This is a genomic window from uncultured Streptomyces sp., from assembly GCF_947488945.1.
GTDB lineage: Bacteria > Actinomycetota > Actinomycetes > Streptomycetales > Streptomycetaceae > Streptomyces.
Genome location: NZ_CANLBS010000001.1, coordinates 287,184 through 344,092 on the forward strand (window position 1 = coordinate 287,184; position 56,909 = coordinate 344,092).

The 56,909-nt window shown below is 73.9% G+C and carries 48 protein-coding genes, 1 tRNA gene and 1 pseudogene (2 of these 50 cut by a window edge); 31 read left to right on the top strand and 19 right to left on the bottom strand.

Features of this window, described 5'->3' with window-relative positions:
- From Q0994_RS01165 to Q0994_RS01190, 6 genes are all read right to left on the bottom strand, one after another.
- On the bottom strand, positions 1 to 687 hold the 5' portion of the coding sequence (locus tag Q0994_RS01165) for an amidohydrolase family protein (protein ID WP_299527682.1). Its footprint begins 597 nt before the window's first position; the window shows 687 of its 1,284 coding nt (coding positions 1–687); its start codon is at positions 685 to 687; the stop codon falls past the left edge of the window.
- An 83-nt stretch (positions 688 to 770) separates the two neighbouring features.
- On the bottom strand, positions 771 to 1,568 hold the full coding sequence (locus Q0994_RS01170; RefSeq protein ID WP_299527684.1) for an SDR family NAD(P)-dependent oxidoreductase: 798 nt from the start codon (positions 1,566 to 1,568) through the stop codon (positions 771 to 773).
- A 46-nt stretch (positions 1,569 to 1,614) separates the two neighbouring features.
- Positions 1,615 to 3,375 carry an FAD-dependent monooxygenase gene (locus Q0994_RS01175; protein ID WP_299527686.1) on the bottom strand — a complete coding sequence of 587 codons (1,761 nt, stop codon included), beginning with the start codon at positions 3,373 to 3,375 and terminating at the stop codon, positions 1,615 to 1,617.
- An 11-nt stretch (positions 3,376 to 3,386) separates the two neighbouring features.
- Complete coding sequence (locus tag Q0994_RS01180; RefSeq protein ID WP_299527688.1) at positions 3,387 to 4,364, bottom strand: zinc-binding dehydrogenase; 978 nt, start codon at positions 4,362 to 4,364, stop codon at positions 3,387 to 3,389.
- A 32-nt stretch (positions 4,365 to 4,396) separates the two neighbouring features.
- Positions 4,397 to 5,317 (bottom strand): zinc-binding dehydrogenase, encoded by a 921-nt coding sequence (locus Q0994_RS01185; RefSeq protein ID WP_299527690.1) that lies wholly within the window; start codon positions 5,315 to 5,317, stop codon positions 4,397 to 4,399.
- A 267-nt stretch (positions 5,318 to 5,584) separates the two neighbouring features.
- Positions 5,585 to 7,168, bottom strand: a complete 1,584-nt coding sequence (locus Q0994_RS01190) for a DHA2 family efflux MFS transporter permease subunit (protein ID WP_299527692.1) — start codon at positions 7,166 to 7,168, stop codon at positions 5,585 to 5,587.
- 256 nt (positions 7,169 to 7,424) lie between these two features.
- On the opposite strand from Q0994_RS01190, the gene Q0994_RS01195 reads away from it, so the two are divergent.
- The 7 genes from Q0994_RS01195 to Q0994_RS01225 all read left to right on the top strand — a co-directional run bounded on the left by Q0994_RS01195 (position 7,425) and on the right by Q0994_RS01225 (position 15,414).
- The gene (locus tag Q0994_RS01195) at positions 7,425 to 7,883 is read left to right on the top strand and encodes a MarR family winged helix-turn-helix transcriptional regulator (RefSeq protein ID WP_299527694.1); all 459 of its coding nucleotides are present in this window, start codon (positions 7,425 to 7,427) and stop codon (positions 7,881 to 7,883) included.
- 46 nt (positions 7,884 to 7,929) lie between these two features.
- A complete protein-coding gene (locus Q0994_RS01200) occupies positions 7,930 to 8,937 on the top strand; it encodes an LLM class flavin-dependent oxidoreductase (protein WP_299527696.1) in 1,008 nt (335 codons plus the stop codon).
- 151 nt (positions 8,938 to 9,088) lie between these two features.
- Positions 9,089 to 12,421: a BTAD domain-containing putative transcriptional regulator gene (locus Q0994_RS01205; RefSeq protein WP_299528127.1), complete on the top strand. Its 3,333-nt coding sequence runs from the start codon at positions 9,089 to 9,091 to the stop codon at positions 12,419 to 12,421.
- A 123-nt stretch (positions 12,422 to 12,544) separates the two neighbouring features.
- The gene (locus tag Q0994_RS01210) at positions 12,545 to 13,375 is read left to right on the top strand and encodes an AfsR/SARP family transcriptional regulator (RefSeq protein ID WP_299527698.1); all 831 of its coding nucleotides are present in this window, start codon (positions 12,545 to 12,547) and stop codon (positions 13,373 to 13,375) included.
- A gap of 118 nt (positions 13,376 to 13,493) precedes the next feature.
- Positions 13,494 to 13,943: a nuclear transport factor 2 family protein gene (locus Q0994_RS01215; RefSeq protein WP_299527700.1), complete on the top strand. Its 450-nt coding sequence runs from the start codon at positions 13,494 to 13,496 to the stop codon at positions 13,941 to 13,943.
- Entirely contained in the window at positions 13,940 to 15,025 is a 1,086-nt protein-coding gene (locus Q0994_RS01220) for an alkene reductase (protein WP_299527702.1), read from the top strand. The genes Q0994_RS01215 and Q0994_RS01220 overlap by 4 nt, the downstream gene beginning before the upstream one ends.
- Before the next feature lie 89 nt (positions 15,026 to 15,114).
- Positions 15,115 to 15,414: an antibiotic biosynthesis monooxygenase gene (locus tag Q0994_RS01225; RefSeq protein WP_299527704.1), complete on the top strand. Its 300-nt coding sequence runs from the start codon at positions 15,115 to 15,117 to the stop codon at positions 15,412 to 15,414.
- Between the two features lie 52 nt (positions 15,415 to 15,466).
- Here Q0994_RS01225 and Q0994_RS01230 read toward each other — a convergent pair whose 3' ends face one another.
- On the bottom strand, positions 15,467 to 16,186 hold the full coding sequence (locus Q0994_RS01230) for an SDR family NAD(P)-dependent oxidoreductase (protein ID WP_299527706.1): 720 nt from the start codon (positions 16,184 to 16,186) through the stop codon (positions 15,467 to 15,469).
- Positions 16,187 to 16,343: 157 nt separating this feature from the next.
- Entirely contained in the window at positions 16,344 to 17,249 is a 906-nt protein-coding gene (locus Q0994_RS01235) for an MBL fold metallo-hydrolase (protein WP_299527708.1), read from the bottom strand.
- Between the two features lie 87 nt (positions 17,250 to 17,336).
- Here Q0994_RS01235 and Q0994_RS01240 point away from each other — a divergent pair, with 87 nt between their 5' ends.
- The 7 genes from Q0994_RS01240 (at position 17,337) to Q0994_RS01270 (ending at position 23,838) form a co-directional block, all read left to right on the top strand.
- Complete coding sequence (locus tag Q0994_RS01240) at positions 17,337 to 18,137, top strand: AfsR/SARP family transcriptional regulator (protein WP_299527710.1); 801 nt, start codon at positions 17,337 to 17,339, stop codon at positions 18,135 to 18,137.
- Positions 18,138 to 18,217: 80 nt separating this feature from the next.
- Entirely contained in the window at positions 18,218 to 19,390 is a 1,173-nt protein-coding gene (locus Q0994_RS01245) for a phosphotransferase family protein (RefSeq protein WP_299527711.1), read from the top strand.
- Complete coding sequence (locus Q0994_RS01250; RefSeq protein WP_299527713.1) at positions 19,377 to 19,877, top strand: flavin reductase family protein; 501 nt, start codon at positions 19,377 to 19,379, stop codon at positions 19,875 to 19,877. The genes Q0994_RS01245 and Q0994_RS01250 overlap by 14 nt, the downstream gene beginning before the upstream one ends.
- Before the next feature lie 63 nt (positions 19,878 to 19,940).
- Positions 19,941 to 21,008, top strand: coding sequence for an LLM class flavin-dependent oxidoreductase (locus Q0994_RS01255; RefSeq protein WP_299527715.1), 1,068 nt, complete (start codon positions 19,941 to 19,943; stop codon positions 21,006 to 21,008).
- Between the two features lie 53 nt (positions 21,009 to 21,061).
- Positions 21,062 to 21,976, top strand: a complete 915-nt coding sequence (locus tag Q0994_RS01260; RefSeq protein WP_299527717.1) for an amino acid ABC transporter permease — start codon at positions 21,062 to 21,064, stop codon at positions 21,974 to 21,976.
- Positions 21,977 to 22,044: 68 nt separating this feature from the next.
- Entirely contained in the window at positions 22,045 to 22,794 is a 750-nt protein-coding gene (locus Q0994_RS01265; protein ID WP_299528129.1) for an amino acid ABC transporter ATP-binding protein, read from the top strand.
- 87 nt (positions 22,795 to 22,881) lie between these two features.
- Positions 22,882 to 23,838, top strand: coding sequence for an ABC transporter substrate-binding protein (locus Q0994_RS01270; protein WP_299527719.1), 957 nt, complete (start codon positions 22,882 to 22,884; stop codon positions 23,836 to 23,838).
- An 88-nt stretch (positions 23,839 to 23,926) separates the two neighbouring features.
- Here Q0994_RS01270 and Q0994_RS01275 read toward each other — a convergent pair whose 3' ends face one another.
- Positions 23,927 to 24,955 (bottom strand): ketoacyl-ACP synthase III family protein, encoded by a 1,029-nt coding sequence (locus tag Q0994_RS01275; protein WP_299527720.1) that lies wholly within the window; start codon positions 24,953 to 24,955, stop codon positions 23,927 to 23,929.
- Between the two features lie 295 nt (positions 24,956 to 25,250).
- Here Q0994_RS01275 and Q0994_RS01280 point away from each other — a divergent pair, with 295 nt between their 5' ends.
- From Q0994_RS01280 to Q0994_RS01295, 4 genes are all read left to right on the top strand, one after another.
- Entirely contained in the window at positions 25,251 to 26,318 is a 1,068-nt protein-coding gene (locus Q0994_RS01280) for an acyltransferase domain-containing protein (RefSeq protein ID WP_299527722.1), read from the top strand.
- Between the two features lie 6 nt (positions 26,319 to 26,324).
- Positions 26,325 to 27,593 (top strand): beta-ketoacyl synthase, encoded by a 1,269-nt coding sequence (locus Q0994_RS01285; RefSeq protein WP_299527724.1) that lies wholly within the window; start codon positions 26,325 to 26,327, stop codon positions 27,591 to 27,593.
- Positions 27,590 to 28,810, top strand: coding sequence for a ketosynthase chain-length factor (locus Q0994_RS01290; protein ID WP_299527726.1), 1,221 nt, complete (start codon positions 27,590 to 27,592; stop codon positions 28,808 to 28,810). Before Q0994_RS01285 ends, Q0994_RS01290 begins: the two co-directional genes overlap by 4 nt.
- A gap of 90 nt (positions 28,811 to 28,900) precedes the next feature.
- The gene (locus Q0994_RS01295; protein ID WP_299527728.1) at positions 28,901 to 29,185 is read left to right on the top strand and encodes an acyl carrier protein; all 285 of its coding nucleotides are present in this window, start codon (positions 28,901 to 28,903) and stop codon (positions 29,183 to 29,185) included.
- 98 nt (positions 29,186 to 29,283) lie between these two features.
- Here the strand turns inward: Q0994_RS01295 and Q0994_RS01300 are convergent, their stop codons facing one another.
- The 6 genes from Q0994_RS01300 to Q0994_RS01325 all read right to left on the bottom strand — a co-directional run bounded on the left by Q0994_RS01300 (position 29,284) and on the right by Q0994_RS01325 (position 36,727).
- Positions 29,284 to 30,237, bottom strand: coding sequence for an aromatase/cyclase (locus Q0994_RS01300; protein WP_299527730.1), 954 nt, complete (start codon positions 30,235 to 30,237; stop codon positions 29,284 to 29,286).
- A gap of 117 nt (positions 30,238 to 30,354) precedes the next feature.
- Positions 30,355 to 31,386: a LacI family DNA-binding transcriptional regulator gene (locus Q0994_RS01305; RefSeq protein WP_299527732.1), complete on the bottom strand. Its 1,032-nt coding sequence runs from the start codon at positions 31,384 to 31,386 to the stop codon at positions 30,355 to 30,357.
- A 227-nt stretch (positions 31,387 to 31,613) separates the two neighbouring features.
- Positions 31,614 to 33,065, bottom strand: a complete 1,452-nt coding sequence (locus tag Q0994_RS01310) for a GH1 family beta-glucosidase (protein ID WP_299527734.1) — start codon at positions 33,063 to 33,065, stop codon at positions 31,614 to 31,616.
- A 117-nt stretch (positions 33,066 to 33,182) separates the two neighbouring features.
- Positions 33,183 to 34,100 carry a carbohydrate ABC transporter permease gene (locus tag Q0994_RS01315; protein WP_299527736.1) on the bottom strand — a complete coding sequence of 306 codons (918 nt, stop codon included), beginning with the start codon at positions 34,098 to 34,100 and terminating at the stop codon, positions 33,183 to 33,185.
- An 18-nt stretch (positions 34,101 to 34,118) separates the two neighbouring features.
- Positions 34,119 to 35,117 carry a carbohydrate ABC transporter permease gene (locus tag Q0994_RS01320; RefSeq protein ID WP_299527738.1) on the bottom strand — a complete coding sequence of 333 codons (999 nt, stop codon included), beginning with the start codon at positions 35,115 to 35,117 and terminating at the stop codon, positions 34,119 to 34,121.
- A gap of 284 nt (positions 35,118 to 35,401) precedes the next feature.
- A complete protein-coding gene (locus tag Q0994_RS01325) occupies positions 35,402 to 36,727 on the bottom strand; it encodes an ABC transporter substrate-binding protein (protein WP_299527740.1) in 1,326 nt (441 codons plus the stop codon).
- 784 nt (positions 36,728 to 37,511) lie between these two features.
- Here Q0994_RS01325 and aspT (Q0994_RS01330) point away from each other — a divergent pair.
- Genes aspT (Q0994_RS01330) through Q0994_RS01345 form a run of 4 tightly spaced genes read left to right on the top strand, consistent with a single transcriptional unit; the run spans position 37,512 to position 43,199 of the window.
- Positions 37,512 to 39,188 (top strand): aspartate-alanine antiporter, encoded by a 1,677-nt coding sequence (gene aspT / locus Q0994_RS01330; RefSeq protein WP_299527742.1) that lies wholly within the window; start codon positions 37,512 to 37,514, stop codon positions 39,186 to 39,188.
- Positions 39,189 to 39,190: 2 nt separating this feature from the next.
- Positions 39,191 to 40,894, top strand: a complete 1,704-nt coding sequence (gene aspT, locus Q0994_RS01335; RefSeq protein WP_299527744.1) for an aspartate-alanine antiporter — start codon at positions 39,191 to 39,193, stop codon at positions 40,892 to 40,894.
- A gap of 19 nt (positions 40,895 to 40,913) precedes the next feature.
- A complete protein-coding gene (locus Q0994_RS01340; protein ID WP_299527746.1) occupies positions 40,914 to 42,563 on the top strand; it encodes a bifunctional aspartate transaminase/aspartate 4-decarboxylase in 1,650 nt (549 codons plus the stop codon).
- A gap of 57 nt (positions 42,564 to 42,620) precedes the next feature.
- Positions 42,621 to 43,199: a sugar O-acetyltransferase gene (locus Q0994_RS01345; RefSeq protein WP_299527748.1), complete on the top strand. Its 579-nt coding sequence runs from the start codon at positions 42,621 to 42,623 to the stop codon at positions 43,197 to 43,199.
- A 114-nt stretch (positions 43,200 to 43,313) separates the two neighbouring features.
- Here Q0994_RS01345 and Q0994_RS01350 read toward each other — a convergent pair whose 3' ends face one another.
- Entirely contained in the window at positions 43,314 to 44,225 is a 912-nt protein-coding gene (locus Q0994_RS01350) for a spermidine synthase (RefSeq protein ID WP_299527750.1), read from the bottom strand.
- 99 nt (positions 44,226 to 44,324) lie between these two features.
- The gene (locus Q0994_RS01355) at positions 44,325 to 44,720 is read right to left on the bottom strand and encodes a hypothetical protein (RefSeq protein WP_299528131.1); all 396 of its coding nucleotides are present in this window, start codon (positions 44,718 to 44,720) and stop codon (positions 44,325 to 44,327) included.
- A gap of 308 nt (positions 44,721 to 45,028) precedes the next feature.
- Between Q0994_RS01355 and Q0994_RS01360 the strand changes: the two genes are divergently transcribed.
- Entirely contained in the window at positions 45,029 to 46,477 is a 1,449-nt protein-coding gene (locus Q0994_RS01360) for a tetratricopeptide repeat protein (protein ID WP_299527752.1), read from the top strand.
- Positions 46,478 to 46,572: 95 nt separating this feature from the next.
- Here the strand turns inward: Q0994_RS01360 and Q0994_RS01365 are convergent, their stop codons facing one another.
- On the bottom strand, positions 46,573 to 47,169 hold the full coding sequence (locus Q0994_RS01365) for a histidine phosphatase family protein (protein WP_299527754.1): 597 nt from the start codon (positions 47,167 to 47,169) through the stop codon (positions 46,573 to 46,575).
- A gap of 339 nt (positions 47,170 to 47,508) precedes the next feature.
- Between Q0994_RS01365 and Q0994_RS01370 the strand changes: the two genes are divergently transcribed.
- The 7 genes and pseudogenes from Q0994_RS01370 (at position 47,509) to Q0994_RS01400 (ending at position 54,035) form a co-directional block, all read left to right on the top strand.
- The gene (locus Q0994_RS01370; protein ID WP_299527756.1) at positions 47,509 to 48,453 is read left to right on the top strand and encodes a phosphatase PAP2 family protein; all 945 of its coding nucleotides are present in this window, start codon (positions 47,509 to 47,511) and stop codon (positions 48,451 to 48,453) included.
- Positions 48,350 to 49,573 (top strand): hypothetical protein, encoded by a 1,224-nt coding sequence (locus Q0994_RS01375; RefSeq protein WP_299527758.1) that lies wholly within the window; start codon positions 48,350 to 48,352, stop codon positions 49,571 to 49,573. Before Q0994_RS01370 ends, Q0994_RS01375 begins: the two co-directional genes overlap by 104 nt.
- Complete coding sequence (locus tag Q0994_RS01380) at positions 49,564 to 51,204, top strand: hypothetical protein (RefSeq protein ID WP_299527760.1); 1,641 nt, start codon at positions 49,564 to 49,566, stop codon at positions 51,202 to 51,204. The genes Q0994_RS01375 and Q0994_RS01380 overlap by 10 nt, the downstream gene beginning before the upstream one ends.
- Entirely contained in the window at positions 51,201 to 52,535 is a 1,335-nt protein-coding gene (locus tag Q0994_RS01385; RefSeq protein WP_299527761.1) for an AAA domain-containing protein, read from the top strand. The genes Q0994_RS01380 and Q0994_RS01385 overlap by 4 nt, the downstream gene beginning before the upstream one ends.
- A gap of 171 nt (positions 52,536 to 52,706) precedes the next feature.
- On the top strand, positions 52,707 to 53,051 hold the full coding sequence (locus Q0994_RS01390) for a hypothetical protein (protein ID WP_299527763.1): 345 nt from the start codon (positions 52,707 to 52,709) through the stop codon (positions 53,049 to 53,051).
- A gap of 222 nt (positions 53,052 to 53,273) precedes the next feature.
- Positions 53,274 to 53,971: pseudogene (locus tag Q0994_RS01395) on the top strand (bifunctional DNA primase/polymerase).
- A tRNA-Lys gene (locus Q0994_RS01400) sits at positions 53,962 to 54,035 on the top strand. Before Q0994_RS01395 ends, Q0994_RS01400 begins: the two are co-directional and overlap by 10 nt.
- A gap of 76 nt (positions 54,036 to 54,111) precedes the next feature.
- On the opposite strand, the gene Q0994_RS01405 is transcribed toward Q0994_RS01400, so the two are convergent.
- A complete protein-coding gene (locus Q0994_RS01405; RefSeq protein WP_299527765.1) occupies positions 54,112 to 55,353 on the bottom strand; it encodes a M6 family metalloprotease domain-containing protein in 1,242 nt (413 codons plus the stop codon).
- 720 nt (positions 55,354 to 56,073) lie between these two features.
- On the opposite strand from Q0994_RS01405, the gene Q0994_RS01410 reads away from it, so the two are divergent.
- Positions 56,074 to 56,909 carry the 5' end (the start) of a bifunctional diguanylate cyclase/phosphodiesterase gene (locus Q0994_RS01410; protein ID WP_299528133.1) on the top strand. 910 nt of this gene lie beyond the right edge of the window, so 836 of the gene's 1,746 nt are visible here — the first part of the coding sequence; it begins with the start codon at positions 56,074 to 56,076; its stop codon lies off the right edge, out of view.

Consider the following 56,909-nt stretch of genomic DNA (forward strand, 5'->3'; position numbering starts at 1 on the left):
GATGCCGGTGGTCCCGTGTGCGTGGGCGGCGACCCGCAGGCCGTGCCGGGCGGCCTCCGTCACCACGGCCCGCAGCTCGGCGTCGGTGAACTGTTCCTTCCCGAGGGCCGACCGGTCCGTGAGGGCCCCGCCGGTGACCATGATCTTGACGAGGTCCACCCCCCGCCGTGCCTGGTCCCGCACCGCGGCGCGCAGTTCCTCCTCGCCCTCGCAGGCGCCGCCCATGAACCAGCAGTGGCCGTCCGGCACGGTGAGCGGCGGTCCGGACACCACCAGCGAGGGCCCGGTGGCCTCGCCCGCCGCCACGGCGTCCCGGACCGTCAGCGCCAGTCCGCCGGGGGCGCCGAGGTCCCTGGCGGTGGTGACCCCGGTGCGCACCAGGGCGGTCGCGTTGCGGAACATCAGGGCGAGGATCCCGTCCTCGTGCTCCGCCCGCATGCGCTCCATCGCCCCGGGCTCCCCGTCCAGGGCGAGGTGGACGTGCGCGTCCACGAGACCGGGCAGCAGTGTCCGCGGCCCGAGCGGGACCCGGTCGCAGCCGGCCCGCAGCGACGCCGGGAGGTCGCGGTCCGGTCCGGCCCAGACGATCGCACCGCCCTCCACCAGTACCCCCGCGTCCCGCACGGGCGCGCCGGGGGCGTCCGGGCCGCCGGTGATCATCCGGTCCGCCGTGTAGTAGGTCCTCACCCTGTACCCGTCCGTCGTGTCCGTCCGGGCCGCTCGCCGCGCCGCCCGGCACCCGGACGACGCGGCGGCCCGGTGCCGATTGATCAGTAGTTGCCGAGTCCGCCGCAGACGTTGAGCGCCTGCGCGGTGATGGACGCGGCGACGTCCCCGGAGAGGTAGCCGACCAGTCCGGCGACCTCCTGGGGCGTCGAGTAGCGGCCGAGCGGGATCTTCCCCTGGAAGCGCTCCAGGACGTCCTCCTCGGTGGTCCCCCAGTGGTCGGCGTAGCCCTGCCGGACCCGGACCGCCATCGGCGTCTCGACGTAGCCCGGGCAGACGGCGTTGACGGTGATCCCGGACTTCGCCAGTTCCTGGCCGAGTGCCTTGGTGAAGCCGATGACCCCGTGCTTGGACGCGGAGTACGGCGCCGCCAGCATCACGCCCTGCTTGCCGCCGGTGGAGGCGATGGAGATGATGCGTCCCGAGTCCAGTCCGGTCATCCCGCCGGCCGAGAGGACCTCACGGGTGACCCGGAAGACGGCGTTGAGATTGGTCTCGATGACGTCCTCCCAGAGCGCGTCGGGGATCTCGGCGGTGACGCCGCCGCCGCCCCGGCCCGCGTTGTTGACGAGCACCCGGACGGGGCCGTACCGGGCGACGGCGGCGGCGACCAGCGTCTTGACGTCCTCCTTCGACGTGACGTCGGCGGCGGTGCCGTCCACTTCGAGCCCCTCGCCGCGGAGCTTGTCGACGACCGCGGCGACGGTGCCCGCGTCCCGGCCGCACAGGAAGACGGCGTGGCCCTGCGCGGCGAGCTGCTCGACCACGGCGAGGCCGATGCCGCTGGTGCCGCCGGTCACGAGCGCGGCGGGCCGCTCGCCGGTGTTCTCGGTTGTGGTCATGGTGGTTCCTCCTCAGGTGTCGGGGGGGCCGGTCGCGCCCAGGGGGTCAGGCGGCGGGGCGGTGGAGCACGGTGCGCAGCGCCCGGTCGATCTCCGACCGGGCGTCCTGCGGCGCCTCCGGGGAGCGCCAGGCGATGAAGCGGTCGGGGCGGACCAGGACCGCGCCCCGGTCGCCGACGCCGTAGGCGGCGGTGAACGCCCCGTCCCGGTCGGCGGGTCCGTCGGGGGACCCGACCGCGTGGCTGGTCAGGGTGACGCCGAGCGCCGCGGCGGCGTCGGCCGCGCCCTCCGCCCAGTCGGCGCCCTTGGCCCCGGTGAGCAGGGTGAAGCCGTGGCCCAGGAGCGCGGTGGTGGAGGTGTCCGTGCCGTCGGGGCGGACGAGCGGGAGGTACGGGGCGTGCGATCCGGGCCTGCCGGTGGGGGCGGCGGGGTTCTCGAACAGCTCCCCGTCGTCGTCCGGTTCGCGGACGATCGCCCCGTCCGGCACCCGGTAGCCGAAGGCGATGACCGGGGGCGGCAGGGGGGCGGCGAGTTGGTCGTCGGCGAGTTCCGGCGAGATGCGGTCGACCAGGTTGGCGAACTGCTGCTCGACGAGCGACTCGGCGTAGGGGCGGCGTTCGGCGTCGTGACTGTCCAGCAGCGCGTCGCCGGCCGTGCCGCGCACGACGGCGGCGAGTTTCCAGCCGAGGTAGAGGCCGTCGAGGTAGGCGGTGTTGCCGCCCATGCCGCCGGTGGGCGGCATCACGTGCGCGGCGTCGCCGACCAGCAGGACGCGGCCGGCCCGGAACCGTTCGGCGACCCCGCAGGCGATGTCGGTCTCTCCGGTCTCCTCTATCTCCAGCGGGATTCCGGAGATGCCGAGGTCCTGTTCGACCTGCTTCTCGAGAGTCGCCCGGTCCTTCCACCAGCCTTCGGGCAGTTCGGGCGTCAGGTTGCGGAAGTAGCCGTAGAGGCCGGGGATCTCGGTGTTGAACAGGACGGACCGGCCGATGTGCAGGGCGGTGAACCTCCGTGCGTCCGCCGCTCCTTCGGTGTGCGCCAGCGGTCCGGTGAGGTCGGCGCGGAACAGCACCCTGAGCACGGTGCCGACGACGCCCCGCCCCCGGGTCGGCACGGACAGCGCCTCGCGTACGGCGCTGCGCCAGCCGTCGGCGGCGACGAGGTAGCGGGCCCGTACGGTGCGCCGTTCGCCGGTGGCGGTGTTCTCGGTCAGCGCGGTGACGCCGTCGTCGTCCTGGGTGAAGGAGACCAGCCGGGTCGAGAAGCGCAGCCGGGCGCCCAGTTCGGCCGCCCGGTCCGCGAGGACGGCCTCGACGCCGGACTGGCTGGCGGTTCCCCAGTCCTGCGGCGAGACGTGCCGCATGGACAGCTCCCTGCCGCTCATCAGGGTGCGCAGCACGGGGCCGGCCAGCGTCTTGGCGACGACCATGTGGAAGTCGGAGCGGAAGGCGCGGCTGCGGTCGCGGACCGCCTGCGCGGCCCCGGCGATCTCCAGCGCCTCCATGGTGTGGGGGTACTGGCCGGTGGCCTTCACCGCCTGCGAGGTGCTGGGGTGGCGCTCGACGACCAGCGGGGCGACACCGTTCAGGGCGAGGAAGACCGCGGTGCTGAGCCCGCCGGGGCCTGCGCCCACCACCAGGACGTCGGTCTGCTCGGCCTGGCCGGGAGCCTGGCCGGCGGCCTCCTCGGCGGCGTTCCCGGGCGCTGCTCTTCCGGTCTCGGCGTTCCCGGTCTCGGCGTTCCCGGTGGCCGCAGGACCGGCGGCGACCGGTGCCGGGCCGTGGTTCCGGGGTGTGTTGTCAACCATGTTCCGCCCTCTCAGGGTATGAGCACGACCCGGCCGAGCTGGGTGCGGGCCTCGATGACGCGGTGGGCCTCGGCGGCCCGGTCCAGGGGCAGCCGTGTGTGCACGGCGACCTTCAGTTCGCCCGTGCCGACGAGCCGGGTGAGCTCGCGCCTGGCCTCGGCCGCGCGGTCGGGCGCGGCGGCGTTCCAAGCGTCGAAGGAGGTGCCGACGACGGACTTGAGGCCGAGCAGGTCGAGCATGGAGACCTGGGCCACCTTGGCGCCGGCGTCCGCGAACCCGTAGTAGACGAGCCGTCCCAGGGGCTTGAGCAGGCGGATTCCCTCCTGGAAGACGGCGCCTTCGACGCTGTCGAGGACGACGTCCACACCGCGGCCCTCGGTGATCTCCCGGACCCGGTCGCCCCAGTCGGGGCGGCGGTAGTCGACGGCGTGGTGGGCGCCGTGGGCGAGGACGAAGTCGGCCTTGTCCGGCGATCCCACGGTGCCGATGACGAGTCCGGCCCCGCGCAGCCGGGCCAGTTGGGTGACCAGGTGCCCGATGGCGCCGGCCGCCGCGTGCACGAGGACGGTGTCGCCGGGGGCGACCCGGCCGACGTCGAGCACGCTCCAGGCCACCTGGGCCGTCGAGGCGAGGGCGGTGGCGGTGGCCGGGTCGATGCCGTCGGGCACCTCCAGGGCGCGGGTGGCGTCGACAGTCACGTGGTCGGCGTAGGCGGCGGGCACTCCGTACGCGGCGATCCGGGTGCCGACGGCGGGGCCGTCGACGCCGGGGCCGAGTGCCTCGACCCGGCCGACCACGTCGCCCGCCGGTCGGCCCGGCAGCGGGGAGGGGAACGGGGCTGCGTCGGCGCGGAGTTGGGTCTCGATGAAGTTGACGCCGATGGCCTCGGTGCGGACCAGGAGCTGTCCGGGGCCGGGTTCGGGCAGCGGCGCCTCTCCGACCCGCAGGACGTCGGGGCCGCCGTGCTGGTGGTAACTGACCAGTCGCATGGATTTCCTCGTGTGGACGGTGACGCGTGGGGTCACAGGGACAGGACGACCTTGCCGTTGACCTTGCGGTCGAGCAGGGCGGCCACGGCGGCGTGCGGATCGGTCCAGGGCGCGACCAGGCCGGGTTCGGCGGCCAGGCGGCCTCCGGCGGCGAGGCGGAGCACCAGGCCGAGGTCCTCGGGCACGGGCCTGCGGGTGATCTCGTCGAGCAGGTACAGGTATTCGATGCGGACGCCGGGGCGGGCGTGGCCCCAGTCGGCGGGCAGCCGCAGTTCGGCGCGGACGGTGTTGCCGAAGACCGCGGCCACGCCGCCGGGGCCGAGGCGGCGGTAGCCCTCGGTGAACACCTCGCCGCCGACGCTGTCCACCAGGACGTCGAAGGGGCCGGCGGGGGGTTGCCCGTAACCGACGGCGGTTCTCGCGCCGAAGTCCTCCAGTCCCGCGGCACGGCCGGCGGAGCCGACCCAGCCGGTGACCTCGGCGCCCGAGGCCAGGGCGAGCTGGACGGCGGTGCGGCCGACGCCGCCGCCGGCGGCGGTGACCAAAACGCGCTGGCCCAGGATCGAGCCGGCGCGCCGCAGCGCGTACAGGGCGGTGAGCCCGGCGACGGGCAGGGTGGCGGCCTCGTGGTCGCCGAGTTCGTCGGGCAGGACGGCGAGCCGCCCGGTCCGGACGGTGGCGAGTTCGGCCCAGGCGTCGTTGTCGGCGATGCCGGCGACGCGCGTGCCGGCGGGCGGGCCGCTGCCGTCCGCGGCGGCGGTGAGCACCGTGCCCACCAGGTCCAGGCCGAGCGACGATCCGACCGGCCGGCGGACGGCGAGGAGGAGGTCGGCCCGGTTGACCGAGGTGGCGTGCACCTCGATCAGGGCTTCGTCGGGGCGGGGCCGGGGGTCGGGTACGGAGCTCAGCTCCAGGGCGAGCGGATCGAGCCCGGTGGTTACGAGTGCCTTCATGGTTCCTCGTCATGACGTCCGACAGGTGTCCCCAGGTCTATGCGGCGGCGCTGGATTCCTGGTCCAGCCGTCGTGGGGCCGCGCGGCGCGGTGCTCCGGGCGCGCGGAGGCCCGCCCGGCGGGATGCCGGACGGGCCGTGCGGGCCGTACGCGGACCGGCGGCGCCCCGCGGGGAGGCGCGGCGGCCGGCGGCCGGGTGCGGACGGGTTCGGGTGCGGAAGGGCTCGGGGGCCGACGGGTTCGGGACGGCCGGGTTCGGGCGCGGGCTCAGGTGCGGCCGGCGACCTGGTCTCCGGTGGCGGGGCCGGGGACGTTCGCGCCGGGGGTGTCCGGCCCGTCGCCGGGCGCCGCCGGTGCCGCGGCCCGGAAGGAGCCGGGCAGCCAGAGTGCGGCGAGTGCCGCGACCAGGGCGAAGAGGATGACGGCGAGGTAGGTGCCCGCGTAGGCGGAGGCGGGGTGGCCGTCGCCGTCCGGCAGGCGCTCCTGAAGGGTGAGGGCGATCGCCGCGATGCCGATCGCGCCGCCGATCTGGTTGAAGATGAACAGGGCGCTGGTGGCGCGGGGCGCGGCGGCCTCTCCGACGGCCTGGTACATGAAGGCCATGGTGCCGGGAGCGGTGAGGCCGATACCGAAGCCGGTGACGCCGAACGCGACGGACAGCAGCGCGGTGTTGGTGTCGGAGCCGGCCTGTGCGAGCACCAGGCTGCCGAGCGCGGTCAGCACCATGCCGACGGTGGACGTGAGGCGGGCGGTCACCTTGTCGGCGGTCTTGCCGGAGGTGATGGCTCCGGCCGCGCCGAGCACGCCGGAGGGGATGAGCAGCAGGCCCGCGTGCAGGGCTCCGAAGCCGCGGGACTGCTGGTAGTACAGCGGCGTGAGGAAGAGCAGGGCGTTGGCGACGGCGCCGACGAAGAACATGGTGACGACGGCCATGGTGAAGCCGCGCAGCGAGAACATCCGGACGTCGATCAGCGGGGTGCCGGCCGTCCGCAGGGCGTGCACGACGTAGCCGACCAGGAGCACGACGCCCGCGGCGACCGCGACGACGACCTTGGGCGAGGAGGCGTCGCCGGTGTGGGCGGCGGTGGTGATGCCGTAGACGAGCGCGGCGAAGCCGGGTGACAGCAGCACGAGTCCGAGGACGTCGAGCGACTGGTCGGGGCGTCCGCCGTGCAGGCTCTTGGGCAGGGTGCGCAGGGCCAGGAAGAGGGCGACCAGTCCGATCGGCAGGTTGAGCAGGAACATCCAGCGCCAGCTGAAGGCGTCCACCAGGACGCCGCCGAGGACGGGGCCGAGGATCGGGCCGACGGTGAGCGGGATGGAGATGAGGGCCATCGCCTTGGCGACCCGCGCCGGTCCGGCGGCGGTGGCCAGCACGCTCTGCACGACGGGGACGATCATGCCGCCGCCGAGTCCCTGGAGCACCCGGAAGGCGATCAGCGACTCCGCGGACCAGGCGAGGCCGGAGAGCAGCGAGCCGAGGACGAAGACGGAGACCGCCACCAGCCACATGGTGCGGCCGCCGAAGCGGTCCACCGCCCAGCCGGCGAACGGGGTGGCCACCGCGACGGCGAGGAGGTAGCCGGCGGTGACCCACTGGATCGTCGCGAGCGGTGAACCGAACTCGCCCGTCAGGGTTTTGACGCCCACGTTGACGATTGTCTCGTCCAGCAGGGCCATCAGCAGGGCCAGCAGGAGGACGACCGCCATGCGCATGAACGCCGGGTCGAGCTTGTCGGAGTTGACGGAGGGTTCCGCCCCGGAGGCGACCGGGTCCGTGGCGGAGGGGCCCGAGGGTCCGGCTCCGGCCTCGGCCGGGGCTTCGGAGGGCTGGGAAGGGGGGTGCGACATGGCGGACCGCCTGGGAGTGGACAGCAGGGACGGGGGTACGGCGGGCACGCCGCCGGGCGGCGCGCCGTCTCGCCCGACCACGATAGACACAGATGCAGGCGCATGCATTAATTATCGGGAAGTTAGCTACAGCCATTGCGAAGACTGGCCCGTTTGCCCCAGGCTGACGGGGAACCCAGTCGATTTGAATGCACACACACGGATTGTGCATGCATCTTGGCTACACTGAGGGGAGACGACGAAAGGGGAGGCCGCCGTGACCGGTGACCCGCAGGCCGGACAGCCCGACGAGTTCGACAGGTGGCGCCGGCAGACCCTGCTGGTCGGCCAGGTCAACCAGCAGCTCGACCGGTTGCTGGTGAGCGAGTTCCAGGTGTCCCTGCCGGAGCTGATGGTCCTCATCGAGCTGCGGTACGGGCACGAGCGGGGCACCCGCGTGCAGGAGCTGTCGGCGGCCGTCGGGCTCGACCAGTCGTCCATGTCCCGGCTCGTCACCAGGCTGGACAACAAGGGGCTCACCACCCGCGTGAGCTGCGAGCACGACCGGCGCGGCGTCTACTGCACCCTCACCCCCCTCGGCGCGCGACGCGGCGAGGAGGCCGAGGCGCGCTGCCGCCAGGAGCTGGCCGGCCTGCTGGACCTCGCCTCGCTCGACGACCGCGCGGCGGCGCTGGTGGCCCGCTTCCGGTACACCGGCGCGGCCATCGCCCCCTGACCCCTCGTCCCCCTCCTTCCCGTTCCCACCGCGAAGGAGTTCCGACATGAAGCTGTCCGTCCTGGACCAGTCAGTGATCCCCGAGGGCACGGCCCCGGCGGCCGCCCTGCGCAACTCCCTCGACCTGGCGCGCGCGGCCGACCGGGCCGGCTACCACCGGTACTGGCTGGCCGAGCACCATGCGACGCCCTCGTTCGCGAGCCCGGCGCCGGAGATCATGGCCGCCCGGATCGCCGCCGCCACCACCGGCATCCGGGTCGGCTCGGGCGGCGTACTGCTGCCGCACTACAGCCCGTTGAAGGTGGCCGAGGTGTTCCGGGTGCTGGAGGCGCTCGACCCCGGCCGGATCGATCTGGGCGTGGGCCGCGGCACCGGGGCCGGCAGCATCGAGTCGCACGCGCTCGCCCCCGGCTCCGGCAGCGCCGAGGAGAGTGACTTCCCGGCCAAATTGGCAGAACTCCTCGCCTTCCTGAACGACGGCTTTCCCGACCACCACCCGTACGGGCGGATCCGGCTGATGCCGAACGGCGGCGGGGCGCCGCAGGTGTGGCTGCTGGTCGCCAGTCCGTCCAGCGCCGCCCTGGCCGCCAAGCTGCAACTACCCGTCTCCATCGCCCACTTCGGCCGCCCGCAGGCCACCCGCGCCACCGTCGAGGCCTACCGCGCGCACTTCGACCACAGCGGCGGCGCCGTGCCGCGCGTCCAGATCGGGGTCGGCGTCTACTGCGCCCCCACCCTCCCGGAGGCCGAGGCGCTCTTCACCTCGCAGCGCCTCTTCCGGCTCCGCATGGGCCGCGGGATCCTGCTGCCCCTGCCCGATCCGCGGACGGCGACGGCAGCGCTCGCCGGAGAAGTGGAACCGCTGGCGGACGAGGTGGCCGAGTGGCCGCGGTGCGTGGTCGGCGACCCGGAACAGGTGCACAAGACCCTCTCCTCGATGGCCGGCGAACTCGGCGCCGACGAGTTCATGGTGCTCTCCACCATCCACTCGCACGAGCACCGCATCCGCTCGTACGAGCTTCTCTCCGACGCGTTCGGACTTGTCCGCAGATGAAACGTCGTGACTGGAAACAACAGGCGGTGTTCCGCCGGAGGTGAGACCTGGGCCACATTCGCAACGCCGTTCGAGCGCCGTCGCTCTAGGGTGGTCGGCGATCGGCATCCGGTGACGACCGCGGAAACGGGGCAGGTGAGAACGCTTGAGCATGCAACCTCTTCCGGCGGACGACTTCAGGGTTCTCGGCCCCCTGTCCGTCCGGCTCGCCGGCCACCCCGTCACCATCACCTCGCCGAAGCAGCGGGTGCTCCTCGCCTCCCTGCTCCTGCGGGCCGACCAGGTGGTCACCTCCGACGAACTCATCCGCCGCCTCTGGGACGACGCGCCCCCGCGCGACACCCGGGCCGCCCTGCACGTCCACACGACCCGGCTGCGCGCGCTGATGCGCGGAGCCGAGCAGGACGGCCCGCTCCCCCTGATCGAGACCCACCCCGGCGGGTACCGGCTGGCGCTCGCCCCCGGCGCCCTCGACCTCACCCGCTCCCGCGCCGCCGCGGCCGAGGCGCTCAGGGCCCGTCACGCGATCGATCCGCATCGTGAACTGGCCGCACTGGAGACGGCGTTGGCCGAGTGGCGGGGCGAGCCCTTCGGGACGGTCGACTCCACCTCGCTGCGGAACGAGGTGGTGCCCCAGCTCGTCGAGGAGCACCTCGCCCTGGCCGAGCGGCGGTACACCCTGGCCCTCTCGCTGGGCCAGGCCGGCGACCTCATACCGCAGTTGCGCGCGCTGTGCGCCGAACACCCCCTGCGGGAGCGGCTGCGGCAGCACCTGATGACCGCGCTCCAATACACCGGGCAGATCGCCGCGGCGCTGGAGGAGTACCGCGACTACTACCAGATGCTCGACCAGGAGCTCGGGCTGCTGCCGGGGCAGGAGCTCCGGCAGCTCCACCGCGGCCTGCTGAACGAGGCGGCCGAGCTGAGCGGGCTCCAGGGCGCACCGGGGCCGGCCGCGACCGACGGCGCCGCGCGCCGGGTCCCGGCCGCCGCCGGGCGGGCCGGCGGCCGGGCGGTGGCGGCCCCCCGCGCCGGGACCACCGGGGAGCAGCCCGGCTCCGGCCCCGCCGTGCTGGCCGGCCGGCCGGCCGACCCCGGCGCGCCCTGGGTCGTCCAGCGGCAGCTCCCGCCGGAGGCGACCTGCTTCGTGGGCCGGGAGGACCTCCTGGCGGAGCTGACCGGTCTGCTCGCGCCGACCGGCCGCGCCTCGGTCCCCCTGGTCAGCCTGGTGGGACCGCCCGGCATCGGGAAGACGGCCCTGGCGCTGCGGGTCGCCCACCGGCTCAGCTCGGCCTACCCGGACGGCCAGTGGTACGTACGCCTCAGCGACTCGCGCGGCACCGAGCGCCCCTCGCACGAGGTCGTCGCGGACCTGCTGCACGCCTCCGGGATGGACGTGTCGGGGCTGCCCAGGGAGCGCCAGCAGCTCACCGGGATGCTGCGCAGCAGGCTGGCCGACCGCCGGGTGCTGATCGTCCTCGACGACGTGCAGAACAGCGGACGGATCGCGGATCTGCTGCCCGGCACCCCGAGCAGCGCGGTCCTCACGCTGCACCGGGCCTACTCCACCGAGCTGGTGGCCGTCCACGGGGCCCGCGTGCTGACGTTGAACCTGATCTCGCACGAGGAGGCGGCGGACCTGATCACCATGGTCCTCGACCGCGACGAGGCGCAGATGCCCCGCGCGGCCGTCGCCGAACTGGTGCAGCTGTGCGACCGGCTGCCACTGGCCCTGCGGATCGTCGGGGGCCATCTGGCGGGCCGCCCCTGGCTCTCGGTCCAGTCGTTCGTCGAGGAGCTGCGCGAGGGCGGCCGGCAGGGCGTGCTCGACCTGGGCGACAGCCCCACCACGGCGCTGCGGGCGGCGTTCGGGCTGGCGTACCGCTCGCTGCCGGCGCTCTCACAGCGCTTCTTCCGGCTGCTCGGCGGCGTCTGCGACATGTCCTTCACCCCGCACACCGCCGCCCAACTGGCCGACTGCTCGCCGGTGCTGGCCGCCGGGCTGCTGGACAAGCTCGCCGCCGCACAGCTCCTGGAGGTCGAGTCGGCCCGCACCTACCGCTTCCACAGCCTGATCGGGCTGTACGCGGCCGAGCGCGGCCGGGGCGAGGACACCGCCGCCGAGCGGCGCGAGGCCCTGGAGCGGCTGTGCCAGTGGTACCTGCGGCGCACCGAGGAGGCCGTGCGGTCCTGCTACCCGGGGTTCATCCGCCTCTATCCGCCGCAGGCCCCGCTGCCCGGGGACACCGTGGCCCCGCGGGCCGCCCAGTGCTGGCTGCGCTCGGAGCACGCGAACCTGATGGCCTTGGTGGAGCGGGCGGCGAAGGCGCCGATGCACGAGGCGTGCGTCCGCCTCGCCGACATGCTGCGCGGCTACTTCATGCTGGGACGGCTCCAGGCGGACTGGCTCACGGTGGCCCGCGCGGGACTGCGCGCGGCCGAGCAGCTCGGGGACCGGCGGGCCGAGGCGGTGATGCGGCTCTGCGTGGGACTGGCCCTCCAGGGCGGCAACGACCTCGCCGCCGCCGGCGCCCATCTGCGGGCCGCACACCGGGAGTTCGTACGCCTGGACGTCAAGGACTTCGAGGCCGTCACGGTCAACGCGCTCGCGATGAACCAGTTGCAGCAGCCGACCAAGCACATCGACGGCGCGATCACCCTGCTGGACCGGGGGCTGCGGCTCAGCAGCGGGCTGGGGCTGCGGCACGTCGAGGCGCGCAGCCACATGTACCTCGGCATGGCCCGTCACAGCCAGGGCATGCTCCCCGTCGCCGAGGCCCACTTCCGTGCCTCGCTGGCGATCCTGCGCGAGGAGGGGGTGCACCGCTCGCAGCCGGAGGTGCTGGCCCGCCTCGGGCTGGTCCACACCGACCTGCACCGCTGGAGCGACGCGGTCGAACAGCTCTCGCTGGCCATGGCGTTCAGCGAGGAGTTCCACACCCCGCACTCCACCGTGCTCGCCTCCTACGGCCTGGCGCAGGTCCACGCCTGCCGCGGCCAGACCGAACTCGCCTACCGGTACGCCGAGTCGGCGGTCGCGCTGGCGGTGGACCACGGGTACAGCGCGCCGGAGGCGAACGCCCGCAACGTCCTGGGAGGCCTGCATCTGCTGCTCGGCCGCACGGAGGAGGCCGGCGCGGAGTACCGTCGCACCCTGGACATCGCGCTGCGCATCGGCCACCCCCAGTCGCAGGTCACCTCGCTGCTGGGGCTCGCCAGGCTGGAGCTCGACGCCGGCCGGCCCGCCCGCACGCGCGCGCTGGCCGAGCGGGCCGCGGGCGTGGCCCGTGCCTCGGGACTGCACCGGCTTCAGACCCAGGCGACCGGGGTGATCCTGCTGGCGAAGGAGTGCGCGGTGGCCGGTCCGGGACCCGGCCGCGCCGGGGAGGACGACTGCCCGGACCTCGTCGCGCCGGGGCTCCCGCTCTCCCCGGACTGCGGTGGACCGATGCAGTGTGAACGGCGCGTGGCGTCCCCCCGCTGACCCTGTCGGCGAAAGAGCGGCGAAAGCCGTGGACGCCGTCGGTGAAAGGCCGCCGAAGGGGAGCAGCAAGGGCCGGGGCGGAGCATGGGAAGCACACCGCAACCCGGCTGCCCAGGAGACGACATGTACGCACGCGTTCTCGGATCGCTCGCACTGACGTCCGGTGACACGGTCCTCACCCCCCGCGCCCCCAAGCAACGCCAGCTCCTCGCCCTGCTGCTGCTGCACGCGGGCCACGTCGTCACCGTGGACGAGTGCGTGGACGAACTCTGGGACGAGGCCCCGCCGCACAGCGCCCATTCGACCCTGCAGACCTACGTCATGCAGATCCGGAAGATCCTGAAGACCGGGGCGTCCGGCGCCGGCGAGGCACCCGGGGGCCGGCTCGGGCTGGAGACGCGGGACCGCGGTTACTGCCTGTCGGTCGGACCGGACGCACTCGACCTGCACCACTTCGAGCGGCTGGCCGAACGCGCCTCGGCCGCCCGTGCGGTGGGCGACCACGCCCAGGAGTCGGAGCTGCTGCACCGGGCCCTGTCGCTGTGGTGCGGCCGGGCGCTCGCCGACGTGCCCTGCGGCCCGGTGCTGCGGATGCGGCTCAGCGGGCTGCACGAGGTGTGGCTCGGCGCGGTCGAGCAGCGCATCGACGCCGACCTGCGGATCGGACGCCACCACCGGCTGATCCCGGAGCTGCGGATGCTCACCCATCGCCGCCCGTCGCACGAGAACCTGCACGCCCAGTTGATGATCGCGCTGTACCGCAGCGGGCGCCCGGCCGAGGCCCTGGAGGTGTACACCCGGCTGCGGGCCACCTTCGCGGAGAACTTCGGGCTGGACCCGTCCGCGCGGCTGCGGGAGCTCCAGCAGCAGGTGCTGGGCGCGGGCCCGGTCGCCGAGTCGGTGTACCTCCCCGAGCCCGCGGGCGTACGCGTCCCGCTGCTGCTGGCGGGGTGAGCGGCGTCCGTCCGGCCGCCGGGTCGAGCCGGGCTCCACGCCCGCTCCAGTGGCGCCGCCCAGCATGGGCCCGACCCGGTGGCGCCGGCCGGCGCCGCCACCCACAGGGAGGAAGACCGTGACGCGGACAGCAGCCCCGACCACCCGCGCCGTGTCCGACCAGGACTACGCCTCGATCGTCCACTTCTACGCGGGCCACGGGCAACTCCTGGACGCCGGGCAGGCGGAGGAGTGGGCCGAGCAGTTCACCGAGGACGGCGTGTTCGGACAGAACGTCAAACCGGAGCCGAAGCGGGGCCGCGCGGCCATCGCCGCGGCCATGCGCAAGGGCATCGACGCCATCGAGGCCCGGGGCCTCACCCGCCGCCACTGGTTCGGCATGGTGGAGGCGTCGGTCGTGGAGGACGACGTCGTACGCACCCGCTACTACGCGACGGTCTTCGAGACGCCGTCCGGCGGCGAGCCGCGCCTGTACCTGAGCACCACCGCCGAGGACGTGCTGGAACGCCGCGACGGGCGGTGGCTGGTGCGCAGCCGGTTGATCACGCACGACGGAACGCCGGCATGAGCGGCCTGTTCGACACCGCGCGGCTCGGTCGGCTGACGCTGCCCAACCGCCTGGTGATGTCGCCGATGGGCCGCGGCCGCACCACGGTGGACGGCACCCCGCTGCCCGTCATGGCCGAGTACTACGCCCAGCGGGCCGGTGCCGGCCTCATCATCAGCGAGGCCACGCACCCCGGCGCGGTGGCGGTCGGACACGCGCACAGCGTCCGGTTGCACACCGGCGAACAGGCCGACGCCTGGCGGGCGGTGGTCGACGCGGTGCACGCGCGCGGCGGCCGGATCCTGCTCCAGATCATGCACGCGGGCCGGGTCTCCCACCCCGATCTGCACGGCTCGCAGCCGCTGGCGCCGTCCGCGGTCGCCGCGCCGGGCACCGCGCGGGTCTTCTCCGGCGCGCCGCCGTATCCGGTGCCCCGCCCGATGACGGACGAGGACCTGGCGCGCACCGTGGACGAGTTCGTCCGCTGCGCGGCGACGGCGGTGAAGATCGGCTTCGACGGGGTGGAGCTGCACGGCGCCAACGGCTACCTGCTCCACCAGTTCCTCTCCCCCGTGACCAACGTCCGCACCGACGCCTACGGCGGCGGGCCGGAGAACCGGACCGCCTTCCCGGTGGAGGTGGCCGCCGCGGTCGCCCGGCGCATCGGCGCGGACCGGGTCGGCATCCGGCTCTCCCCCGGCTTCCCGCTCAACGGCATGGAGGAGCCGGACCGCGACGAGGTCTATCCGGTGCTGCTGGACGAACTGGCACGGCTGGACCTCGCGCACGTCCACTTCGTCGCGGGCAGTGACACGGAGCTGGTGGGCCGGCTGGCCCGGTCCTGGCCCTCGACCGTCATCGTCAACCTGGGCACCGGGCCCGCCGGGACCGAGGACACCCTCGCCGCGGCGGGCAAGGCCCTGGCCGACGGCGCGGACCTGCTCTCCTTCGGGCGGCAGTTCCTCGCCAATCCCGACCTTCCCGCCCGGCTGCGGACCGGTGCGCCGCTGAACGCCTGGCGCCCGCAGTTCTTCTACTCGGGCGGCGAGCAGGGCTACACCGACTACCCGCCGCTGGACGCGGGCGTCCCCGCCGCCACCTGACCCGCAGCGGCGCCGGGCCACGGCCGGCCACCGGCACGCCGGCACACCAGCACGCCCCTCACCCCTCACAGAATCAGGAGCACCCCGACATGGTCGTCTTCGTCAACAAGCTCACGCTGATCGGCTCCGCCGAGGAGTTCGAGAACCGGTACGAGGCGGTGGGGGCCTTCATGGAGACCCAGCCGGGTCTCATCCGGTACTCCCTCGTGCGGTCCACCAAGGACCCCGACGTCTACTTCAACCTCGCCGAGTGGGAGGACGAGGAGACGTTCCAGGCGGCGCTCAGGGAGCCCGAGTTCCGGGCCCGGCTGAACGCGCTGACCGGGCTCATCAAGGGCGAGCCGCACCTGAGCGTCCCGGTGCGGCAGGGCGCGGCCGCCACGCTGTGACACGTGCGGGGGCCCGGAACGCCGTGCGGGCGTTCCGGGCCCCGGCGCGCGTTCAGCGCACCCCGCCGTCCACCCCCAGCACCTGCCCGTTGACGTAGGAGGCGGCCCCGGACGCCAGGAACAGGACGGCGGCGGACACCTCGGCGGCCACGCCCGGCCGGCCCGCGGCGAGCGAGGCGGCCACCACCGGCCCCAGCCGCTCGTGCGTCAGCAGGGCGCTCCCCATGCCCGCGTCGATGTAACCGGGCGCCACGGCGTTGACGGTCGTACCGGAGGCCGCGACCTCCAGGGCGCACACCCTGACCAGTGCCTCCACCGCGGCCTTGGACGCGCTGTAGGCGGCGGCGCCGGGCATCGCCCGGCTTCCCAGCAAGGACGACATGACGATGATCCGGCCGCCCGGCTCGGCCCCCACGTGCGGCAGCGCCGCGCGGACGGTGTGGAAGACGCCGTGCACATTGGTGTCGATCACGTCGTGCCAGTCGTCCGGGGACAGGGACGCCACCGGGCCGGGCCTGCTGATGCCGGCGTTCGCGACCACGATGTGCGGGCCGCCGTACCGCTCGTGGACGGTACGCAGCAGCGCCGGCATCGCGTCCGGCACGGTCACGTCCGCCTTCACGGCCGTGATGCCGTCCCCCGGCGGTTCGTCGGGCACCTCGCGCGCGGCCACGACGACCGTGGCCCCCGCCCCGGCCAGGGCACGGGCCACGTCGAGGCCCAGCCCCCGCGTCCCTCCGGTGACGACGGCCGTTCTCCCCTGCAAGTGCATCTTTCCTCCATCGGACGGTTTCGGGGGACGCGCCGAGCCTGCGGGGGAGGGCTCGTGGCGCGGCGGAGCGGGCCTGGAGCCGGGGGCCGGTGGAGCGCCGCTGGATTCCCGCTCCACCGGGGGGTCCGACGGTGGGCGCATGGTCCACCTCGTCGTCTCAGGCCGCACAGCTCAGCGGGCGCCCGCCGTTGTAGCGGACCATCTCCCGCATGGCTTCGGCCGAGGCGATGCGCTCACCGGGCGCGCCGCCGCGGACCTCGTGGAACGCGCGGTGCAGGTTGCCGACGAGCCGTTCCCCGTCCGCCAGGCCGGCGAACGGTCCCGGCCCGGCGCGCAGCGCCGTGTCGAGGGGGCCGAGTCCCCGCGCGACGCCGTCCTCGGCGAGGTCCGCGACCCGCGCGAGGTACGCCTCGGTCACGTCGAGCAGTTCGGGCCCGCCCACCGGGCCGTGGCCGGGGACGACGACGCGCGGTCGGAGCTCCCGCAGTCGCGCGAGCGCCGCGCGGGAGCCGCTCACCGACCCCATGAGGACGAAGGGCGCCGCCGCGGAGAAGACCAGGTCGCCCGCGTACAGGACGCGCTGTTCGGGCAGCCACACCACCAGGTCGTCCGCGGTGTGGGCCACCCCCGGGTGGAAGACCTCCGCGGTGACGCCGCCGAGATCGAGTCCGATCCTGTCGTGCACGGTGAGCGACGGCAGCACGGTCTCGGTCCGTCCCCACTCGACGCCGGGCCACATCGACTGGAGCGACAGGCCCTTGCGCAGCAGTTCGGCGGGCCCCCGCGCGTGCGCGACCAGCAGGCTGCCGGGGCCGGCGAGCAGATGGTTGCCGAAGGTGTGGTCGCCGTGGTGGTGGGTGCTGACGACGATCCGCCGCAGGCCGGGGGCCAGGCCGTCCACGGCCGCCCGCAGGCGCAGCGTCCGGCGCTCGGTCGCCGCGGTGTCCACCACCAGGACCGAGTCGGCCCCCACCACGATCCCGGCGTTGTTGACGCACCAGCCGCCCGGCTCCTGCACGTAGGCGTGGGCCCGGTCGGCCACGGTGACGACGGCTCCGCTCATGACGACTCCCTCATCTCGTCGGCTTCCTGCCGACAGTCCGACACGGGCCGCTGGAGTGCGGCTGGAGCAACGAAAGGGAAGACGGCGATGAAGTTCGGCGTGCTCGGAGGGCTTTCGGTGCGCGACGCCGGCGGGGACCACCTGCCGACGGCGCCCAAGCAGCGGCAACTGCTCGCACTGCTGCTGCTGCACGCCAACCACGTCGTGCCGGTGCGGGTCTGTTTGGCCGAGATCTGGGGCGAGGACCCGCCGCCGAGCGCGGGAACCACGCTGCAGACGTACGTGATGCACCTGCGCCGGCTGCTCGCCCGGCTGCCGTCGGTCGGCTCGCGCGAGGCGGCTCACGACCGGCTGCGGATGAGCGGCTCCGGTTACGTCCTGCGCGTGGCGCCCCAGGAGCTGGACCTGACGTGCTTCCAGGAGCTGGTGGCGCGGGCCGGCCGGCTGCCCGCCTCGGAGGCGGGCGCGGCGAGCCGTCTGCTGGGCGAGGCGATGGAGCTGTGGAGCCGGCCGATGCTCGCCGACGTCCGGACGGGACCGGTGCTGCAACCCGCCGTCATCCACTGGGAGCAGCGGCGGCTGGCCGTCCACGAGGAGTACCTCGACACCCGGCTGCGCCTCGGATGCCCGCGCGACGTGCTGCCCGAACTCGCGGTGCTCACCCGCCGCCACCCCACCCACGAGCCCCTGCACACCCGTTACATGAGTGCCCTGTACGCGGTGGGACGGACCGGGGACGCGCTGGACGCCTGCGCCCGGCTCACCCGGCGGCTCGCCGAGGACCTGGGAGTCGCGCCGAGCCCGGCGGTGGACCGGATCCGGGCCGTCATCAGGGCGGGCGGTCCGGCGCCCCGGGTGCTCGGCCCGCGTCCCGCGCCGGTGTCCTGACCGCCGCGCGCCCGCACCGCCCCGCCACCGGCGGTCCCCCGTCCCCCGCCCCCACCGCGCCACCGATCCGAGGAGCAGCCGTGCCCGTACCCCTGCAACGCGACCCCGACCTGACGCGGGCCGTGCTCACCCACTGGTTCGGCGGCCGGGCCGCCGGGACCGGCGAGGTCCGCGTCGGACCCGTGACCGTCCCCCGGGAGGTCGGCTTCTCCGGGGAGATCCTGCTCTTCGACGCGGAGTGGACCGAGCGGGGCCGCCGCCGCACCGTCCCGCTGGCGGTGCGGGTCGCGCCCACGGGCCACCGGGTCTTCCCGGAGGACCAGTGGGACGACCAGATCCGGGTGCTGAAGCTGCTCGCCGGTACCGGGCTGCCGGTGCCCACGGTGCACTGGGACGAGCGCTCGGAGAAGTACCTCGGCGCCCCGTTCGTGGTCATGGACCGGGTCGCCGGACACGTGCCGGCCGACCTGCCGTCGTACCACCGGCAGGGGTGGCTCGCCGAGCAGGAGCCGCGGACACGGGCGCTGGCGTGGAACGCGGCCGTGGACCGGCTGGCCGACGTGCACCGGATCGATCCGTACGCCGGCGGCTTCGGCTTCCTGGACCGGCCGGAGCACGGCCCGGTCGGCAGTGGCCGGCTGCTGCGCCACTTCGTCTCCCGGCTGGACTTCTACGGCGTCGGCGACAACCCGGTCGCGGCGCGCGCCCTGGAGTGGCTGAACGCGAGCGACCCGGTGGACGCGGGCGGGCCCGCGCTGCTCTGGGGCGACGCCCGGCTGGGCAACATCGTCTTCGACGGGGTGGAGCCCGCGGCGCTGCTCGACTGGGAGATGACGGCGCTCGGGCCGCCCGAGGCGGACCTCGCCTGGTTCCTGCACATGGACCGCCACCTGAGCGAGGGCATCGGCGCGCCCCGGCTGGAGGGGCTGCCCGGACGCGACGAGACGGTGGCGCGCTGGGAGGAGCGGACCGGCCGCCGGGCCGTGAACCTGGTCCACCACCAGGTGTTCGCGGCGTTCCGGTTCTGCGTGGTGACGGCGCGGGTGACGCGGCTGCTGGACGAGAGCGGCATCCTGCCGCCGGGCGTGGAGGTGCCGCTGCACCGCAACGCCACGGGGCTGCTCGCCACCGTGCTGGACGAGGCGGGGGCGCCGCCCCCCGGCACCGGCTCCAGGGCTCGTGGACCCGTCCTCCAGCGGAGCGGCGCAGGGTGGCCGCACCGAGGAGGTGAGCCGGACGATGGCCATCGATGACACGCTGTTCCGCGCACTGTTCGCCGCGCAGCCGGCGGGGGTGTGCGTGGTCACCGCCGTGGGCGCGGACGGACGCCCCAGCGGTCTGACGCTGAGCGCGGTCTGCTCGGCCTCGCGCAATCCGCCGCTGCTGCTCGTCTGCCTGGACAACGGCTCCCGGACGCTGGACGCCGTCCGGCACGCGGGGACCTTCGCGGTCAACTTCCTCGCCGTCGGCCAGGAAGGGCTCGCCGGCCTGTTCGCCGGCAAGAGCACCGACAAGTTCGCGGACCTCGCGTGGCGGCCGTCCGCCGCCGCGGAAGGCGCGCCGCTGCTGCCCGCCGACCGGGTGAGCGCCTACGCCGAGTGCCGGGTGGTGGACGAGATCCCGGCCGGCGACCACCGGGTGCTGCTGGGCCGGATCGACGGCGCGGGCGTCGGGTCCAGCGTTCCGCTGGTCCACCACCGGCGCGACTACGTGCGTCTGCCCGTGCCGTCGCGGCTCTGACGCGCCGCCGGGCCGCGCACCACCAGACCTGTCCACCACCGCCAGCGTGACCGAGGGGCACCCATGAAGTTCGGCATCAACCTCTTTCCCACCGTCGGCCCGGCGGAGAAGTCCGCGGGCGCGCATTTCGAGGAGTCCCTGCGGCTCGCCGAACTCGCCGACGAGCTGGGCTTCCACCACGTCAAGACGGTGGAGCACTACTTCCACGAGTACGGCGGCTACAGCCCCGACCCGGTGACGTTCCTGGCGGCGGCCGCGGCACGGACCAGCCGGGTGCGGCTGGTGACGGGTGCGGTGCTGCCCGCCTTCAGCCACCCGCTGAAGCTGGCCGGGAAGCTCGCCATGCTCGACAACATCGCGCAGGGCCGGCTCGACGTCGGCTTCGGACGCGCCTTCCTGCCCGACGAGTTCGCGGCGTTCGAGGTCTCGATGGACGAGAGCCGGGCCCGTTTCGACGAGGGCGTCGAGGCGTGCCGCCGGCTGTGGAGCGAGGAGGACGTGGTCTGGGAGGGGCGGTTCCACCGCTTCGGCCCGGTCACGATGCTGCCCCGGCCGTGGCAGAGCCCGCATCCGCGCATCCTGGTCGCGACGGCGAAGACCCCGGCGTCCGCCGAAGCGGCGGGCCGTCAGGGGTACGGCGTGATGCTCGTGCCGTCCATCAACCCGCGCGAGCAGGTGCAGCAGACGATCGCGCTGTACCGGGACGCGGCCTCGGAGGCGGGCTTCAAGCCCACCGAGGAGGACATCCACATGAGTTACAACTGCTACCTAGCCGAGGACGCGGCCGAGGCGCGCGAGAAGGGCAAGAAGGCCCACGAGCGGGCCGGCCGCGCGATGGCCGCCGCCGTCGCGGCCTGGGCGGACACCCGCAGCGCGGACTACGCCGGCTACGAGAAGATCGTCGAGAAGGCCTCGGGCCGGGGCGACTTCGACCGCTCGGTGGCCTCCCGCAAGGCGCTGGTGGGCACCCCCTCCGAGGTCCGCGCCGCGATCGACGACATCCGCGGCTGGTTCGGCGACTTCACCATCAGCCTCCAGGTGATCTCCGGCGCCATGCCCTTCGAGGAGTCGGCCCGCACCATGCGCCTGTTCGCCGAGCACGTGCTGCCGCACTACGCCGACCCGTCCTGACCTCCGCGTCCCGCCGCGCCGCCGCCGACCAGTCCAGAGCCGAGGAGATGTCCATGACCGCGCCCACCGGGCCGGGTTCCGCGCGGACCGCGGGAGAGGTACGCGACCGGGAACGGGCGGAGCACGCGTCGGCGGGGGCCGCCGACGCCGCCCGCGCCCGGCCGCGGCCCCGGCCGCTGCGTCCCGTCGCCGCCGCGGCGGGGCTGCTGCTCCTCGCGATGGCCCTGCACGCGCTCGTCACCAACGACGCGTTCCGCTGGGACGTGGTCGGCCGCTACTTCACCGCCGACGCGGTGCTCTCCGGCCTGCTGACCACCTTGTGGCTGACCGCGGTGGCCTTCGTCCTGGGGTTCGTGCTCGGCACCGTGCTGGCGGTGATGCGTCTGTCGGGGCAGCCCATCCTGGTCTCGCTCAGCTGGGGCTACACCTGGCTGTTCCGCTCGGTGCCGATGCTGGTGCAACTGCTCTTCTGGTACAACATCTCGCTGCTCTACCCCCGGCTGTCCCTGGGCATCCCGTTCGGCCCCGCCGTCACGGAGTTCTCGACCGAGAGCCTGATCAGCGGGCTCACGGCGGCCGTGATCGGCCTGGTGCTGCACGAGGCGGGCCAGCTCGCCGAGATCGTGCGGGCCGGAATCCTGTCGGTGGACGAGGGGCAGACGGAGGCGGCCGAGGCCCTCGGGCTGGGGCGGGCGCGCATCTTCCTGCGCGTGGTGCTGCCGCAGGCGATGCCCGCCATCCTGCCGCCGGCCGGCAGCCAGATCATCGGGCTGCTCAAGGGCACCTCGATCGTCAGCGTCATCGCCGTCCAGGACCTGCTGTTCGCCACCCAGCTCATCTACAACCGCAACTACCTCGTCATCCCCCTGCTGCTCGTCGCCACCCTGTGGTACCTGCTGCTGACCTCGGCCCTGGGCGTCGTGCAGCACTTCGTCGAGCGCCACTACGGAGGTAAGACCCGCACATGAGCGAAGACGTGTACCGGGAGGGGACGCCCGTCCCGGATGCCGGGGACGGCGCCCTGCCGGAACCGCCCATGGTCGAACTGACCGCCGTGCGCAAGTCGTTCGGCGCGCAGCGGGTCCTGGACGGCATCTCGCTGACCGTGCCGCGCTCTTCGGTGACCTGCGTCATCGGCCCGTCCGGGTCCGGCAAGAGCACCCTGCTGCGCTGCGTCAACCGGCTGGAGCGGATCGACGGCGGGAGCGTCCGGGTCGACGGCGAACTGGTCGGCTACCGGCTGCGCGGCACCCGTCTGCACACGCTCGGACCGCGTGCCGTCGCCCGCCAACGGGCGCTCACCGGAATGGTGTTCCAGAACTTCCGGCTCTTCCCGCACATGAGCGTGCTCGACAACCTCGTCGAGGCGCCGGTGTCCGTGCTCGGCCTCGACCGCCGCGAAGCGGTGGCCCGAGCGCACGCCCTGCTCGACCAGGTCGGGCTGAGCGGCAAGGCCGCCGCCCGGCCGCGCACCCTCTCGGGCGGGGAGCAGCAGCGGGCCGCGATCGCCCGCGCCCTGGCGATGCGGCCGCGGGTCATGCTGTTCGACGAGCCGACGAGCGCCCTCGACCCCGAGCTGACCGGAGAGGTGCTGCGGGTGATCCGCGCCCTCGCCGACGACGGCATGACGATGATCATCGTGACGCACGAGATGCGCTTCGCCCACGGGATCGCCGACCGGATCGTCTTCATGGACGAGGGGCGGATCGTCGAGTCGGGGCCTCCCGAGGAGGTCCTGGACCGCCCGGCCAACCCGCGCACCGTGAAGTTCCTCGCCCACCACTGACCGCGTCCGGTTCCCCGGCCGCACCGTGCGGTCCGCGTCCGCGGCCCGCACCCGTCCGCCCACCCGCACCCCGTCCCGGAGGCTCCCATGCCGACCGTCCGTCCCTACCGCCACCGCTCCGCCCGCCGTACGCTGCTGTGTTCCGCGGCCGCGCTGACGCTCCCGCTCCTGCTCACGGGCTGCGGCGACGACGCCGGGGCGACGTCCGGCGAGGACGGCACCGCCCGCGCCTACGGCTCCGAGGACGTGGTCTCCTCGGTGTCCGAGGTGCCGTCCATCGCCGCTCTGGTGCCGGCGAAGATCCGCGACGGCGGAACGCTCCGCGTCGGCTCGGGCATCGGGGTGCCACCCGTCGCCTTCAGCCCCGAAGGGGGTGGTCCGCCCCGGGGCGTGGACATCGACGTCTCGGAGGCCGCGGCGCGGGTGCTCGGGCTCGAGGTCGACCGCAAGCACGTCAGCGGCGCGTCCCTGATCACCGGCCTCGAAGCGGGCCGTTACGACGTCGGCACCGCCAACCTGTCGGTGACCGAGGAGCGCAAGCAGGTGCTCGACTTCGTCCTGTACGTGACCGACGGCGCCGGCTTCGCGGTCCGCGAGGACGACCCGCTGAAGAAGGTCGGCGACCTGAGCCAACTCTGCGGCAAGAAGGTCGGCACCGGGGTCGGGTCCACCTTCGAGACCGATCTGCGGGCCGCCGCCGACGAGTGCGCCGCCGCCGGGAAGAAGCCGCTGACCGTCCTCACCTACCCGGACGCGGCCGGCCACTTCCTGGCGCTGCGCCAGAAGCACGTGGACGTGCTGATGACCACCTCCAGCGTCCTGCGGTACGCCGCCGAGGAACAGCCGGGGCTGCGGTACGTGAACGAGCTGGACCGCAAGAACGTCGGGCTGGCCCTGAAGAAGGGCTCCGGCCTCGCCGAGCCCCTCGCGCAGGCGGTCAACCACCTGATCGACGACGGTACCTACGCCCGCATCCTGAAGAAGTGGAACCTGGAGGCCGCCGCCGTGCCGGTCTCCGCGGTGAACCCGCCGGCCACGCCCTGACAACCGACGGCCCGCGGCCCGGTCGCGCCCGTGTGGCGCGCCGGGCCGCGGGCCGTCGGCCGGACGGCGGGGCAGCGGGGGGACGGCTTCAGCCGCTCCCGGCGGGCGTCTCCCCCAGCTCCAGCACCGCGCAGCTCCAGGTGAATCCGGCGCCCACACCGAACACCAGGCACCGTTCGCCGGGCCGGGTCCGGCCCGAGGCGGCCAGCGCCGCGAGTCCCGCGAACTGGTCGCCGGCGCCGAGGTGGCCGACGGTGCGCCCCCACGGCCAGGTCGTCCGCTCCTCCTCGATCCCCCAGCGCCGCAGGAACGTCGAGCGCAGCCGTCCCCGGCCGAAGTGCGGCAGCACGAACCAGGCCACGTCGTCCAGCGTGCAGTCCGCCTCGGTCAGCGCGCGCTTGAGCGCGTCGTCCTGGCCGGCGGTGATGCGCGCGACGCTGTAGGAGCGGCCGTGCTCGTCCACGAACGCCCGCTGGAGCAGGCCGAGATCGATGGGGGTGCGCTGCGAGAACGGCATGCGGCCGAAGGGGTCGGCGCCCCGGTGCATGCCTTCCAGGTCCGGGTCCGACACGGTCGCGAGCGCCCGCAGCCGGGCGAAGCCGCGCCCCCGCGCCAGGACGAGGGCGGTGCCCGCGTCCCCGTACACCGTGCCGGGGTCGCTGTTCCAGCGGTCGAAGCCGGGGGCGCCGAAGACGTCGCCGGTGGTGAGCAGCGCCGCTCCGCCGGAGCCCCCGGCGACGACACCGGCCGCCAGCTCCAGCGCGGCCATGCCGCCGTTGGAGAGCTGCCGGATCTCCACGGCGGGGCAGCGGTTGCCGAGCGCGTGGCGCTGGACGTAGGAGGCGGGCGCCCACAGGTCGTGGCCCTGGTACTGGACGGTGGCATGCAGCAGGAGGTCCACCTCGTCGGGGTGGACGCCGGAGCGGCGCAGCGCGGTGCGGGCGGCGCCGACGGCGAGTTCGGGTGCTGCCGAGCCGGTGGAGACGGCGACCGAGGTGATCCCGGAGCGCTCGGCGGTCCGTTCGTCGCACCGCCCCTCGCGCAGTTCCGCGGACACCGGGCTGATGTGCTCGGTGTGCAGCGCGGCGGCCGCGATGAACAGGTCGTCGTACCTCATGCCCGTGGCCTCCCCGACGCTTCGCCCCTGCGGTTCTCGCGGGCGCGCACCGCCGCCGGCCCCGGGGTGCCGGGACCGGCGGCAGAGTGCCGCTCGCGGCCGCCGGAACACGGATCGCGTTCTCCGGCGAGCCCCCACCGTCGGGCCCGGTGCTGGACGAGCGGTCCAGCGCGGCTGGAGGAGGCGCCCGGCCGCGCGGACCCGTTCGTCCAGCACCGGGGCCCGCCACCGCCGCCCCGTTGGACCCGTACTCCAGTCGGCGCGGCCAGCATCGGGCCCGACGAGAGGAGTTCCCGTGACCGCCCATCCCCTGCCCGTCGCCCTGCTCTTCCCCGGCCAGGGCGCGCAACAGCCCGGCATGGCAGCCGGGCTGTACGCCGCCCACGCCGGGTTCCGCCGCCGCATGGACGAGGTGCTCGAACAGTGGGCGGTGCGCGGCCACCCGCTGCGCGCCGACTGGCTGGCCGCCCGTCCGGGACCGGCGGCGGACGCACTGGACCACGCCCAGCCGCTGCTGTTCTCCGTCGGCTGGGCCCTCGGCCGGACCGTCCTCGACGCGGGGGTGCGCCCGGCCGCCCTGCTGGGGCACAGCGTCGGCGAGGTGGTCGCGGCCACCCTGGCCGGGGTGTTCACCCTCTCCGACGCGGTCGGGGTGATGGCCGACCGGATCGCCCGGCTGCGGGACGCTCCGGCCGGCGGGATGCTCGCGGTGGCGGCGTCCCCGGCCGAGGCCGCCGCCTACACCACGGACGAGGTGGTGGTCGGCGCGGTCAACGGGCCCCGCCAGTTGCTGCTGGCCGGTCCCGAGGCCGGGCTCGTGAAGGCCGAGGAGCGGCTGCGGGCCGACGGCTTCACCTGCCGCCGGGCACGGGCCCTCACTCCGTTCCACAGCCCGGTCCTGCTCGACGCGGCCATGACGGCGCTGCCCCGGCTCGCCGGACTCCCGCTGCGCGAGGCGGAGTTGCCCGTGCACTCGGCGTACACCGCGGCGCCGCTGGGAGCGGCCGACGCGCTGGACCCGGCGTTCTGGGCCCGGCAGCCGGCCGCGCCGGTGCTCTTCGGGCCGGCCCTGGACTCGCTGCTGGCCGGCGGGGACTTCGTCCTGGCGGAGGCCGGGCCCGGTCAGGGACTCACCGCGCTCGCGCGCCGGCACCCGGCGGTGGCCCGGGGCGGCTCGACGACCCTGCCCCTGCTGCCGGCCCGGCCCGGCGGCGGCCCCGCCGAGGCGGAACGTCTCACCGAGGCCCTCGGCCGGCTCGGCGCCGGGCACGGCCGGTCCAGAGCCACTGGACCGGCCCTCCAGAACGGCTCCGCAGATTCGGTGGGCAGGACCGGAGCGCCGGTCCCCACGGACGGCAAGTGAGGTGTCATGGACCGACGCACAGTCATCACCGGGATCGGCGCGGTCGCGCCGGGAGGAACAGGGGTCAAACAGTACTGGGACCTGCTCTCGACCGGCCGTACCGCGACGCGCACCATCTCCCTCTTCGACCCGTCGCCCTACCGGTCGCAGGTCGCGGCGGAGGTCGACCTCGACCCGGCGGCGGCCGGTCTGACCCGGCAGGAGGAGCGCAGGCTCGACCGGGCGGGGCAGTTCGCGCTGGTGGCCGCCCGGGAGGCGCTGGCGGACAGCGGGCTCGACGTGCACCCGTCCGACCCCGCGCGCACGGCCGTGTCGCTCGGCTGCGCGGTCGGCTGCACCACCTCCATGGAGGACGAGTACCGCGTCCTCAGCGACGACGGCGCCGCCTGGCTGGTGGACCCGGCCTATGCGGTGCCGCGGCTCTACGACCACTTCGTGCCCAGCTCCATGGCGGCGGAACTGGCGCGCGAGGCCGGGGCGCGCGGACCGGTCTCCCTGGTGTCGGACGGCTGCACCTCGGGGCTGGACGCCGTCGGGCACGCGGCCGACCTGATCCGCGAGGGCAGCGCCGACGTCGTCGTGGCGGGCGGCACCGACGCGCCCATCTCGCCGATCACCCTGGCGTGCTTCGACGCGATCAAGGCGACCACCCCGCGCAACGACGACCCCGCGCACGCGTCCAGGCCGTTCGACAACACCCGCAACGGGCTGGTGCTGGGCGAGGGCGGGGCGGTGCTGATCCTGGAGGAGCTGTCGCACGCCCGCCGCCGGGGCGCCCGGATCTACGCCGAGGTCGCCGGATTCGGCACCCGCAGCAACGCGTACCACATGACCGGACTGCGGTCCGACGGCGCGGAGATGGCCGAGGCCATCCGGCTCGCGCTGGCGGAGGCCCGGCTGTCGCCCGACGCCGTCGACTACGTCAACGCGCACGGCTCCAGCACCCGGCAGAACGACCGCCACGAGACCGCCGCCTTCAAGACCTCGCTCGGGGACCACGCCCGCCGGGTGCCGGTGAGTTCCGTGAAGTCCATGATCGGGCACTCGCTCGGCGCGATCGGCGCCCTGGAACTGGTCGCCTGCGTACTGGCCATGGAGTACGGCCTGATCCCGCCCACCGCCAACCTGCACGAGCCCGATCCGCTCTGCGACCTGGACTACGTCCCGCTCGTGGCGCGGGAGGCACGGGTGGACTCCGTGCTGAGCGTCGGCAGCGGCTTCGGCGGCTTCCAGAGCGCCGTGGTGCTCGCCCGACCCGAGAGGACCGCCGCATGAACGCCCACGCACCCGCCATCACCGGGATCGGGGTGGCGGCGCCCACCGGACTGGGGACCGCGGCCCATTGGTCGGCGACGGTGGCGGGCCGCACCGGCATCGCGCCGCTGACCCGTTTCGACGCCTCGCCCTACCCGGTGTCGCTGGCCGGAGAGGTACCCGGCTTCGAGGCGTCCGCGCACATCCCGAGCCGGCTGCTCCCGCAGACCGACCACATGACCCGGCTCGCCCTGTACGCGGCCGACGAGGCGCTGCGCGACAGCGGGCTCGACCCGGCCACCCTCCCGCCGTACGCGGCGGGCGTGGCCTCCGCCTCCTCGATGGGCGGCTTCGAGTTCGGCCAGCGGGAACTGCAGAACCTCTGGAGCAAGGGCGGCCAGTTCGTCAGCGCGTACCAGTCGTTCGCCTGGTTCTACGCGGTGAACACCGGCCAGATCTCCATCCGGCACGGTCTGCGCGGGCCGAGCAGCGCCGTCGTCTCCGACCAGGCGGGCGGCCTCGACGCCCTCGGCCACGCCCGCAGGCAACTGCGCAAGGGCACACGCGTGATGCTGGCGGGCGGGGTGGACGGCGCGCTCTGCCCGCTGGGGCTGGTGGGCCAGCTCGCCTCCGGCCGGCTGACCGGCGGGGACGACCCCGCCACCGCCTACCGCCCGTTCGACTCCGGGGCCGACGGCCACGTGCCCGGCGAGGGCGGCGCCTACGTCGTCCTGGAGGACCCGGAGTCGGCGCGCGAGCGCGGGGCACGCGTGCACGGGCTGCTCACCGGTTACGCGGCGACCTTCGACCCCGATCCGGACGCGCCGGACGCCGACGGCCTGGAGCGCGCCGCCCGCGGCGCGCTGAAGGACGCCGGCATCCGGCCCGAGGAGGTGGCCGTCGTCTTCGCGGACGCCGCCGGCGTTCCGGCCGCGGACCGCGCGGAGGCCGCCGCGCTGGCCGCCGTCTTCGGCCCGGCCGGGGTCCCGGTCGCGGTCCCGAAGGCCCTGACCGGGCGGCTCTGCGCGGGCGGAGCGGCCCTGGACGTGGCGTCCGCGCTGCTCTGCCTGAGGGACGGCAGCATTCCGCCCGCGGTGTACGAGGTGACCGTGCCGGACGAGTTCCCGCTCGACCTGGTCGTCGGCACGGCCCGGCCGCTGAACGGCGGCAGCGCCCTCGTCCTCGCGCGCGGCGAGGGCGGCTTCAACGCCGCGGCCGTCGTCTCCCCGGCCCCCTGACCCCGGCGGCCGGTGCGGCGGAGCACCGGCCGCCCGCCCCGGCGCGCCGCCGCCCGGCGGACGCCGTCCACGAACAGGAAGGACACTGCCATGAGTACGACCGAGACCACTACGACGGAGACCACCCGGCTGAGCCAGGAGGAGTTCGCCCGCATCCTGCGTGAGGCGGCGGGCGAGGACGAGGGCGTCGACCTGTCCGGAGACATCGCCGACGTGCCCTTCACCGACCTGGGCTACGACTCGCTCGCCCTGCTGGAGGTCGGCAGCCGCATCACGCGCGACTTCGGGATCTCGCTGCCGGACGAGGAACTGGACGAGGTGGAGACGCCGCGCGCCTTCGTCGACCTGGTCAACCGCGAGCTGGCCGCACGCTGAACACGGCCGCACGGCCCGCGGGCCGTGCGGCCGGCACACACGGGGAACGGGGTCCGGGGCGATGCGCCCCGGACCCCGTCGTCGTGCCGCGCTCCGCGTCAGGACGGGACGGCGGCGCCCTCCGCGTAGGCCTTGGCGAGGTTCAGCGTGGCGGTGCTGTTGGTGCCCAGCGAGGTCCGCACCAGGCGGCGGGCGTCCTCCAGGACGGCCTGTTCGCCGAGGAGTTCCCGGACCCGGTCGGGCCGCAGCACCACGGTGTGGTGCGAGACCGCTCGCACCCCGTCGCCGGTGGGGACGACCGTCCAGCGGCCGGTGTGCGCGGCCATCAGGGCCGGTACCTCCGTCTGCTTGTAGACCAGCCGGTCGGGGCCGAAGGAGACCCGCACCGAGCGCGTCGTGTGCACGGAGCCGTCGGCCGCCCGGGTGTCCATCTCCACCGTCTGCACGTCGGGGGCGGGTTCGGTGAGGACGAGCCGGGAGACGTGCGGCAGCCGCTCCTCCCAGCGGTCCGCGCGCAGCAGGAAGTCGTAGACGTCCTGCCCGCTTCCCGCGATGTCCACGGCGTCCTCGAAGGAGAGCAGCACGCCGGGCTCCCGGGCGAACGACTCGGCGGCCCGCTTGAGGGCCGCCAGTTCCGACTCGCTGTTGGTGTCGACGGCCCGCGAGACCCACTCCAGGGCCTCCGCGTCGTCGTCCACCACCCGGAAGTCGTGCAGCAGCGTGACCGAGGTCCTGCCCTCACCGGCGGGCTCGATGATCCACTCGCCGCCCATGGCCGCCACCGGGTGGGCCGACACCTCCTGACGGAACGTCACCCGGTGCCCCTCGGGGTCGAGTTCGCGGCGCGAGGTCCAGTCGCGCACGACCCCGTTGGCGAACGCCCAGATGTGCAGCCGCTCCCGTCGGTCGTCGCCCTCGGTCCGGTCCACGTGGACGGTGGGCGGGAAGATGTGCGGCCAGTTCTCCGCCTCCGCGACGATCCGGTACACCGCCCCGGCGCTCGCCTCGACCTCGGTGCTGTGCCGCGTCCTGTGGACGGCGTTATCCGACATGGGACCTGCCCCTTCCGCATACGTCGATGACCCCCTCGCGGGGTAGGGGCAGCGTGCGGCCGGTCCCTCCAGCGGGACTGGAGTGACGCTGGACGCGGGGCGGGGCGGCGCCCGGCGTCACGAGGAGTCGCGGACCACCAGCTCCGTCGGCAGCACGATGTGGCGGCCGTCCACGGAGGGCTCGGAGATCTCCTGGAGCAGGACCGTGGCCATCGCCCGGCCCATGTCCGCGATCGGCTGCCGCACGCTGGTGAGCGCCGGTTCCATGTGCCGGGCGACCACCGAGTCGTCGAAGCCGATCAGCGCCACGTCGTCGGGGATGCGGCGGCCCGCCTCGCGCAGTACGTGCCGGGCGCCGGCCGCCATGACGTCGGAGGCGGCGAAGACCGCGTCGATGTCCGGGTGGCGTTCCAGCAGCTCGCGCATGGCCCGCGCGCCGCCCTCCTCGGTGAAGTCGGCGGGCGCGATGAGGCGTTCGTCGGGCGCCAGGCCCGCGTCGGCGACCGCCCGGCGGTAGCCGTCCAGGCGGCGCTGGGCGCCGTACACGTCCAGCCGGCCGGTGATCGTCGCGATGGTGCGGCGGCCCCGGGCCACCAGGTGCCCGACGGCGCCTCGGGCGCCCTCGAAGTTGTCGGAGTCGACCGACGCGAGCGACTCGACGGCGCTCCGCGGGCCGCTGATCACGCAGGGCATGCCGAGCTGCTCCAGGAGTTCCGGCAGCGGGTCGTCGGCGTGCACCGAGACCAGCAGGACGCCGTCGACGCGGTGCGCGGTGAGGTACTGGGCCAGCCTGCGGCGCTCCCGGTCGTTGCCCGCGAGGGTGAGCAGCAACTGCATGTCGGTGTCGGCCAGGGCCTCCCCCACGCCGCGCACGATGTCGGAGAAGTACGGCTCCGCGAAGAAGCGGGCCTCCGGCTCGGGCACGACCAGCGCGATGGAGTCGGTGCGGTTGCCCGCGAGGGCGCGGGCCGCGCGGTTGGGCACGTACCCCAGTTCGGCGATGGCGGCCTCGACCACCTCGCGGGTCTGGTCGCTCACGCGCGGGGAGCCGTTGATGACGCGGGAGACCGTGCCCCGGCCGACTCCGGCCCGGACCGCGACCTCTTCCAGCGTGGGCCGACCGCCGCCCCGCACACGTGCCGTCACCATGGCCGCCTCCCGTTCGCCGTCAACTTCTCACAGTCGCCCATTCAAGCCAAGTCGTTCCACCGGATCGCTCGGCACCGGCCCGGACCCGAAGGCGTGACCGGCGGATTCTGTGAGGTACCGCCCCTTGGGAGCGCTCCCAATGCTACGGGACGGGCCCCGGAACGCCGAGGTCCGGCCACGCGGACGCGTGACCGGACCTCTCTGTGTCCCGGGGGTGCGACGGGGGCTCAGGCCTCCGGCAGGCCGTGCCGGCGGATGACGTCGGCGTACCAGTGGGCGCTCGCCTTGGGGATGCGGGTCTGCGTGGCGTAGTCGACGTAGACGGCGCCGAACCGCTTGCCGTAGCCGTACGCCCACTCGAAGTTGTCCATCAGCGACCACAGGAAGTAGCCCCGGACGTCGGCGCCGTCGGCCACCGCCCGCCGGACCGCGTCGAGGTGGCCGTGCAGGTAGGCGATCCGCTCGGGGTCCTCGACGCGGCCCTCGGGCGAGACGTAGTCGTCGAAGGCGGCGCCGTTCTCGGTCACCATCAGCGGCAGGCCCGGGTGTTCGCGCGCGGTGTCCATCAGCAGGTTGTACAGGCCGTTCGGGTCGACGGACCAGTTCATGGCCGTGACCGGCTTGCCCTCGGCCAGGTGGAAGACGACGTTCTCGGCGCCGGGCCACGGCGAGTGCGCGCTGTTGCCGTGTCCGTCGTGGCCGGTGTCGCCGGCGCCCTCGACGGCCGCGCTGACCAGCGTGGGCGTGTAGTAGTTGATGCCGAGCACGTCGATGGGGGCCGCGATCTCGGCCAGGTCGCCGTCCTTGACCAGCGTCGACCAGTCCACCAGGTGGCGGGTGTCGGCGATCAGGTCCTCGGGGTAGGCGCCGTGCAGCATCGGCCCGGTGAAGACCCGGTTGCCGACGGCGTCGATGCGGCGGGCCGCGTCCACGTCCGCCGGGTCGGCGGTCAGCGGGCGGACCTGGTGGAGGTTGAGGGTGACCGAGGTCTGCGCACTGGCGGGGAGTTGAGCGCGCAGAGCCCCGATCGCCCGTCCGTGGGCGAGGTTGAGATGGTGGGCCGCCCGGAGCGAGGAGGCCGGCTCGGTGCGGCCGGGGGCGTGGACGCCCGAGGCGTAGCCGAGATAGGCCGAGCACCAGGGCTCGTTGAGGGTGGTCCACAGGCCGACGCGGTCGCCGAGGGCGCCGGCCATGATCTCCGCGTAGTCCGCGAACCGCTCGGCGGTGGCACGCTCGGGCCAGCCGCCCGCGTCCTCCAGCTCCTGCGGGAGATCCCAGTGGTAGAGGGTGGCGACGGGCGTGATGCCCGCTTCGAGCAGCTCGTCGACGAGGCGGCGGTAGAAGTCGAGGCCGCGCTCCACGGCGGGGCCGCGTCCGGTGGGCTGTACGCGGGACCAGGAGATGGAGAACCGGTAGGCGCCGAGGCCGAGTTCCTTCATCAGGGCCACGTCGTCGCGGTAGCGGTGGTAGTGGTCGGCGGCGATGTCGCCGGTGTCGCCGTTGCGGACCTTGCCCGGGGTGCGGGAGAAGGTGTCCCAGATCGACGGGGTGCGGCCGTCCTCGGCGGCGGCCCCCTCCACCTGGTAGGCGGCGGTGGCCGCGCCCCACACGAAACCGGCCGGGAAACCCGTGGTCGCGGGGGACGCCTTCGGGGCGATGTCAGGGCGTACAGCTGTCATTGCGGGAGCGCTCCCATGGGTGGTGTGGCACAGGGGGGAAGGTTCCGGGCCCGCGCGGACCGGTGGGGTCCGCGCGGGGCCGGCGGGTGGAGCGGGTGGGTCACGGAGCGGCCGGACTCAGCCCTTGACCGCGCCGGACATGATGCCGCCGACGATCTGCTTGCCGAAGATCACGAAGACCACGAGCAGGGGGAGCGTGCTGATCAGGGCGCCGGCCATGACGATGGACTGGTCCGGCGTGTACGAGGCGCTGAGCTGACCGAGCGCCACCTGGATCGTGGGGTTCTGCTGGTTGAGCGCGAGGTACGGCCAGAAGAAGTCGTTCCACGCCTGGACGAAGGTGAGCATCCCGAGCACCATCATCGCGGGCCGGGCCACCGGGAGCACCACGCTGAGCACGATGCGGAAGTTGCTCGCGCCGTCGATCTTGGCGGCCTCGATCAGCTCGTACGGAAGCGCCTCCAGCAGGTACTGCCGCATGAAGAAGACACCGAACGCGCTGACCAGGGTCGGGAAGATCACCGACTCCAGCTTTCCGCCCCAGCCGATGTCCGACATCATCATGAACAGCGGCACGACGCTGAGCTGCGGCGGGATGGTCAGGGTGGCGATGACGGCGGTCATCAGCCAACCGCGGCCCTTGAAGCGCATCTTGGCGAAGGCGTAGCCCGCCAGGGTGCAGAAGAACAGGGTCGCGGCGGTGATCGACGCCGAGACGATGACGGTGTTGACGATGGCCTTGCCGAGGTTGGCGCCTTCCCAGGCGGCCTGCAGGTTGTGCCAGAGCCGGCCGCCCGGCAGGAACGGCGGCGTGGTGGCCAGGACCTCGTCCTGGGTGTGGGAGGCGGCGACGAGGGTCCAGTACAGCGGCAGGATCGACCCGATGCCGATGACGATCAGCGCGATGTACGCGAAGGGGCCGGCCTTGTGGGTCTCGCCGGCGCCCATCTTGAGGCGGCCGCGGCGCGGGGCGCGGCGGTCCGGCTTCGGTCGCTCGGGGGCGGAGACCTGGACGGGGGTGCTGGTGATGGTCATGAGAGGTATCGCTCCCGGTCAGGCCGCGGAACGGCGTACGAAGCGGCCGACGATCCAGTTGATCAGCGCGATGGCCAGCAGGAGGGCGAGCATGGCCCAGGCCACGGCGGCGGACATGCCGAGGTGTCCCAGGTTCCAGCCGTAGTTGTAGAGGTAGATGCTCAGCGTCTCGTACTGGTTCTCGGTGCCTCCGGTGGCGCCGATGGTGCCGCCCTCCAGGAGCAGCGGCTCTCCGAACAGCTGCATGGAGCCGATGGTGGAGATGACGATCGTGAAGAGGATCGTCGGCCGCAGCGAGGGGATGGTCACCTTGAGGAACTGCTGCCAGCGGGAGGCCCCGTCGAGCGAGGCGGCCTCGTAGAGGTCGGCCGGGACGGCCTGCATCGCGGCCAGGTAGATCAGCGCGTTGTAGCCGGTCCAGCGCCAGATCACGATGACCGAGATGGCGACCTTCGACGTCCAGTGGCCGTTGGCCCAGTTGGTCTCGCCGAGGCCGATGAAGTCCAGGGCCCAGTTGAGCAGTCCGCCGTCGGCCCGGAAGACCAGGGCGAAGACGAGGGCCGCGGTGGCGACCGAGGTCGCGTAGGGCGTGAGGATCACCGTGCGCCAGAAGGTGCTGGCACGCAGCTTGTAGTTCAGCAGGTGGGCCAGTCCCAGCGCCACGAGGAGCTGCGGGACGGTGGAGAACACACCGATCAGGAACGTGTTGGTGACGGCGGTCCAGAACTCGGAGTCCTGGAGGATCTTCGAGAAGTTCTCGAAGCCGACCCATTCCATCTGGTCCATGCCGGTCATCTCGACCCGGTGGAGGGCGATCCACCCGGTGTAAATGAGCGGGTAGAGCCCGAAGGCCCCGAAGACCAGGAAGAACGGGGCGATGTACGCGTACGGGGACGCCTTGTCGTCGAACCGCCACAGCCGGCGCCGCCAGGTCTGCCGGCTGCTCACCGGCTGCTGCTGTCGGGGACCGCGGGGTGGCGGGACGTAGGTGTCCCGGGTGGGGGTCTTGGTTACCACGAGCGGGAGTCCTTCCCTGGGTGCGCCGGTGGGCGGCGCTTCGATCGGTACCGGGCCGGTCCGCAGCCGGGGGCCGCGCGTCCCGGTGCGGTGCGGAGCGGTGCCGGTCGGGTGGGGCGGGGTGGGCGGAGCCGCTCGCGCCGGGGCCGGCCCGTGCGGGCCGGCGTGTCGAGCGGGGTGGTGCGGTCCGCGCGGGGACGACGGACCGGTGGCGCGCGCCCCGGGGCGGGGGGCGCGCGCCGAGGCGGTGCGCACGGCCGGTGGGCCCTGCGCACCGCCGGGGATCAGCCGATCACCTTGTCGATGGCCTTGGTGGCCGCGTCCCAGGCGTCGTCGGGGTCGGTGCCCCGCTGCTCCATGTTGTTGATCTGGGTGGAGATGGTGTCCTTGATGGTCGCGTCCTTCGGGCCGAGGACGGCCTCGGGGATGGACTTGGCCTCACCGGCGTAGATCTCGCCGATGGGGGCGTCGTTGAAGTACGGCAGCTTGGCGTCCTTGACGCCCGGCAGGTCGTACGCGCCCGTGTTGGACGGGAAGGAGCCGATCGCCTTGAAGACGGCGGCCTGCTGCTCGGGGGCGGTCAGCCAGGCGACGAGCTTGATGGCCTCGTCGACGTTCTTGCCGGAACTCGGGACGCCGAGGAAGGAGCCGCCCCAGTTGGCGGACGAGGAACCGGGCGCGCTGGTGATGTCCCACTTGCCCTTGTTGCCCTCACCGGCGTTGACCGAGATCTGGCCGGCCATCCACGCCGGGCAGGCGACGGTGGCGATGGTGCCCTTGCGCAGCGCGGCGGCCCACGGGTCGCTGAACTGGGCGAGGCCCTGGGTCAGCTTCTTGTCGGCGGCCTCGGCGGACAGCTTCCAGCCCTGCTTGACGCTGGCGCTGTCCTTGTAGATCGCGTTGCCGTCCTCGTCGTAGTACTGCTTCGCGTTCGAGCTGACGATGGCGTTGAACATCGCGCTGGCGGAGTCCATGAAGAAGGTGCCCGCGGGGGCCTTCTTCTTGTACTGCTCACCGAGCTTGAGGTAGTCCTCCCAGCCGCCCTCGACGAGCTTGGCGACCTCGGCGCGGTCGGTCGGCAGACCGGCCTTCTTGAACAGCTCCGAGTTGAAGCAGAGCGACATCGGACCGATGTCGGTGCCGGCGCCGATCAGCGCACCGCTCGCGGTCGTGGCCTGCTTGGCCTTCCAGGACACGAAGTCGCCGGCGTTGATGACCTTGCTCAGGTCGGCGAACTGGTCGGCCTTGGTGTCGGTCAGCTCCTTGATGCGGCCGACCTCCAGACCCTGGACGTCCGCCAGGCCGCTGCCCGAGTTCAGCTGCTGGAGCAGCTTCGGGTAGTAGACCTTCTCGTCGGCCGTGGTGTCTTCCTTGACCGTGATGTTCGGGTGGAGCTCGTGGTACTTCGCGAAGAGCCCCGCCTCCTTGTACCCGAACTGGCCGAAGTCGGCGACGGTCAGCGTGATGTTGCCGTTGGCGTCCTTGCTGCTGCCCTCGTCCTCCGACGAGTCGCTGCAGCCGGTGAGCAACAGGGCGGTGGCCGTGAGGCCAGTGGTGGCCACGATCGCGGCTCTACGGCGTCGACCTGCGACGTTGCGGGTGATGCGCATTCCACTACTCCTATTTCCAGGGCGTGACTGGCGTTCTTCTCACTGCGTGACCCGAGGCGCTCGTGAGGGCTGCGCCAGGTGTTACTGGGGAGGCACGGGCACGGTGCCGTTCGCACGAGATCCCCGCACCGTGATGTGGGAGCGCTCCCATGCGCCGATGTCGGAAGGTTGCTGCCTGCGGACGCGGGTGTCAAGACTTGAAGACGCTTCCGTTGCGCGAGCGTGTCCGGCAAGTCACGAGACCGTGTCCGGCACAGGGGTTGCCAAGCCGCACTTCCGGCAGGTCGCCTCCTCCGGCCGGACACATCACCGCAGTTGGGAGGCGTGCGGGCCGGTCGAGGGCGGGCCGATAAACGGAATCAGCGCCGCCACTTGCGGGTTGGCCCGTTGGCCGGTTTTCTCCCGCCCAACTCCCCCGCCACCCCCGGAAGGTGAACGTGCGGTGACGCGATCGGGCCCCGGAAGACCCCCTGCGACGGAGTGCGCGTTCTTTCCTCGAAAGCGCTTCGACGAACACACCGGTCCGCCGCCCCACACACCGCCCGCCCCGGAGATCCCGTGCGCCTCACCGGCGACGACCGCCCGCCCGACCCGCGCCCACGTCACCCGCACCGCCGCCCGCCCCGCCCGCACCGACCCCACCACCGCCGCCGCCCGCACCGACCCCACCGCCCGCACCCCGTTGCGCCGTTCGCGCGACGAGGTGCCACCCGTTCGCGGCCCTGTTAATTTCTCCCTTATGTCCCCCTTGATCTCTCCACCGACGCAACGGAACTGAGGCGGCATGGGTGTCCTGCGCGACCATCCCGAGCTCGCCCTGTTCCTCTGTCTGGCCGCCGGTTACCTCGTCGGAAAGCTGCGGATCGGGCCGATCACCCTGGGCGGCATCTGCGGGACGCTGATCGTCTCGCTGCTGCTCGGCACCCGGCACATCAGCGTCGACGACGACGTCAAAACGGTCTTCTTCGCCCTGTTCATCTTCTCGCTGGGATACATGGCGGGCCCGCAGTTCTTCGCCAACCTCAACCGCGGCAGCCTGCGCTTCTTCGCCCTCTGCCTGATCGAGCTCGTCTGCGTCCTCTCCATCGCCTACGGACTGGCCAAGGCCTTCGACCTGGACGTCGGCACGGCGGCCGGCATCCTGGCCGGCGCGGCCACCGAGTCCGCGGTGGTCGGCACCGCCTCGGAGTCGATCGCCAAACTCGGCGGGCTGACCGCCGAGCAGGTCTCCCAGTACCAGGGGCACGTCGCCACCGCGTACACGGTCTGCTACCTCTTCGGCCTGATCACCATCGTGCTGTACACCAGCCAGATCATGCCGATGCTGCTGCGCATCAACCTCGCCGAGGCCTCCCGGCAGCTGTGGGACAAGATGCGCGGCGGCTCGGCCGGGCTGGAGTCCGACGAGCGCGAGGCCCTGCCGGGCACGGTGGGACGCACCTACCTCGTCACGCTGGCCGACGGGCGTACGGTCGGCGAGCTGGAGGACGCGCTCGGCGGCCGGATCACCGTCGAGGGCGTCAAACGCGGCAGCAGACTGCTGACCCCCTCCCGCGGCCTGGAGCTGACGCTCAGCGACCTGATCCAGGTGGTGGGCCGGCGGGCGGCCATCATCGAGGCGGGCCGGGAGATCGGGCCCGAGACACCCGCGGTGCCCGGCCTGGACACCCCCCTCGCCACCAGCCAGGTGGCGGTCACCGAGAAATCCACCCACGGGGCGACGATCGACCGGCTGGAGAAGACCCACCCCGAGTTCCGCGAGGACGGGGTCTACATCACCGACGTCGTCCGCAACGACCAGCACCTCCCCGCCAGCGGCGAGACCACGCTCTACCGCGGGGACGTGCTCACCCTGGTCGGCGCCCGCAACGGGCTCAACAAGGTGGTCGCCAAGCTCGGCGCCGTGGTCAGGAACGACGCGACGGACTTCATCTACCTCGGCCTCGGCATCGTCGCCGGCTCCCTGCTCGGCCAGGTCGTCGTCCACGCCGGCGACATCCCGCTGTCGCTGGGGACCGGCGGCGGCTGCCTGATCTCCGGGCTGCTGTTCGGCTGGTTCCGCTCCCGCAGGCAGACCTTCGGAGCGTTCCCGCCGCAGGCCGCGACCACCCTGAAGGACATGGGGCTGGCGGTCTTCATCGCCTGCACCGGCCTGGCCGCCGGCCCGCAGGCCTGGCCCCTGCTCAAGCAGTACGGCGCGCTGCTGCCGTTCGCCGGCATCGCCATGGTGCTGGTCCCGGCGACGATCTCACTGATCGTGGGCCGCAAGCTGCTGAAGATCGAGAAGCCGCTGCTGATCGGCGCGATCGCGGGCCAGCAGTGCTCGACGCCCGCGATCACCTCCATCACCCAGGTGGCGCAGAGCTCCGTGCCGCTCCTCGGCTACACCATCACGTACACCCTGTCGAACTTCCTGCTGCCGCTCACCGGCCCGATCCTCGTCGGCATCCTGGGGGCCTGATCATGATCGACTTCCTGAACCGCAACGTGTTCCAGCCCCACCCCGAGCTGCTCGTCTTCCTGGTCGTCGCGCTCGGCTTCCTGGTGGGCAAAATCCGCTACCGGACCATCGCGCTGGGCGCGGTGACCGGGTGCCTGGTGGCGGGGCTCGTGCTCGGCGCGCAGTTCGAGATCCAGGTCGACGACACGGTGAAGAACCTGTTCTTCATCATGTTCCTGTTCGCGCTGGGCTACCGGGTCGGCCCGCAGTTCTTCCGCGGGCTGCGGAAGGACGGCCTCCCGCAGGTCGTCAACGCGGTGGTGGTCTGCGTGACGGGCCTGCTCGTCTCGTGGCTCTTCGCCTCGCTGCTCGGTTACGGCCCCGGGCTCGGCGCGGGCCTGATGAGCGGGGCCCTCACCCAGTCGGCGGCCATCGGCGTCGCCCAGGACGCGATCGGCACCCTGCCGGGCCTCTCCCCCTCCGAGGCCAAGTCGCAGCAGAACCTCGTCGCCGTCGGGTACGCGGTCACCTATCCGCTCGGCACGATCCTGTGCGCCATGCTGCTGGCCAACGTGCTGCCCCGCCTCTACCGGCGCGACCTGGCGGCGGAGAGCGCGGTGCTCGCCGCCGAACTGGACGCGCCCGACGAGAACCCCGACGAGGGCGAGGGGTACTACGAAGTGGTGCTGCGGGCCTACCGCGTGGACCGCCCGGATCTGGTGGGCCGTTCCGTCGAGGACGTCGAACGGCAGCAGCGTGAGCTCGGCCGCCGGATCTACCTCACCGCGGTCCGCCGCGACGGCTCCGTGCTGGAGCCCTCCCAGTCGCGGGTCCTGGAGCGGGGCGACACGGTCGCGGTGAGCGCGCTCCGCCACGACCTGGTCGACTTCGACCCGCGCACCCACGTGGGGCCCGAGACGGACGACGTGGAGCTGCTCGGGTACCGCACCGAGACGCTGCACGTCGTCGCCTCCGAGAAGGCGCAGCTCGGCCGCACCATCGAGCAGGTGCGCCGTGAGCCCTTCATGACGGGCGTGTACATCGACAAGCTGTACCGGGCCGGCGCGGAGTACCCCTACCGGCTGTCCACGAAGGTGGAGCGCGGCGACACCCTGGTGCTGACCGGGCCGGAGCGACTGGTGGGACCGGCCGGGAAAGAGCTTGGGAAGCCGGTGCCGACCAGTTTCGCCACCGACATGATCTGGGTGGGGCTCGGCATCTTCCTGGGCGGCTGCATCGGCATCCCGGCGCTCACCGCGGGCGGGGTGCCGATCTCCCTCTCCACCTCCGGCGGCGGGCTGATCATGGGCCTGGTCTTCGGCTGGATCCGCGGCAAGTACCCGACGTACGGGAACGTCCCGCCGGGCGCCCAGTGGTTCATGGACACGCTGGGGCTCTGCCTCTTCGTCGCGGTCGTCGGCATCAACGCGGGGCCGAGTTTCACCAGCGGTCTCTCCGAGGCGGGCTGGGGGCTGCTGCTGCTCGGCGCGGTGCTGACGGTCGTGCCGCTGCTCGTGGGCTTCCTGGTCGGCCACCACGTCCAGAAGATCAAGTTCCCCGTGCTGATGGGCGTGCTGGCCGGCGGGCAGACCACCACCGCGGCGATCGGCGCGGTCAACGAGACCTCCAAGTCCCAGATCCCGACGCTCGGTTACACCATCCCCTACGCCGTCGGGAACGTCCTGCTGACGGTGTGGGGCGCCGTCATCGTCATCCTCAACCACTGAACCGGGAGCGGACACCACCATGCCCAAGACCAGCCTCAGCAGGGAAGAGATCCGGTCCTTCGCGCAGCTCAGCCCGTTCGAGCTGAAGGACAAGTTCATGCAGATCGCGCAGTCGGCGCAGAGCGACAAGCCCGGCCAGAAGGGGAAGACCACGCGGGCGATGCTCAACGCGGGCCGGGGCAACCCGAACTGGGTCGCGACCGGGCCCCGGGAGGCGTACCACGCGCTGGGGTACTTCGCGATCGCCGAGTCCAAGCGGGTCTGGACCGCCGACGACCTGGGCGGCATGCCGGAGCAGGAGGGGTGTGCGGAGCGGTTCGCGTCCTTCGCCCGTGCGCACCCGGAGCTGCCGGGCATCGAGCTGCTACAGGCGTGCCTGGACCTGGCGGTCAAGCGGTTCGGCTTCGACGCCGACGCGTTCACGCACGAGCTGGCCGACTCCTCGATCGGCGACAACTACCCGGTGCCGGACCGGATCCTGCGCCACACCGAGCAGGTCGTCCGGGCTTACCTCGGCGACGAGATGTTCGACCACCGGCCGCCCCCGGGCCAGAATCTGAGCCTCTTCGCCACCGAGGGCGGCACGGCCGCGATGTGCTACATCTTCGACTCGCTGATGAAGAACGGCATCCTCGCCAAGGGCGACCGGATCGCGCTGATGGTGCCGGTGTTCACGCCGTACCTGGAGATCCCGGAACTGGACACCTACGAGTTCGACGTGATCAAGGTCGAGGCGAGCCTCTTCACCGAGACGGGGGTGCGCCAGTGGCGCTATCCGCCGGAGGAGGTGGAGAAGCTGGCCGATCCGTCGGTCAAGATGGTCTGCTGCGTCAACCCGAGCAACCCGCCCTCGCTGGCGATGGCGCCGCGGGTGGCCGAGCAGATCGCCTCCATCGTGGCGGAGCGGAACCCGAACCTGATCATCGTGACCGACGACGTCTACGGCACCTTCGTCGAGGGGTTCCGGTCGCTGGCCGCCGAACTCCCCCGCAACACCCTGCTGGTGTACTCGTACTCGAAGCACTACGGAGCCACCGGCTGGCGGCTCGGCGTGATCGGCCTGCACGACGACAACGTGATCGACGCGATGCTCGCGGCGCAGGACGCGGAGCAGAAGGCGCGCCTGGCGCGGCGGTACGGGACGCTCTCGCTGGAGCCGGAGAAGATCCGCTTCGTCGACCGGCTGGTGGCGGACTCCCGGCAGGTGGCGCTCAACCACACGGCCGGGCTGTCGCTGCCGCAGCAGGTGATGATGACGCTGTTCTCGCTCTTCGACATGCTGGACGAGGGGCAGGCCTACAAGCAGCGCATCCGGGGCATCGTCCAGCAGCGCCTCGAACTCCTGCTGGAGGGCGCGCACATGAAGATCTCCGAGGACCCGAAGCGGGCGGCCTACTACATCGAGCTGGACCTGCTCGCGGAGGCCGAGCGGACCCGCGGCAAGGCGTTCGCGGACTACCTGGAGCAGAACTACGAGCCGGTCGACCCGCTCTTCCGGCTGGCGGAGCAGACCTCGGTGGTGCTGCTCAACGGCGGCGGCTTCGACGGCCCCGAGTGGTCGGTCCGGGTCTCGCTGGCCAATCTCGACGACCTGGACTACCTGAAGATCGGCCACCACCTGCGGGCGATCTTCGAGGAGTACGCCCAGGAGTGGCAGGCGGCGGGCTGACCGGCGGGCCGACACGGGAGTGTACGACCGTACGCCTCAGGGTGTACGGTCGTCCGCGTGACCGACTACTTCGCTGGTGACCCCCGCACGAACCGCGAGCGCATGCTCGCCGGCGACCTCTACATCGCCGACGACCCGGACATCGCACGCGAACAGCAGCGCGCCGTGCGCCTGGCCGACGCGTTCCGGGCCGCGTACGCCGAGGACGCCGAGGGCGCGCAGGAGATCGTCCGGGAACTCCTCGGATCGGTCGGGGCGGGCGCGCACGTCCGGGCTCCGGTCTTCGTCGACTACGGGACCTACGTCACCGTCGGCGAGGGCACCTTCGTCAACTACAACCTCACCGCGCTGGACGTCGCCCCGATCACCATCGGCCGCGACTGCCAGATCGGCCCGAACGTGCAACTGCTCACCCCCACGCACCCGGTGGAGCCCGGCCCGCGCCGCGACAAGCTGGAGGCGGCGCGCCCGATCACCATCGGGGACAACGTCTGGCTCGGCGGCGGGGCGATCGTGCTGGCGGGCGTGACCATCGGCGAGAACAGCGTCATCGGGGCGGGTGCGGTCGTCACCAAGGACATCCCCGCCGACGTGGTCGCGGTGGGCAACCCGGCCCGGGTGATCCGCTCCGTCTGAGCCCGTCCCGCACGCCCGCCGCTTCCGGCGGGCGCCTCGATCCACCCGGCCGGCGCCCGCCCTGACACGGGCGCCGGCCGGGGCCGTCCCCCACCGCGCTCCGGCGCGCGGGGGTCAGCGGAAGACCGACGGCGGCGGGACCGGCGACGGCTTGGCGCCCGCGTCGGTGACCACGGCCGCGCCGCCGGTGAAGTCCGCGAGGGCCCGGCCGTGTTCGACCCGGCCGGGGTGCGGGTCGCTCGCCACCCGGCGGGTCAGCTCGGCGACGGCGAGCGGGCGGTCGGAGGCGACCAGCACCGCGTTGCCGAAGCGCCGGCCGCGCCAGACGGCGGGGTCGGCGGCGAGCGCGAGCTCCGGAAAGTGCGCGGCGGCGGTGGCGACCTGCCCGCGCAGGTGCGCCAGCGGCGGGCCGTCGGCGAGGTTGGCGGCGTACTGCCCGCCCGCCTTGAGCACCCGGCGCACCTCGGCCAGGAACTCGGTGCTGGTCAGGTGCGCGGGGGTGCGCGCGCCGCCGAAGACGTCGGCGACGACGAGATCGGCCCAGCCGTCCTGGATCCTGCCGAGTCCCTCCCGGGCGTCCGTGGCCCGGACCCGGACGCGGGCCTGCGGGTCGAGCGGCAGCTCGCGGCGGACGAACTGCACGAGGGCGGCGTCGATCTCGACGATCTGCTGGGTGGAGCGCGGACGGGTCGCGGCCGTGTAGCGGGCCAGCGTGAAGGCGCCGCCGCCCAGGTGCAGCACGTGCAGCGGCTGCTGCGGCGGTGCGGCGAGGTCGATGACGTGTCCCAGCCTGCGCTGGTAGGCGAAGGACAGCCGGGCCGGGTCGTCCAGGTCCACGTGGGACTGGGGGGCGCCGTCGATCTCCAGGCTCCAGCCGTTCGGCCGCTCCGGATCGGGTATCAGCGCGGCGGAACCGCCGTCCACGGCGGCGGTCAGCGTCTCCCGCCCGCCGCGCCGGCGGGAGTCGGTGCGGGCGTCCTTGCGGGGTTCGCCGCCGCCCGCCGCCGCCCGTCCTCGACGTGCCACGTCCGCCGCCCCCGTCCGCAGGTCCGGCCGGCGGGGCACAGGAGAGCGTGCCCGACGCCGGCGTGCGCGGAGAACCCCGCCCACCTGCCCATTATGGGCTCAGCGGTGGTTGTCGGCCGCCTCGATCAGCCGGGCCGCCTGGTCGAGCGCCTCCCGGAGCACGGCGGGGTCGGTGACGGGGGCGTCGTCGGCGGGCGGTAGCAGCCAGCCGGTTCCGCAGGCCGGCGGTTCGGCGGGCAGGCGCAGCCCCCGGCCGTCGGTGCGCGTACACGCACTGCCGGGCACGTCCCACCCGTCGGCGGTGCCCGGTGGCACGAGGAAGCCGAGGGTGTCGCAACCGCCGTCGTGCAGGACCGGGCCCACCGACGTCCGGGCGACGCCCCGGCGCAGGATGTCCACGGCCTCCAGCCCCTGGCGGGCGGGGACGGTCACGAGGTCGCACCACTCCTCGGCGGGGGCGGCGGGCGCCGCCGCGGTCGTGCCGGCGGGCGTCACGGGCGTCCGCGCGCCCTGCGGTGCGGCCTCGGCCGGCCTTGAGCTGGTCTCCGTGCCCGCGTGCGGCAAGGGAACCCCTCCTCTGGTCACTGACGGAGCCACGCTCCGTCTCCGGCAGGTCCAACGCGCCGACCCCGTCAAGGGCTACGGTGCCGGACCCCCGCAAAGGGTGGCAGTTCATGGCGGATCGCGGGGGGTATGCCCGCTTTGTTGCGGAACTCCGTGTGCACGTCCCGTCACAACGGGTACCTTTCTGCTCCGTCGGGCTCCGGAGACGAGGGCCCGGCCGCACCAGAGAGGGCCCCGCCATGGTGACGCCACGGGCAGTACCCAACCTTGTCTTCCGAAGCCTGCGCGGACAGCGTTCCGCGGGCGAGTTCGCGGCCGCCGTACGGCGGGCGGGCCGCGAGATCGGCGAACAGGTCGGGTGCGACGCCCGCTACATCGGCCGGGTGGAGTCGGGTGAGATCCGCTGCCCGAACTACGCCTACGAGCGGGTCTTCCTGCACATGTTCCCCGGCCGCACGCTGGTGGACCTGGGCTTCTCGGACCGCGAGACCGTACGCGGCCGGGGGGCGCGCGCCACGTCCCGCACCACCGCGGTGCCCCGGACGCCCCTCTCCTCCTCCCCGTCGCCCGTGGCGGGGGTGAGGGGGACGGCGGGGGCGCCGGGTGCGCGGGGTACCACGTACACCGACATCGACGAGGAGAGCGACGTGCTGCGTCGCGTGTTCATGAGGGGCGGCGCCGCCACACTGGCGGCCGCCTCGTCCGGGCTGGGCGGTTCCGCCGCGGCCCTCACTCCGCTGTCCCTCCCGGCCCAGCGCCGGGTCGGCGAGAGCGAGGTGCGGGCCGTGGAGAGAGCGGTGCGCGATATCCGGGTCCTGGACGACAAGCACGGGGCGGACGGCCTCTACCGGCGGGCCGCCCAGCCGCTGCGGGCCGCGTACGAACTGCTGGACTCCGGGACCGCCACGCGGCACTCCACCTCGGCGCGGCTGCACGCGGGGGCCGGCGAGCTGGCCCTGTCGGTGGGGTGGCTGGCCCACGACTCCGGCCGGCTCGACGACGCCCGTTCGCACTACGCGGAGGCGCTGGCCACGGCCCGGCTCGCAGGCGATCCGGCGCTGGAGGCGCACGCCTTCTGCAACGCCTCGTTCCTGGCCCGGGACACCGGGCGGCCCCGGGAGGCGGTCCGGGCCGCCGAGGCGGGGACCCGGGCCGCCCGACCGCTCGACTCCCCGAGGCTGCTGGCGCTGCTGGCGCTGCGCGAGGCGGGCGGCCGGGCCGGGCTCGGCGACCGCACGGGCTGCGACCGGGCGATCGGGCGGGCGCGGTCGGCCTTCGCCCGCGGCCCGGCCGACGGCGATCCGGAGTGGATGTCCTTCTTCGGGGAGGCCGAACTGCACCTGCTGGAGGCGCAGTGCTGGTCGGCGCTGGGCGACTGGCCCCGCGCGGCCCGGCACGCGCGGCGGGCCACCGTGCTCCAGGACCCGCACTTCACCCGGAACCTGGCGCTCTACCGGGCGCAACTGGCCGGCGACCTGGCCCGCGGGGGCACCGCCGACGAGGCCGCGCGCGCCGCGCACGAGGTGCTCGACCTGCTGGACCGGGTGCAGTCCTCGCGGGTCCGCCGGATGCTGGCGGACACCGCACGGGTGCTCGACCCCGGCGGCCGCAGCCGGGCGCCCGAGGTCAGGGAGTTCCTGAGCCGCTACGCCGACCACCGCACCGGGCAGCGGGCCCCCACGGCCTGAACCCCGCCTGAACCGGCCGCGCCGGGCCCCCGGTCCGGCGCGGCCCGTCCCCGCGGCCCGGCGCCGCGGCACGCCCCGGCGACCCCGCGCCGGCGTCAGCGCTCCAGGTGCCCGGTGTCGTTCCACCGCTCCAGCGCGGGCGCGCCGTAGGCCCAGCCCAGCACCGACAGCGAGGTCGGCTCCAGCCGGATGCGGGAGCCGAACATCATGTCCTCGCCCAGCCAGCGCGCGGCGAGCGCCCGCAGGATGTGCCCGTGGGCGAAGACCAGCACGTCCCGCTCCTGGGACCGGACCCGGGAGACGACCTCGTCCGCGCGGCCGGCGACGTCGGACGGCGACTCGCCCTCCGGCACCCCGTCGCGCCAGATCAGCCAGTCGGGCCGGTCCGCCTTGATCTGCGCCGGGGTCAGGCCCTCGTACGCCCCGTAGTCCCACTCCATCAGCGCGTCCCACGGCTCGGCGCGCTCGCCGAACCCGGCGATCCGGCAGGTCTCCGAGGCACGGACCAGCGGGCTGGTGCGCACCTGGACTCCGGGCAGTCCGTTCCACGGCTCCCGGTGCAGCCGCTCGCCGAGCAGCTTGGCGCCCTCGCGCCCGGCGTCGAGCAGTTCGATGTCCGTCCTGCCGGTGTGGTTGCCCCGGAGCGACCACTCGGTCTGGCCGTGCCGGGCGAGCAGGATGCGCGGTGCCATGAAGGCTCTCCTGAGGAAACGGGGCCCGAAGGAGCCCGGTGCGGGTCCGGGACCGCGGTGTCCGGGACGACGGGGGGACGCGGGACCGGCCGCCGCGCGAGGGGGCCGGTTCGTCCCGTTCCATCATCGCGCACGCCCCGGACCGGCCACCTCCCGGGCAACCACCCGGGCTCCGCCGGCGTCCCACTCCCCGCGGAAATCGGGCGTGCGACGGATCCCCGGGGGAAACCGCAGGGAACGCGGGTGTTCCCGAGGGGGCCCCGAGGGACAGGACGGCCGTGGTCCGCCGTACGGTTGAACGCCCGCCGTCGGCCGCTTGAACTTGGGGAGAGCCATCGGATGCCGCACGCCACCGCCGCACCCTCCGGCGTTCACCGGCCCCGCTGGTGGAGGGAGCTGCCGCTGATAGCGGCGGTGTACGCGCTGTACTCCGCCGGGCGGCTGCTGGTCCGCGGGGACATACAGGCCGCGGTGCACCACGGGCTGACCATCCTCGACATCGAGAAGACGCTCCGGATCAACGCCGAGCACCCGCTCAACCGGCTGTTCACCGCCCACCCGGCGATCGGCATACCCGCCGACTTCGCGTACGCCTCGCTGCACTACGTGGTCACCCCGGCCCTGCTCGTGTGGATGTTCCGCCGCAGGGCGCGGTGGTACCGGCAGGCCAGGACCTGGCTGCTGACCTCGACGCTGCTCGGTCTGATCGGCTTCACCCTGCTGCCGACCTGTCCGCCCCGGCTGCTGGACGCCCGGCACGGCTTCGTCGACACGATGGCGCAGTACAGCTCCTACGGCTGGTGGGGCGCGGAGGCGAGCGCCCCGCGCGGCCTCGGCGGCATGACCAACCAGTACGCCGCGATGCCCAGCCTGCACGTGGGCTGGGCGCTGTGGTGCGGGGTGCTGCTGTGGCGGCACGGCCGCGGGCCGGTGGTCCGGACGCTGGGCGTCGTCTATCCGCTGGTGACCACGTTCGTGGTGATGGGGACCGCCAACCACTACCTCCTGGACGCCGTCGCCGGCGCCGCCGTGATGGTGGCCGGAGCGCTGCTGACCAGGCACGTTCTGCGGATCGCGGACCGCTGGGCCGCCCGGCTGCGGGCGGTCCTGGGCCTGTCCGCCCGCCCCGGTCCCGCGGTGGGAGCCCCGATTGTCGGTGGCGGGTGCGAGACTTCGGCGGGTGAGCGATTCCCTGGGCGGCGGACCCCCTCCGCACATTCCCCCGTCGCGCGCGGCGGACCCGGCGCCGCGGTCGACGGCGCCGCTCCGGCAGCGGCTCGCTGAGCTGCGCGGGCCCGCCGTGGCCCCGCGCCCGATGGACGCCCGCGCGCTGGCGGCCCTGGCGGCGAACCCCGGCTGCAAGCGGCGCGCGCTGCTCGACGGCGCCGGGGTGGACAAGACGGTCCTGGCGACCGCGCTCGGTTCGCCCTCGGGTTTCGGCCAGTCGCAGTTCGCGTTCATGCGGGGCAACGCCTTCGAGGCCCGGGTCAAGGCCGACGGCGGCACCGAACTGCTGCGGCTGCTGCGCGAGCGGACCGGTGAGGACGCCGGGCCCCCGGACGCGGTGTCACTGCCCGATCTGACCGCCGCCGGGCCGCAGGGCCGGGCGGCCCGCACGGCGCTGGCGCTGCGCGAGGCCACGGAGGCCGGCGGCTGGGCGCTGCTGGACCACCCGATGCTGGTGCTGGAGGTGGCCGGTTCGCCCGCCTATCTGGAACCGGACGCGGTGGTGGTGCATCCCGGCGGCCGGTGGACGGTGGTCGAGATCAAGTCGTTCCCGATGATCGACGGCTCGTCCGACGCGGCGAAGGTGGGCGCCGCCGCCCGGCAGTCCGCCGTCTACGTCCTGGCGCTGGAGGAGGTCGCCGCCCGCACCGGGGGCGCCGAGGTCTCCGCCGACGTGCTGCTGGTCTGCCCGAAGGACTTCTCCAACCTGCCGGCCGCCGAGATCGTCGACGTGCGCAAGCAGCGCGCCGTCACCCGTCGGCAGCTCGGCCGGCTGACCCGGATCGAGGAGATCGCCGACGCCCTCCCGCAGGGCGCCACCTTCGACCCGGGTCGCCCGTCCGAGGAGCTGGCCGCCGCGGTGGAGGCGGTGGACGCGGCGTACGCCCCCGAGTGCCTGGCCGCCTGCGAGCTCGCCTTCCACTGCCGGTCGCGGTCCCGGGCCGAGGGCGCGGTGGAGTCGCTGGGGCGCGGGGTGCGCGGCGAGCTGGGCGGGCTGACGTCGGTCCGCGCGGTGCTGGACGCCGCCCGCGGCAAGGAGGGCGATCCGGCCGACCCGACGGTCGCGGCGCTGCGCCGGGCCGTCGCGCTGCGGGCCGAGGCGCTGGAGGGGGCCGGACCGCCTGACGTGTCCGCCGGGCGCCGCGAGGCCGCGGGAGGCGTGGCCGCATGTCGCTGATCGGTACGCTCGCCCGGCTGGAGGCGGTGGAGAGCGGGCGCGCCCAGCCGCTGGCGACGGTCCGGCACCGCAGGATCGCCGCTCGTCCGCTGGTGCTGGTGCCGCTGACCACCTCCGGCGAGGCGGGTGCTCCGCTGGGAGCGCTGGTGGGCACCGACCGGGAGTCGCCCCGGCTGCTGGCGGTGGCGCAGCCGCGCGACCGCGACCTCCGGTTCGCGTTCCTGGCCGAGCTGGCCGAGGCGGTGCTGCCGCACATCGACGCGCACGCCTCCGCCGTCGAGACCGTCGAGCGCAACGAGGTGGACCCGGAGACCGGCAAGAAGGTCAGGGTCGAGGCCGAGCTGTGCGCGGACGCGGCGCAGATCGTCGTGCCGAGCCGGGCGGGCGTGGAGTTCGTCCGGCTGCTGGGGCGGTCGATGCGGTTCCGCAGGACCGCCGAGGACGACCCGGACACCCCGTATCCGGCGCCCGCGCGGGTGCCGCTGCTGGGTCGCTGGCTGACGCACTACGGCGAACGGGCCCGGGTGCCCGGCTCCTCGCTGCTGACGGCCGCCACCGACCTGCTCAACCGCCACTGGGCGACGGGGCAGAGCAGTGTGGAGGACCAGCACCTGGGGGCGCTGCTGGCCTGGCTGGATCCGCGGGACGGGCTGACCGGCCCGGAGGCGGCGCTCCGGGCCGAGCTGGAGCGGGACCGTGAGGGGCAGCTGGTCTGTCCGCCGGCCGGCCCCGCCACCGATCCCGCCTTCGACAACCGGCTGCTGGCCCCGGCGATCGAGGCGTACGACCGGGCGCGCACCGCGGTGGCGGCGGCGGAGGACGGCCTCGCGGCGGACGCGGCGCTGGGCGCGCTGACGGCGGCGGAGGGCCGGATCAGGGCGTTGCTGGCCGGGGTGATGCTGCCGACCTGGGACGCGGTGTGGCGCGCCCTCGACCTGCTGCGGGAGCTGCCGGAGGGCGAGCGGGTGGAGGAGCGGTGGACCCGCGACCGCTGGTCGTTCACCTCGCACCGGGACCGGGTGACCGCGGGCGAGCCCCCGCAGCCGCGCCGGGACGACGCGGTGACGGCGGCCCGGAAGCTGGCCTCCCGCGAGACCGCGCAGGCGCAGCTCGACGCCCAGGAGGCGCTGGACGATCCGCTGGTGCTGGCGGGCCGGCGGCTGGCGGGCGAGGCGTTCGTCGGCGTGGTGACCGGGGTGGAGATGGCGTACAGCGAGTCGAAGCGGCCCTCGCCGCGCCCGTTGGTCACCGTCCGCACCGCGGAGCGTCCGCACCTGGGCGGCCGGACCAAGGTGTACCGCTCGCTGGACGGCAAGCCGCAGACCGCCGAGTTCGTGCGGTACGCCTCCGGAGGCGAGGAGCCCGGGGACGGAGAGCCGGGGCACGGGGAGGCCGGGGGCGAGGAGGTGCTGGTGGTGCTGCGGATCATGGACCGGATGGGCCGCGGCAAGGAGCCGGCGCCGGGCTCGCTGCCGGAGCCGGGCGACCGGACGGTGTGGACCCTGTTCGAACACGACCAGCGCGGCGGGCCGAAGCTGCCGGACGCGGAGGAGACGCCGTGGACCCACGGCGGCCCGCCCGGAGCCGCCGCCGAGCACGCCGACCCGGTGACCGCGGAGGACCTGCTGTGACGACGGTGACGGATCCGGGACGGGCGGCGGCGGAGGCCACCGCCCGCATCCTCGGCGACACCCTGGACGGATCGGCGCGGGGCGTGGTGGTGGACTCGCCGCCCGGCGCGGGCAAGTCGACGCTGGTGGTCCGCGCCGCCCTGGAGCTGGCTGCCGCGGGCCGCCCGCTGATGGTGATCGCGCAGACCAACGCCCAGGTGGACGACCTGGTGGTGCGCCTCGCGGAGAAGGAGCCCGGCCTGCCGGTGGGGCGGCTGCACAGCAGCGACTCCGACCCGTACGACAAGGTGCTCGACGGCCTCGACAACGTGCGCAAGTCCGCGAAGGCGGCGGACCTGGTCGGGCTGGACGTGGTGATCTCGACGGCCGCGAAGTGGGCGCACGTGAAGAACGTGGAGCCGTGGGAGCACGCGATCGTCGACGAGGCGTACCAGATGCGCTCGGACGCGCTGCTGGCCGTGGCCGGGCTGTTCGAGCGGGCGCTGTTCGTCGGCGACCCGGGGCAGCTCGACCCGTTCTCCCTGGTGGGCGCGGAGCAGTGGGCGGGGCTGACCTACGACCCGTCGGCCAGTGCCGTCTCGACCCTGCTCGCGCACAATCCGGGGCTGCCGCAGCACCGGCTCCCGGTGTCCTGGCGGCTGCCCGCGTCGGCCGCGCCGCTGGTGTCCGACGCCTTCTACCCGTACACGCCGTTCCGCAGCGGGACCGGTCACGGCGACCGGCGGCTGACGTTCGGGGCGGCCTCGGACGGTTCGGGGCCGGACCGGGTGCTGGACGTGGCTGCGGAGGCGGGCTGGGGCCTGCTCGAACTGCCCGCCCGGCACACCCCGCGCACCGACCCGGAGGCGGTGGGCGCGGTGGCGCAGGTGGTGCGCAGGCTCCTCGACCGGCGGGGCGCCGCGGTCAGCGAGCGGGCGGATGGCCCGGTGGCGGTGACGGCGGACCGGATCGCGGTCGGCACGGCCCACCGCGACCAGGCCGCGGCGGTCCGCGCGGCCCTGGCCGGGCTGGGCGTCACCGGGGTGGCGGTGGACACCGCCAACCGGCTCCAGGGCCGCGAGTTCGACGTGACGGTGGTGCTGCACCCGCTGTCGGGCCGCCCGGACGCCACCGCCTTCCACCTGGAGACGGGCCGGCTCTGCGTGCTCGCCTCGCGCCACCGGCACGCGTGCGTGGTGGTCTGCCGGGCGGGCGTCTCGGAGTTGCTGGACGAGCACCCCTCGACGGAGCCGGTGCAACTGGGCGTCACGGTGAAGTTCCCGGACGGCTGGGAGGCGATGCAGTCCACCTGGGACCAGTGGTCGAACCACCGGGTGTCCTGGCGCCCGTGAACCGGCCGCACCCCGCGCGCCGGGACCGCGCGGGTTTTCCGGACGGCGGCGGCGGAAAGACTGTCCCGGGCTCCGGACGGCCGGGGCTCCGGGACACGGGGCGCGCACGGGGGTTGGACAATGGGGGGTGGCCCGTCCGGTCGACGGGCCGCCCGAGGGAGGAAACACCACATGGCACAACCCGAGCGGAACGCACGGCCGAGGATGCGACCCGCGCCGCTGCTCTTCGAGCCGGCCGAGGCCACCGCCGATGAGGAGCACTTCTTCGACCTGGAGTCGATGGAGGATCCGAAGGAGCTGCTGGCCCGCGCGACGGAGCTGACGCACGCGTTCCGGGCCGCGACCGACCGGAGCGTGGAGTTCCAGGCGATGGCCGCCGCCCAGCTCGCCGACCCGGGCCGCTTCGACCGGCTGAGCCCGTCCGACGTGGCGGAACGCGCCGAGTGGACCGAGGACTACGCGAAGAAGATGATCGAGTTCGGCCGCTCGCTGCTGAACGCTCCCCGCGCGTCCTGACCGGCCGCCGCGCCCACCCCGGCCGCCGTCGGAGCGCCGCCCCGGGCACCGGCCGGGCACCGGACCCGGTGGCGCCGTACGGGTCCGGGCGGGCGCGGCGCGGTCACTTCGGGTAAATCCTCTGGCATATGCGCGGGGGCACGGTACCCCTGCGGGCCCACGCTTGTCAGGGATTTGGCAACTGTTGGCGTCAGCACCGTCACGCCCTGTAGACCTGTCTGCATGACCGCATGGCTGACAGACGAAGCGACCCACCGCACCGGTATCCGCGAGCACGGCACGGAGCTTTTCGCCCTGCTGCGGGACCACACCTCCCAGCAGGCCGCCCAGGTCACCGCGGAGGGGGCCGCGTGGCTGGCCGAGGCGTCGGGACACGCCCGCTCGCTGCTCGGCCGGTGGCGGGCCCGGCCGGACGCCCCCGTGGTGCTGCCGTGCGGGAACACCTTCGACGTGGTCAGCGTGCCGGCCCTGTTCGGCCGCCGGATGCTGGAGCGGCTCTGGGGGGAGGGCCCCGGCTCCGGCCCGGTCGCCACCCACCGCGGCCGGATGCTGCTGTTCGCCGCGCCCGGCACCGCCCACCGGCTGCCCTCGCTGCTGGCCTGGGAGGAGTGGGGCACCGGCCCGGCCCCGGAGGACGACACGCACCGTTCGGTGCCGTCGGTGCTCTGTCACGGCAGAGGAGACGCGGTGACCGTGCCGCCGCTGGCCGGAGAGTCGACCGCGGGGCCCCGCTGGCTGGTGGCCCCCGACACCCGCGCACCCTGGCTGCCCGGCCCGGACGCCCTGCTCTGGGCCTGTGTGCGGGCGGCGAGGACGACCGGCCGGCGGCTCGAACCCTGAGCCCGTCCGGGTCCCCGACGGCGATTTTTCCTCCGGCCGATCCGGGTGCTAATGTCTACGACGTCAGCAGGCGCCGCTAGCTCAGTTGGTTAGAGCAGCTGACTCTTAATCAGCGGGTCCGGGGTTCGAGTCCCTGGCGGCGCACAGACGGAAGAAGCCCCTCGCGCGAGCGGGGGGCTTTTTCGTGCGTCCGCCGGGGTGCGACGGGTCGGCCGGGCCGTCATACCCCGGTGGTGATGCGCACGGTCCACGCCCCGGACGGGGTGCGGTCGGCGACCTCGATCCGGGTCCGCTCCTCGGGCAGCGTGAAGGTCTCCCCCTCCCGCAGCGGCGCGTCGGCCAGCGGCGGGTATACCGACCGGTCCCAGCACGCCTCGGTCTCCGGGTGGGCGTCGACCACCTCGACCGGGCCGCCGCCGGAGGCGGTGCCGCCGCGCACCCGGTAGATCAGCACCCCCTCGGAGCAGGTGTGGCGGTCGTTTCCGGTGGCGCCGCGCGCCTCGACGGCGAGCACGCTGTCCTCGCCGGTGCGGACCACCGCCAGTCGGGTGCCGAGCGTCCCGCCGGGTACCGGCGCCGCCGCGACCGGCTCCAGGGTGAGGTCGGCACGGCCCTGCACGCAGACGATCTGCCGGTCGTCGATCCAGCCGAGCTTCCACTTGTGCCAGCCGAAGAGGTCCGGCGCCAGACCGAACTGGCTGCCCATGACGTCCCAGTCGCCGACGTGGGTGTCCCAGTCGCCCTTGCCGTCCTCGGGCCGGTGGTAGAGGTCCGCGAGGTCGAAGACGTGCCCGGTCTCGTGGGCCAGCACGTTGCGGTCCGGCGGGTGCTGCTCGAAGACGGTGACGACGCGCTTGACGTCCGCGCCGTCCGCGCGCATCGGCCGGTCGAAGTTGACCACCTTGGTGGCGTCGGAGTCCACGCCCGGCGCGTCCGGATCGGCGACCAGGTAGACGATGTCGTACCGGGAGAAGTCGACCCGGTCGTCCGCCGCCTCGATCGCGTCGCGCAGGTAGGCGGTGCGCCGGCCGGAGTCCCAGTCGCGCTCTATGCCGTACCAGGTCGAGTCGCGCGGCATCGGCGTCCACCGGTCCATCGGGTGCGGGCGCAGCGTGAAGGCGCCGTAGCTCGCGCGCTCGAAGAAGCGGGTGGTGGAGGGGAAGTAGTCGGCGGTCAGGACCTCGGGGCCGACCACGGGTTCGGCGTCCGGGAAGGACAGGAAGATCATGACCGCGTCGAGCCGGTGGTCGGGGCGCGGATAGGAGCCGTTCCAGTCGTCCAGGCCGAGCGAGTGGTGCGCGGGCGTACGGGGCAGCACGCAGGGTTCGAGGTCGTCGGTCGCCGCCACGGCGGGCCCGGCGACCAGTGAGGTCGCGGCGAGTGCCATGAGGGCGGTGAGCGCCGCCGCCAGTCCGCGCGGACTCGGCCTCTCCACCCCCCGGGGTCCGTGCTGGCGACGCACCTTCACCTCCGGATGGGGGAACTCGAGACACCCACCAGCCTGGGACGGACGCCCTCGGCGCGCCCGTTGGGCTGCACCACTCGGGTCAGGGCCCCGCGGTCCCGTGGGCGCGCGTCCCGCGTTCCGCCGCGCGGCCACCCGATCGATCACGTACAGTCACAGGTGATCATCTCGCCCTGCCGAAGAATCAACTGGAGGGCAGGGCCGCATGCCACCGGAACAGAATCGATCAGTACCGGATAAATCGGATGAGCTTCACCAGCGCGCCGATCACCGCGCGCATGCTCCGCGGCAGAGCCCTCGGCACGGGTGCCGCACCCGGGACGGGCAGTGGGCTGGAACGGCCAACGCCCCACCCTCTATGCTTCCTGACGTTTCCCCCGTGCCTCCGGCCCGGCCGGAAACGGAGCCACCAGGTACCCGTCACCGGCATCCGTCCACGACATCGGTCCACAACGATCAGCACAGCGGGAGCAAGCGGTGAGCGGAACCTCCGAAGAGCCGGGGCCCGCAGCGGGGACCCCCTCCGGCACCGCACCCCGGACGGTCACGGAGGGTGAAGCTTCGGGGTGCGCCACGGCCGACGCGCCGGAGCCCACCGACCGCGCCTCCGCGCCGCCCGACGAGCCCGACGAGCCCGCCGAGCCCGCCGAGCCCGCCGAGCCCGCCGAGAACGCCCTCCCGCCCGCCCAGGACGCCACGTCGCGCGCCGAGGCCGAACTGCGCGACTACCGGGCGGCGTTCCGGATCTCCCCCACGGCGATGGCGGTGCTGGACGGCGCCGGCCGGGTCGTCCGGGCCAACGACGCCCTCGGCGGCCTGGTGGGAGCGGTCCCCGCCGACCTGACCGCGCGACCGGCCGCCGAGCTGGTCGGGCTCGGCCCGGAGGACCACGCCTGGCGCCCCTACCGCGAGGTGCTGCGCGGGCGGCGCTCCCGTTTCCACTGCACCCGCCGGCTCAAGCACCCCGACGGGCGCCCGGTGTGGGCGGAGATCACCGTGGTGCCGATCAGCGTCACCACCGCGGCCGATCCGGGCCGGGCGCTGCTGTCGGTCGCGGACGTCAGCGACCGGCGGGAACTGCGCCAGCGGCTGCGCCACCTCCAGATGCACGACCCGGTGACCCGGCTGCCCAACCGGACCCTGTTCTTCGAGCGCCTCACCGCCGCCCTGGAGATCCCGCCCTACCCGGACGGCTCGCCGGTGCCGCACCGCGGCCGGATCGGGGTCTGCTACCTGGACCTGGACGGGTTCAAGGCCGTCAACGACACCCTGGGCCACCGGACCGGCGACCGGCTGCTGGCCGCCGTCGCCGCCCGCCTCAACGAATGCGCCGGGCGCGATCCCTTCCACCACGACGGCAGCCACCTCGTCGCACGGCTGGGCGGCGACGAGTTCGCCGTGCTGGTGGAGGAGTCGACCGGCACCCGGCAGCTCGTCGACCTGGCCGACGCCCTGCTCGGCGCCGTGCAGCAGCCGTTCGACCTGGAGGGGCAGCGGCTCTCCGTCTCGGCCTCGATCGGCGTGGTCGAACGGCCCTGCGCCGGCACCACGCC

Bases quoted from the DNA above. Each gene is read 5' to 3' on its own strand.
- Q0994_RS01170 (WP_299527684.1), bottom strand. From the start codon at position 1,568: ATGACCACAACCGAGAACACCGGCGAGCGGCCCGCCGCGCTCGTGACC.
- Q0994_RS01175 (WP_299527686.1), bottom strand. From the start codon at position 3,375: ATGGTTGACAACACACCCCGGAACCACGGCCCGGCACCGGTCGCCGCC.
- Q0994_RS01180 (WP_299527688.1), bottom strand. From the start codon at position 4,364: ATGCGACTGGTCAGTTACCACCAGCACGGCGGCCCCGACGTCCTGCGG.
- Q0994_RS01185 (WP_299527690.1), bottom strand. From the start codon at position 5,317: ATGAAGGCACTCGTAACCACCGGGCTCGATCCGCTCGCCCTGGAGCTG.
- Q0994_RS01190 (WP_299527692.1), bottom strand. From the start codon at position 7,168: ATGTCGCACCCCCCTTCCCAGCCCTCCGAAGCCCCGGCCGAGGCCGGA.
- Q0994_RS01200 (WP_299527696.1), top strand. From the start codon at position 7,930: ATGAAGCTGTCCGTCCTGGACCAGTCAGTGATCCCCGAGGGCACGGCC.
- Q0994_RS01205 (WP_299528127.1), top strand. From the start codon at position 9,089: ATGCAACCTCTTCCGGCGGACGACTTCAGGGTTCTCGGCCCCCTGTCC.
- Q0994_RS01210 (WP_299527698.1), top strand. From the start codon at position 12,545: ATGTACGCACGCGTTCTCGGATCGCTCGCACTGACGTCCGGTGACACG.
- Q0994_RS01220 (WP_299527702.1), top strand. From the start codon at position 13,940: ATGAGCGGCCTGTTCGACACCGCGCGGCTCGGTCGGCTGACGCTGCCC.
- Q0994_RS01225 (WP_299527704.1), top strand. From the start codon at position 15,115: ATGGTCGTCTTCGTCAACAAGCTCACGCTGATCGGCTCCGCCGAGGAG.
- Q0994_RS01230 (WP_299527706.1), bottom strand. From the start codon at position 16,186: ATGCACTTGCAGGGGAGAACGGCCGTCGTCACCGGAGGGACGCGGGGG.
- Q0994_RS01235 (WP_299527708.1), bottom strand. From the start codon at position 17,249: ATGAGCGGAGCCGTCGTCACCGTGGCCGACCGGGCCCACGCCTACGTG.
- Q0994_RS01240 (WP_299527710.1), top strand. From the start codon at position 17,337: ATGAAGTTCGGCGTGCTCGGAGGGCTTTCGGTGCGCGACGCCGGCGGG.
- Q0994_RS01250 (WP_299527713.1), top strand. From the start codon at position 19,377: ATGGCCATCGATGACACGCTGTTCCGCGCACTGTTCGCCGCGCAGCCG.
- Q0994_RS01255 (WP_299527715.1), top strand. From the start codon at position 19,941: ATGAAGTTCGGCATCAACCTCTTTCCCACCGTCGGCCCGGCGGAGAAG.
- Q0994_RS01260 (WP_299527717.1), top strand. From the start codon at position 21,062: ATGACCGCGCCCACCGGGCCGGGTTCCGCGCGGACCGCGGGAGAGGTA.
- Q0994_RS01265 (WP_299528129.1), top strand. From the start codon at position 22,045: ATGGTCGAACTGACCGCCGTGCGCAAGTCGTTCGGCGCGCAGCGGGTC.
- Q0994_RS01270 (WP_299527719.1), top strand. From the start codon at position 22,882: ATGCCGACCGTCCGTCCCTACCGCCACCGCTCCGCCCGCCGTACGCTG.
- Q0994_RS01275 (WP_299527720.1), bottom strand. From the start codon at position 24,955: ATGAGGTACGACGACCTGTTCATCGCGGCCGCCGCGCTGCACACCGAG.
- Q0994_RS01285 (WP_299527724.1), top strand. From the start codon at position 26,325: ATGGACCGACGCACAGTCATCACCGGGATCGGCGCGGTCGCGCCGGGA.
- Q0994_RS01290 (WP_299527726.1), top strand. From the start codon at position 27,590: ATGAACGCCCACGCACCCGCCATCACCGGGATCGGGGTGGCGGCGCCC.
- Q0994_RS01295 (WP_299527728.1), top strand. From the start codon at position 28,901: ATGAGTACGACCGAGACCACTACGACGGAGACCACCCGGCTGAGCCAG.
- Q0994_RS01300 (WP_299527730.1), bottom strand. From the start codon at position 30,237: ATGTCGGATAACGCCGTCCACAGGACGCGGCACAGCACCGAGGTCGAG.
- Q0994_RS01305 (WP_299527732.1), bottom strand. From the start codon at position 31,386: ATGGTGACGGCACGTGTGCGGGGCGGCGGTCGGCCCACGCTGGAAGAG.
- Q0994_RS01310 (WP_299527734.1), bottom strand. From the start codon at position 33,065: ATGACAGCTGTACGCCCTGACATCGCCCCGAAGGCGTCCCCCGCGACC.
- Q0994_RS01315 (WP_299527736.1), bottom strand. From the start codon at position 34,100: ATGACCATCACCAGCACCCCCGTCCAGGTCTCCGCCCCCGAGCGACCG.
- Q0994_RS01325 (WP_299527740.1), bottom strand. From the start codon at position 36,727: ATGCGCATCACCCGCAACGTCGCAGGTCGACGCCGTAGAGCCGCGATC.
- aspT (WP_299527742.1), top strand. From the start codon at position 37,512: ATGGGTGTCCTGCGCGACCATCCCGAGCTCGCCCTGTTCCTCTGTCTG.
- aspT (WP_299527744.1), top strand. From the start codon at position 39,191: ATGATCGACTTCCTGAACCGCAACGTGTTCCAGCCCCACCCCGAGCTG.
- Q0994_RS01340 (WP_299527746.1), top strand. From the start codon at position 40,914: ATGCCCAAGACCAGCCTCAGCAGGGAAGAGATCCGGTCCTTCGCGCAG.
- Q0994_RS01360 (WP_299527752.1), top strand. From the start codon at position 45,029: ATGGTGACGCCACGGGCAGTACCCAACCTTGTCTTCCGAAGCCTGCGC.
- Q0994_RS01365 (WP_299527754.1), bottom strand. From the start codon at position 47,169: ATGGCACCGCGCATCCTGCTCGCCCGGCACGGCCAGACCGAGTGGTCG.
- Q0994_RS01370 (WP_299527756.1), top strand. From the start codon at position 47,509: ATGCCGCACGCCACCGCCGCACCCTCCGGCGTTCACCGGCCCCGCTGG.
- Q0994_RS01380 (WP_299527760.1), top strand. From the start codon at position 49,564: ATGTCGCTGATCGGTACGCTCGCCCGGCTGGAGGCGGTGGAGAGCGGG.
- Q0994_RS01390 (WP_299527763.1), top strand. From the start codon at position 52,707: ATGGCACAACCCGAGCGGAACGCACGGCCGAGGATGCGACCCGCGCCG.